Below are 49,212 nucleotides of genomic sequence, written 5' to 3' on the forward strand. Positions count from 1 at the left end.
ATGCGATGGGCGATCAGCATGGCGTCCGGCGAGATCCTCCCGCGCCTTTGAGCCGATCTCCGGCCTGAACGCCGGAGCTTGCGGCGTCGGCGACCGGGTCAAAGGTCGCCAGGCCCCCGGCGCGGAAGACCGGCGCCTCGGCGCAGTCGGAGCGATGCGTAGGTCTACGAGCGCGTCGCTCGCCGCGCCGGCGCGAGGCCTCGAAGACGACGGCGGAGGCCGGGGAACGAAAGGCGGCCCGCGCCATTCGACGAACATGACAACTTTGAAACTATTCCCCCGATGGATTCCATCTCCTTAACGGTGTTAAGTTAGGGTTTCGCTAGGGCCTCCGAGCGTATTTCGCCGAGAGTGTAAAAAAGCCCGTCTGAAAGGGATGTGAGATGATGTCTGCGCGAATTGGCGTGCTGGGTGCGGCGGTAAGCGCTCTCCTGGTCTACGGCTGCTCCTCGAGCGAAGCGGTGAACGCACTGACGCAAGGGCAGAGCGCCTCCTCGACCGAGCCGACCGCCGCGTCGTCCAAGCCGGCCAGGGTCGACAACTTCATGCTGGTGGACGCTCAGAAGCTGGAGGCCCACGAACTCTATCGGTTGGCCGACGCCAAGGCGATCGTGCTGGTCTCGACCGGTGTGGGCTGCCCGATCGCGCGAGCCATGACGCCGGCTTTGAAGGCGCTGCGCGACAAGTACGCCGCCCAGGGCGTCGAAGTGATGCTGGTCGATTCGAACCTGCAGGACAGCCGCGACGCCATCGCCGCCGAGGCCAAGGAATACGGCATCGACGTCCCGATCCTGATGGATTCGAACCAGCTGGTCGGCGAGTCGCTCGGCGTCACTCGCACCGCTGAGGTGTTCGTGATCAATCCGAAGACCTGGCAGGTCGCCTACCACGGTCCGCTGGATGATCGGTCCGACTACGGGGTGCAGAAGGCGGCAAGCAAGCAGTTCGCCGATGACGCGCTCGCCGCGGTCCTGGCCGGCAAGCCCGCGCCGGAGGCGACGCAGGCCTCCAAGGGCTGCCTTGTCGATTTCCCGGAACGCGCCAAGGCTGCTCAGCACGCCCAGATCTCCTACGTGAAGGACGTCGCTCCGATCCTTGAGGCCAAGTGCGTCGCCTGCCACGAGGAAGGTGGGATCGCTCCTTTCGCGATGAAGGACTACGCGACCGTCAAGGGCTTCTCGCCGATGATCCGCGAGGTGATCCGCACCGACCGGATGCCGCCCTACAACGCAGATCCGCACGTGGGTAAATTCTCGGACAACAAGAACCTGTCGCCGGACGAGATCAAGACCATCGTCCACTGGGTGGAAGCCGGCGCGCCGCGGGGCGAGGGCAAGGATCCGCTGGGCGCCAAGCACCTGGTGGCCGCCGAGTGGCCGCTTGGCAAGCCGGACGCGATCCTGAACCTTCCCGCCTTCACGATCCCGGCCTCGGGCGTGGTCGACTACCAGCACCCCTGGGTCGCCAACCCGCTGACCGAGGGCAAGTGGTTGAAGGCCTCGACCGTGAAGGTCGAAAGCCGTCAAGGCGTGCACCACGTGTTGACCGGTTACCTGAAGGATGTGCCGCAGAACGGGCAGGGCGCGTTTGAGAACAACTGGGGCGTCTCGGTCGGCGGTTACGCGGTCGGCGCCGAGAGCGAGGTTGCGCCTAAGAACGTCGGGACGTGGATCCCACCGGGCGGCGCCATTGGCTTCCAGACGCACTACACGCCGTTTGGCAAGCAGGTGACCGATCACACCCAGATCGCGCTCTATTTCTACAAGGACAACGAGAAGCCCGACCTGGTGATGCACAACTCGGTGATCGTAAACAACGCGATCGTCATTCCCCCGAACGACCCACATCACCAGGAAGTCGGCTACATCACCTTCCCGCATGACGCCCTGCTCTATGCGGCTTTCCCGCACGCGCACTATCGCGGAGCCATGTCGGACCTGTGGATCCGCTACCCGGACGGTAAGGAAAAGCTGCTGCTCTCCCTGCCGCGCTACGATTTCAGCTGGCAGCGGGACTACACCTTCGCCGAGCCGATCAAGGTGCCGGCCGGTTCGAAGCTGATTGCTCACTTCATCTACGACAACTCCAAGCGGAACCCGGCGAACCCTGACCCGAACAAGACCGTGGTCTGGGGTGACCAGTCCTGGGAGGAGATGTTCTACACCGCGCTCCGCTACCGCTGGGCGGATGAGACCTCCAAGCACATGGTCAACTACGACGAGGAGCTGAACAACGATCGCATCATGGGCATGCTGGACGCCAACATCGACGGCAAGATCGAGAAGGCCGAACTCAAGGGCCAGCTGGGCGAGCAGATCGGCAAGTACTTCGACCAGCTCGACACCAACCACGACGGCGCGCTCGACAAGTCCGAGCTGGCCGCGATGCAGAAGATGATGGGCGGGCAGCACCGCCGCCGTGAAGCCACGGCGACCGATGCCAAGCCGGCGACTCCGGCTCCGGCTCCGGCGGCGACCGCCGCATCGCCGACCGCTGGCAAGTAGGCCGTCCGGCACGACAACCAGAAGGCCCCGCGCGCCGGCGCCGGGCCTTCTTCTTTGCCGGCTAATCCGGCCAGAGATCCTGGATGTCGCCCTTGCGGTTCAGCATCCGCACGGCCCGCTTGACCACGGCCAGCAGGCGCCGACGGCGCGCGACCTCGTCGTAGGTCATGGCGCCCCTGGCGAGCCCCTCCAGGAGGAAGCGGCCAAGGTCGCGGCTGGCCTGGAAGCGCGGATCGGCCCCGGCCTGGGCTAGCGCGCCGAAATCACCGACCTGGGCACGGTCAAAGGCGACCTGCGCCGCGGCCAACCGAGCGCGCAGCATCGGATCGGTGCGAGCCGCAGCCTCCAGCTCGGCGAACGCCACGAAGGGGATTTCGTGCAGGAGAGCCCAGTAAGCGTCGATCGCCGCCTCGGAGGCGTCCTGCCCAGGCGCCGCCGAGACCCGCGCAGCGTCCTCGAACAGCCGGGCGCGGTCGAGCTCGATATGCTGGATGGCGGCCTCGACCAGGTCCTCGCGCGTGGCGAAGTGATAGAGCATGGCGCCGCGCGTCAGCTTGGCCGCCTCTGCGATGACCGCATTGCTGGCAGCGTGATAGCCGATCTCGGCGAACAGCCGCATCGCGGCCTCCAGGATGCGGGCGCGCGTCCTTAGCGACTTCGGCGTCGCTTTCGCCGGGGAGGAGCTTGCGTCCATGGAACTCAACTTGGGGCGACCTGGGGAGGGTCTGCTTCGACTGCTCCCTAGCAGGTGTGCTCGAATCCCCGCTAGCGGAAGGGCATGGTTCGCAAAACCGACATCGAATCGGTTCACGGGTGCCTGAGAAGTGGGCGAAGCGGGGACTTTAGTGACTGAAGTCGGGATCCGCCGTTATCGAAGCGTCTTCATATCCGACGTTCACCTGGGCACGCGCGGCTGTCAGGCCGACCTGCTCCTCGACTTTATCCGCCACATGGAGTGCGACACCCTCTACCTGGTCGGCGACATCGTCGACGGTTGGCGGATGAAGAGCGGCGGCTGGTACTGGCCGCAGTCGCACAATGACGTGGTTCAGAAGATCCTCAGGCTCGCGCGCAAGGGCGTCGAGGTCATCTATGTTCCCGGCAACCACGACGAGGTCATCCGGGATTTCTGCGGCGTTCACTTCGGAGGCGTGGTCGTCGCGCGCGACGCAATCCACGAGACCGCGGATGGTCGCCGATTCCTCGTGCTGCACGGCGATGAATTTGACGCTGTGGTCCAGCACGCAAAGTGGCTGGCCCTCCTCGGGGACTGGGCCTATCGCACGCTGCTCGCCTCGAACACGTTGATCAATCGCGTCCGGCGCACCCTGGGGTTCGGTTACTGGAGCTTTTCCGCGTTCGCCAAGACCCGGGTGAAGAAGGCGCTGCAGTTCATCGAGAACTTCGAGCAAGCTGTCGCCGAGGAGGCCCGCCGCCGCGGCGTCGACGGGGTGATCTGCGGCCATATCCACAAGGCCGAGAGCCGGATGATCGGCGACGTGGCCTACATCAACGACGGCGATTGGGTCGAGAGCTGCACGGCCCTGGTCGAACATGCCGACGGCAGGCTCGAGATCCTTGAATGGCCCAAGCTGCTCGACGGGCGCAAACCGGAGCGTGAGCTGGCGCTTCAGCAGCCGCTCGCCGCCTGAGACCCTGATCGAGCGACGGGCAATCGATTGACAGTGGCGCCCGAACTCATGACAGTACCCCTGTCATGAAATCGCCGGCGCCTCCCCAGAACCTGCGTGACCGGCAACGCGAGGAAACCCGCGAGCAGATCCTTCGGGCCGTCGGTCGGCAACTGGAGGCGGGCCCGCTAGAGGACATCAGCTTTTCCGAGATCGCCCGCGACGCCCGCGTCGGCGAACGAACGGTCTATCGCTACTTTCCGACCAAGGAAGCGCTGTTGGGGGCCTTCTGGGCCTGGCTGCAGAGCCAGGCTGTCGCCGTCCAGCCGGAAGCCCGCAAGCCCACGCGCTCACTGCCGCGCATTCGCGAGGCGATCACTGCGCCGCATGACGCGAGCCGGCCCATGCGCATCCTTCTCGCCACCGACGCCTGGGAACCGCAGGTCAATGGCGTGGTGCGCACCCTCACCCGCGTGGTCGGCGAGCTGAAAGCCATGGGTCACGCCGTCGAGGTGATCAGCCCCGATCAGTTCAAGACCTTCCCGCTGCCCACCTACGCCGAAATCAAGGTCGCAATCGGCGTCTACGAGCCCGTGCAGGAACGCTTCAAGGCCTTCGAGCCAGAGGCCATACATATCGCAACCGAAGGCCCGATCGGACTTGCTGCGCGACGGATCTGCGTGGAGTGGAAGCTGCCGTTCACGACCAGCTATCACACCCGCTTCCCGGAATACGTCTCGGCGCGCCTACCTCTGCCTTTGGCCGCCGGATACGCCTACATGAAGTGGTTCCACAAGCCCTCGGGGCGGCTGATGGTGGCCACGCCCACGATGCGCGACGAACTCGCACAACACGGCTTCCGCAACATCTCATCCTGGTCGCGCGGCGTGGACACCGACATCTTCCACCCTGACCACGCCGGCGATCCGGACGTCTACAGTGGCCTGGCGCGGCCAATTTTCCTCAGCGTCGGCCGAGTGGCGGTCGAAAAGAACATCGAGGCGTTCCTCGGCCTTGACCTGCCGGGGACCAAGGTCGTGGTCGGGCCGGGGCCTCAGAAGGATGAGCTGGCCGCCAAATATCCCAAGGCCGTGTTCACCGGCGCCAAGTCCGGCAGGGAGCTGGCGGCCTATTTCGCCGGCGCAGATGTCTTCGTATTCCCCTCGCTCACCGATACCTTCGGCCTGGTGATCCTCGAGGCCATGGCCTCAGGCACGCCCGTGGCGGCCTATCCGGCGCCCGGCCCCATCGACATCATCCCCAACTCCGGCGCAGGCAACCTTGCCGCAAGCGCTACCGAAGGCCTGCGCGAGGCCTGCCTCGAGGCGTTGACGCTCGACCGCAAGCAGGTGCGGGCCTTCGCTGAGAAATTCTCCTGGCGGGCCTGCGCCGAGGACTTCGTGCGTAACCTTCAGCCCTACCCGGAACCCGAGAAGACCCGATTCTGGCGTCGACTTCGGCGTTTGGCGCGTGTGCGTCGACGGCCGGTCGCGCTGGCGGCCGGAAGCGGCGCCCGGTAACAGCCGCCAGGGGACTAATCGCCTGCGGGCTGGCAGATTTCCACCGCCAAGCGGATCAATTCGCCGGTCCGGGAGACGCCGAGCTTTTCCTTCAGCTGAGTGCAGCCATTGGCGGCGGTCTTGTAGGCGACGCCCAGCGCCGCGGCGATTTCGCTGAGGCTACGACCCTGGGCCAGCAGACGCAGGGTCTCCAGATCGCGAGGCGTCAGGCTCTCCAGCGGCGCGCCGGCGCCCAGCGCCAGGGCCTGGGCGACCTTGGCCTCGACGTAGCCCTCGCCGCGGGCCACGGCATGCACGGCGGCTGCGATCTCATCGGGGGCGGCAGCCTTGCTGACATAGCCCTTGGCGCCGGCCTTGAGCGCGCGCGAAGCGTAGAGCGGCTCGGCGTGCATGGAGAGCACCAGCACGCGGACCGCGGGGTCTTCGCGCAACAGCCGCGCCAGGATCTCCAGCCCCCCGAGGTCAGGCAGGTTGAGGTCGAGGATCACCAGTCCCGGACGTTCGGCGCGCGCGACGTCGAGCGCCGCGCGGCCGCTGGCCGCCTCCAGGATCACGCCGCTCCCCAAGTCGCCCAACAGGCGCTTTAAGCCATCACGGACAATGGCGTGGTCGTCGACCAGGAGGATTTTCATGGCCGCACCGGCTCCGGTAGTTGCAGGGGTACGCGGGCGTCGACTGTCCAGCCGTCCCCCGTCCCCGGATCGATGGCGAGCTGGCCACCCAAGGCCGCGATCCGTTCGCGCATGCCCAGGAGGCCGAAGCGGCCTCCCGGCCGTTCCGCCGAGGCGCCGTTGTCGGCGACCCTCAGCACTACGGATTCTCCGGGCGCCATGCTCAGGCTGAGCACGATCTGCGAAGGGGCCCCGTGACGCACGGCATTGCTCAACGCCTCCTGAGCCACACGATAGAGCGCCTCTCGCAGGCCAAGTCCCAGGGCGGCGTCATCGATCTGAAGCCTCAGGTCGAAAACGATGTCAGGACGTCGCGCCCGCCAGAAGGACACCAGATCCTCGACCGCTGACTTGAGGCCGAACTCCACCGCGCGCAGTGGCCGAAGCCGGCGCAGCATATCGGTGACCTGGGTCTGCATGTGGGCGACAGCGGCCTGGATGAGCTCGACGCGCGGCGGCGTGGCGGCCGCATCGATATTCACCGCGAAGAGATAGGGACCGATCTCATCATGCAGGTCGCGGGCGATGTCTGCGCGCTCCTCCTCCTGCACGATGGCTAGCTGCTCATGCAGGCGATGGTTCTCGCGGTCGATGGAATCGAGTTGGCCGGCCATCGCATTGAACCCCTGCGCCAGGCGTTCAAGCTCGACGGTACCGCCCGCCGCGACGCGCGTTTCGAAGTCGCCCGCTCCAACCCGGGCGAGCGCGGCGGACACGTCCTCCAGCGGCCGCAGCGCGCGGGTGACCGCGCGCCGGATCAGAACGACCGCCAGGACGGAGAGCAGGCCCACGATAAGAAGGGCGTCACGCAGGCCCGCCCACACCTCGCCGATCTCGTTGATCGGCACGGGCTCGAGCCGGATCGTAGCGCCGGCTGGCGCACCCAGCACCTGGGCCCGGGCGCGGGGGTCGATCAGGGCGACAAACCAGCTGGGTGGCGGATCGCTCGGCATGTAGGGCCTGGAGATCGCCGACGTCGCGCCTGCGCCGTCGCGCAGGATGGCGCGGACATGGCGGCTCCCGTCGAACACCTTGACCAGCCGGGGCGGCACCCCCGCCGATCCGTGGGCGCCGGCGTCCTCCACTCCGCCGCGCACCGCCTGCACTGCGCTGGCCATGGCCGAGGCCAGTTCAGAATCCACCGAACGGCGGGCGTCCCAGACCAGGGCGAAGGCGCCGATGGCCAGGCTGGCCGCCAGGGCCGTGCAGGCGGCAAGAATGACACGCCCATGCAGTGTCACCGGCCGCATCGCAGGTCGGGAAGATTTCCCGGGAAAGTCGGGAAGCCGCGCCATTGTCGCCCTCCAGGCCGTCCGATACCGCACGTTCAACAAGGTTCGTGGGGGCACGGTCAAGGAAATGGGTTGCGGGGGACTGTTCAATGGGTCGAGCTGGCGGGCTTGGTTTGGCCTGACACTGGCCCTGCTGCCGGCCGCGGCTTTCGCCGACGACGCCGGGCCCACGGTCAGCCCGCTTGTCGTCGTCGCCCCGACGCCCCTGGCAGGAACCGGCGTGGACCGCGACAAGCTGCCCTCCTCCACCGACGTCCTGGAGGCCGACGACTTGCAGCGACGCGGCTCCCTGTCCATAACCGACGTCCTGGCGCAACGGACGCCCGGGATCACCCTTTCAGATAGCCAAGGCAACGGCCTGGCCCGGACGCTCGACTACCGCGGCTTCACAGCATCCCCTTTGCAGGGCCAGCCGCAGGGCCTCGCCGTCTACATGGGCGGGGTGCGCCTGAATGAAGCGTTCGGCGACACTGTCAATTGGGACCTGATCCCGGAGGTCGCAATCCGACGCATCGAGTTGGTGAGCGGCGATCCTGCCTTCGGGCTGAACGCCCTGGGTGGCGCGCTCAGTCTGACCATGAATACGGGCAGGGACCTGACCGGCGGCGTCGTGAGCCTCCAGGGCGGGTCCTTCGGCCAGGCGTCGGGCTCGGCGCAGTACGGCGCGGCGAGGGGGCCCTGGTCCGCCTATGTGGCGCTGGACGCGGGACATGAGGACGGCTGGCGTCAGCACTCACCCTCCAACGTCGCGCGCGCTTACGCCAACCTCGGCTGGAGCGAGGGCCGCGGCGAGCTCCAACTGACGGCCGACCTTGGCGAGACCCGCCTGGGTGTCGTAGGCCCCACACCCGTCGACATGCTGGCCGCTGACCGGAGTTCGACCTTCACCTTCCCGCAGACCACCCGCAACCTGACCGGCCTGCTGGCGCTCAGCGGCTCGTTCAAAGCCTCGGACGCCTGGACGCTGCAAGGCAACCTCTATGCTCGCGCGTTCAGCCAGGACCATGTGGACGGCAACGGCGGCAACTTCGAAGGCTGCAGTCGCAACCCGACCGATCCCTTGTTCGGCGCCCTGTGTGTGCAGGACGACGATTTTCCCGCCGCGATCCGGCCCGCGGCGGCCGCATTCCAGGTGCTGGGCGCCGATGGAGCGGCGATAGGGTGCCCACCGCTCGTCGCCGGCGAGACGAAGCTCTGCAACGGTATCCCCTACGGGACCATCGACCGCACGCACACCCGCACCGACACCACCGGGATATCGGCGCAGGCCGTGCGCGAAGCGACGTTGCTTGGTCGCCCAAATCTGTTCGCCGCCGGCGTGAGCCTCGAGGCGAGCTCCGTTCGGTTCAGCGCGGATTCGACGCTCGGCCTGCTCTTCCCCGACCTCAGCGTACAGACGGCCCCTGGAACGATGGTCGGGGCGGGCCAGGTCATCCACACCGCCGGCGCCATCGCCTACAGCCCGGTGGACCTCCACGCCTCGACCCGGAACACCGGCCTCTACGCCACCGATACCTTCGACATCACAAAAACCCTCTTCCTGACGCTGAGCGGGCGGTGGAACGGCCAGCAAATCGCGACCTCGGACCGTACGGGCGTAGCCCCGGACCTGAACGGCAGGCACCACTTCGACCGGTTCAACCCGGCGGTGGGCCTCGCCTGGAAGATGGCCGGCTGGATCACCGGCTACGGCGGCTATTCGGAAACCAACCGCGCGCCGACGCCGCTGGAACTCTCCTGCAGCAACCCTTTGAAGCCTTGCCTGCTGGAAAACGCCCTGGTCTCCGACCCGCCGCTGAACCAGGTGGTCTCCAAGACCTGGCAGGCGGGTGTTCGCGGCGGCGCCGTTCTCCTGGATGGAAGCCTGGATTGGCGCCTCAGCGCCTATCGCAGCGACAATCGCAACGACATCGTGGCCCTCGCCAGCGCGCTGCAGGGTCGCGGCTCCTATGCAAATGTCCCGGGCACGCGTCGTGAGGGCATTGAGGCCGCGGCTGACTTCAGGGCCGAACGGTGGATGGCCTACGCCTCGATAAGTGAGGTCGAGGCGACCTACCGGTTCTCAGGGGCGCTGCCCTCCCCCAACAGCCCGTTCGCTGACGACAACGGCAATGTGGCGGTGACCTCGGGCGATCGGATCGGCGGAATCCCACCTTGGCGCTTCAAGGCGGGCGGCGACTACGATCTGACGCCTGCAATCACGGTGGGCGCCGACGTGCTCGGCGTCGGCAAGCAGCGCCGGGTGGGCGATGAGTCGAACCAGGATGAGCAGATGCCCGGCTACTGGGTGACCGGGATCCACGCCGCCTGGGACGTGAGCCACGGCGTTCAGCTGTTCGGTCGCCTCGACAACCTCTTCGACCGCAAATACGCGACCTTCGGGACCTATTTCGAAACAGGCTCCCTGGACAATCTGAACCCCTCGCCCTTGCCGGCCGCGCCGAGCCCGAACACCGACACACCCGCGCCGCCCAGATCCTTCCTGGTGGGCCTGCGCGTCCGCTGGTGAGCGATCAGCCGAAACGACCGGTGATGTAGTCCGAGGTGCGCTGCGTCGCCGGCCGGGTGAAGACCTCGTCCGTCGGGCCGAACTCGACCAACTCGCCGAGGTACATAAAGCCCGTGTAGTCCGAGACGCGGGCCGCCTGCCCGAGATTGTGAGTGACGATGACAATCGTGTAGTCGGCCTTCAGCTGGGTGACGGTCTCCTCCAGCTTGGCGCTGGAGATCGGGTCCAAGGCCGAGGTCGGCTCGTCAAGCAGCAGCACTTCTGGCCGCACCGCGACGCCGCGCGCGACGCACAGTCGCTGCTGCTGGCCCCCCGATAGGCCCAGGCCCGAGCCGTGCAGGTTGTCTTTGACCTCATTCCACAGGGCTGCGCGGGTCAGCGCCTCTTCGACGCGGGCGTCCATGTCGGGCTTGGAGAGGTTCTCGTAAAGCCGCACCCCGAACGCGACATTGTCGTAGACGGTCATGGGGAAGGGCGTGGGCTTCTGGAACACCATGCCAACGCGCGCGCGCAAGTTCGCGAGGTCGATGCCTGGAGCAAGTATATTCTCGCCGTCCAGAATGATCTCGCCTTCGGCGCGGTGGCCTGGGTAGAGGGCGTACATGCGGTTCAGCGTTCGCAGAAGCGTGGACTTGCCGCAGCCCGAGGGCCCGATCAGCGCCGTCGCCTTGTTGCGGGCAAAGGGAATCGAGACGCTCTTCAGGGCGTGGGTCTTGCCATAGAAGAAGTCGAGGTTACGCACATCGATCCGGACGTCCGCGCTGTCCACACCGGCGATGCTGGTCTCGAACTCAGCCACGGCTGGATTGAGGGTGTTCATGAGCGACGCTGCTCCTGGGCCAAGATACGCGCGACGATTGTCACGGCAAGCACGGTGCCGGCGATGAGGAGGGCGCCGGCCCAGGCGAGTCTGCGCCAGTCGTCATAGGCGCTCAGCGCGAAGTTGAAGATGACCACCGGCAGGTTGGCGGTGGGGTGCATCAGATTGAGTGAGAAGAACTGGTTGTTCAGTGCGGTGAACAACAAGGGGGCAGTCTCGCCGCTGATCCGCGCGAAGGCCAAAAGCGCGCCTGTGAGCAGTCCGCTCCGGGCCGAGCGCCAGAGAATCCGGCGGATGACGTATGAGAGCGGCGCACCTAGCGCGACGCCGGCTTCGCGCAGGGTCGCCGCCTGGAGCTGGAGCACGTCCTCGGTCGTGCGCAAGACCACCGGGATGGCGAGGAGCGCCAGGGCGACAGCGCCCGCAAAGCCCGAGAACGAGTGGAAGGGCCTGACCAGCAACTCATAAACAAACAGGCCCACCAGAATGGATGGCGCGGAGATCAGCACGTCGTTCAGGAACCGGATGACCGAGCCATACCTGGACCGCCCGCCATACTCGGCGAGCCAGGTGCCGGCCAGGACGCCGACGACAAGCGCCATGGCCATGGCCAGGAGACACATCGTAAGCGAGCCGACGATCGCATTGGCCAGGCCGCCCCTTGATCCGGGCGCGGGCGTTGAACGCGTGAAGACGTCGAGATTCAAGCCGCCAACGCCCTGCCTGAGCAGCGACCAAAGTATCGCGGCCAGGGCCGTCAGCGCGATAGCTGTAACCAGCACGCAGAACACCTTGAAGGCGACGTCCGCGATCCGCCGTCGCGCGATCTTTGCGGCAGAAGCCGTCATGTGCGCACCGCCGAGGTCCGCAGCATCAGGCGGGCCAACGCCAACACCAGGAAGGTGATCACGAACAGCACCAGCCCGAGCGCGATGAGCGCTGCGGTGTGCATTGGCGTCGAGGCCTCGGTGAATTCGTTGGCGATGGTGGACGCAATGGTCGAGCCGCTGTCGAACAGCGACTTTGGGAAACCGTGTGAATTGCCGATGATGAAGGTGACCGCCATGGTTTCGCCGAGCGCGCGGCCGAGCCCCAGCATGACCGCACCGATGGCGCCGGAGCGCACGTAGGGCAGGGTCACCGACATTACGACCTCAGCCGTCGTGGCGCCCAAGCCATAAGCGCTTTCGCGCACCGCGGGCGGCACCGTCAGCAAGAGTTCGCGCAGTGTCGCGGCCATGTACGGCAGGATCATGATCGCCAGGATGATCGAGGCCGACAGGATCCCCGAACCGTTCGGGACGCCGGTTGTCAGGGTCTCAAGAAGCGACCCGGGCTTCGCGGCCGCCATCAAGGGCAGCTGCACGAATTTGGAGAATAGGGGCGCGAATACGAAGAGACCCCACATGCCGTAGACGATCGACGGAATGCCGGCGAGCAGCTCTACGGCCGTGCCGATTGGCCGCCTGAGCGGCGCGGGGCAGAGCTCGGTGAGAAAGAACGCCACGCCGCCCGCGATCGGCAAGGCAATGATCAGCGCAATGGCCGCCGTGACCAGGGTGCCGATAATCGGTCCGGCGGCGCCATAGACGTCAGTGACCGGATTCCAGGTGGAGACGGTGAGGAACCTGAAGCCGAACTTGGAGATCGCCGGCCATCCGCCGACAGCCAGCGAGAACATGAGGCCGCCCAGGGCCACAAGCACCGCGGTCGCGGCTGAGAAGCACAGGCCCTCGAACACCTTGCCGACGAGCGCCCCGCGCGGGGCGGAGCGCCGCATCGGTCCACCGGCTTTAGAGAGGGCGATATCGGACATGACCTGTCTGGCTTGACGGTAGGAGCAGAAAAGGTCCCGTCGCGTGGGCGGCGACGGGACCAGAACATTCGGTGCTAGCGGTAAACCGGCTTGCCGTCGGGGCCAACGACCTTGGTCCAGGATTTGCGGATGAGGTCCTTCACCGGCCCCGGCAGCGGCACGTAGTCGAGTTGGTTCGCTGCTCCGTCGCCGTTCTTGTAGGCCCAGTCGAAGAAGTTCAGGACCTCGCGGCCCTTCGCCGGATCGGCCTGCTTGGCGTGCACAAGGATGAAGGTGGCCCCGGTGATCGGCCATGCGTCAGGGGCCGGTTGATCGAGCAGAAGAAGGTAGAAGCCCGGAGCTGCGCTCCACTTTGCGCCGGCTGCGGCAGCGGCGAAGTTGGCCGCGTCCGGCGACACGAACTTGCCGGCCTTGTTCTGCATCAGCGCATAGGTCATCGCGTTCTGCTTGGCGTAGGCGTACTCGACATAGCCGATCGCGCCCGGCGTCTGCTTCACGAAGGCCGCGACCCCGTCGTTGCCCTTGCCGCCCAGACCCACCGGCCATTGCACGGAGTCGTTGCCGCCGACTTCAGACGCCCAATGCTGGGCTTTCATGCTGAGGTAGGTGGTGAAGAGGAACGTCGTGCCCGATCCGTCCGAACGGTGCACGACAGTGATCGGCAGGTTCGGCAGGTTAACGCCCGGGTTGGCCTTGACCAGGATCGGGTCGTTCCACTTCTTGATCGCGCCGCGATAGATGTCGGCAAGGTTCGCGCCAGTCATCTTGATCTGGCCTGGCTTGATCCCCGGCAGGTTCATCACTGGCACCACGCCGCCGATCACGGTCGGGAACATGGTCAGGCCGCCGGCCGCCAGGTCGTCCGGCTTCAGCGGCTTGTCGCTAGCGCCGAAGTCGACGGTCGATGCGGTGATCTGCTTGATGCCGCCGCCGGAGCCGATCGCCTGGTAGTTCAGGCTGGTGCCGGTCTGCGCTTTATACATCTCCGCCCACTTTGCGTAGACGGGCGCTGGGAAGGTCGCTCCCGCGCCTGAAATCGTGCCCGCTGCCTGCGCCCCAGACACAGAAGCCAAAGTGGCTGCGCCAGCGATCAGGGCCGCGCTGAACGCCGCCCCTATAGTTTTCAACATGGTATTCTCCTGAAAAGAGCGCCCCATCCATGCCGCTCTCGGGCCGCTGATAGCCTCGGCCGACGACAGTTTGGTGACATTGCGCCGGCGCCACGATTCGTAGCTCCCACTCTCCACAGAGGGACTGTCATCGAGTCGTCACAGGACTGTCGGCCAGCCGTCATGCACGACGGATACATCGCTGCGAGCGGCCGGGGGGACGTTGAAAGTTCGATTACCCGCCTCCCCGAGTTCAAACGACTAATCAACGAGAGAAAACGGGGACAAGATCATGAGCCTTCTGATGAAGGGTCCAGTGCGGCGCGCGGCGGGCGGCGCGTTCATCGCGCTCCTGCTGACGAGCGCGGCCACCGCAGCCATGGCTGCGCCCAAGACTCACAAGCATGCGGCCAAGGCCTCTGCGGTCGATCCGCGCGACGCCAAGATGGCGGCGATGCAGCAGCAGATCGACGAGATGCGCGCCCAGATGGCGCAGCTCGTGCAGGCCAAGACCGCGGAGAGCGACGCCAAGGTCGCCGCGATGCAGCAGCAACTCGACACGGTCAACGCACAGTTGGCCGAGGTTAAGACCGCCCAGGCAGGCGATGCGGCCAACATCATCACCCTGCAGGCCCCGCCCTCCGGCGCGACGGTCACCCCCAGCCTGCCGAACGGCAAACCGACCTTCGCGACGGCCGACGGCCGCTTCACGGCCAACATCCGCGCCATCGTCATGTTCGACGCCGGCGAATACTTCCAGAAGAACAACCTTCCTGCACAGATCACCGGCCCCAGCCGCGACCTGAACTCCGGCACCAATTTCCGCCGCGCCCGCTTCGGCGTGGACGGCAAGCTGTTCAAGGACTTCGACTACGCGCTGATCTACGAGTTCGGCGGGTCGGGCGCTGAAGACACCGGCCACATCCAGGAGGCCTGGGCCCAGTACACCGGCTGGAAGCCCTGGCGCATCCGGCTCGGCGCCTTCGAGCCGAACATCGGCTTGCAGGCCGCGGTCTCCACCAGCCAGATGATCATGATGGAGCGCCCCTCGGCGGCCGAAGTCGCGCGTAACGTCGCGGCCGGTGACAGCCGCAGCGCCCTCCAGCTGACCGGCAACGGCGTCTGGGGCGAAGGCGACTCCGGCATCGCCGCTCGCTGGTTCGCATCCGGCGCCCTGACCGGCAACACCGTGAGCACGCTCAATTCCACTGGTGGCTTCGCGACTCAGCCCTTCGGTGAGCAGACCGCCATCATCGGACGCCTTGCGCTGGCGCCGTTCCATTCGACCGACTGGCAGGCCCACTTCGGGATCAACGGCCAGTACGTGTTTCAGACGAACGACGCCGGAGTGGCGACGGCGCCGCGCTATCCCCTCCAGCTTCGCGACCGTCCGGAACTTCGCCTGGACGGCACTCGTCTGGTCGACACCGGCGCGGTCGACACTCGGAATGCCTCCGTCTACGGAGCCGAGTTCGGGTTCACCTCCCACCAGTTCATGCTGGAAAGCGAATACTTCGAGTACAAGATCGATCGGCGGATCACCACGGCGATCGCACCGAGCAACCCCAACTTCAGCGGTTGGTACGTGCAAGGCGCCTGGGTGCTGACCGGCGAGAACCGCCCGTACAACCCGGCAGAAGCCCGCTTTGACGCCCCGAAGCTGAACTACAACTTCAACCCGGCCGCAGGGACCTGGGGCGCCTTCGAGCTCGCCGCACGCTACTCCGACCTCGACCTCAACTATCACGATTGCGGCGCGGGCCACCCGATCCCGGCTGCGCCGGCGCCCTGCTTCGACGCCATCCGCGGCGGCCAGCAGAAGATCAGCTCGGTCGGGCTCAACTGGTACCTGAACCCCGCCATCCGCTTCATGTTCGACTACCAGCACGTGGACGTGGACCGCTTCAACGCCGCGGGCCTGCAAGTCGGTCAGACGTACAACGCGATCGCGATGCGCAGCCAGCTGACCTTCTAGCTTCCATCCCCCCGCGAGACTTAGACGCCGCCGTGGCCCCCCACGGCGGCGCTTTTTCTTGTCACATCCCTTGGGAAGCGGGCGCCGCGACCAGAAGTACGCAGGGCGGAAGGGCAGGTCTGCCGCTCAACGCTGCGGCCGGTGGCCCCTCGCACCCCGACCGGCGCGGAAGAGACCTACAGCAGGCGGCTGCGGATGACCTGCGAGAGGAAGTCGATCAGGGTCACGGCGACGATGATCACGATCACGATGGCCGAAAGGCTGTGGTAGGCGAAGCCGTTGATCGCATCGAACAGCAGCTGACCGATGCCCCCGGCGCCGATCAATCCGAGCACGGTCGCCGAGCGCGAGTTCGACTCGAACCGGTAGAGTGCGTACGACGTCCACAGTGGCGCCACCTGGGGGATGACCCCCCACACGACTTCATGCAGGGGTGACGCGCCGGTGGCCCGCACGCCCTCGACCGGTCCTTTGTCGATCGACTCGACGGCCTCGGAGAAGAGTTTGGCCAGCACGGCGCCGGTGTTGATGGTCAAGGCCATGACGCCTGCGAAGGGCCCTGGGCCGACCGCCACCAGGAAAAGGGTGCCCACGACAAGATCCGGAACCGAGCGCAAGAGGTTCATCAATAGGCGCATCGGCTGCTGGATCCATGGCGGGGAGACGTTGCGCGCGCAGGCCAGGCCAAACGGGATCGCAATCACCACCGCCAGGAAGGTGCCCCAGAGTGCGATCTGCACGGTGAGCCACATCTGGGCCACGTAAAGGCTCAGGTTCGAGAAGTCCGGCTTCAGCAGCTCCCTGCCGTATTCCCGCATGTTCTCCGAGTTGGTGAACAGCTTGGTGAAATGGCTCATCTCGACCGGCTTGAATCCGATCAGGAGGAGGACGATCACGCCGCCCCAAAGCAACAGGTCCGGCGCGCGCTGGACCAGCGAACGCGCCGGCGCCTTCGGGACAGCTGACGGGACGGCAGCCGGGACGCTCATCAGAGATTGGGCTCCACCGCGCGCTTCTGCGCTGCGGCGTTGTGGATCTTGTCGAAGGCCGCCTGGGCGTCGGCGATCTTTTTGGCGTCGCCGGAGTGCTTGGCCTCGAACAGGGTCTGGGCCGCCTGCATTTCGCGGACCGGATCGAGGTAGGTGTTATCCGCCGGCCGGAACCCGCCGTAGGCAAGGCCCTTCAGGACTTGGCGCTGCCTGTCAGCCGCGGGGCCCGTACCGACGCCGTAAGTGAGGAAGAACTGCCGCAGTTTCTCCTTGAGCGCCGGATCCAGGTCCTTGCGAGTCACGATCGAGGATTCCGGCAGCGGCGGCGAGGTCCAGATGACCTGGATCTTGTCGGCTATCGCCGGGTTCTCCCGCCTGGCGAACACCAGGCCCACCGTGTTGTTGGTGGCCACGTCCAGAACACCGTTTGCGACGGAGAAGACGTTGGCCTGGTGGCTCGCCGAGCGAACGGTCTTGAAGCACTCGGTGGGCTCGATCCCCTTCGCCGCAAAGACGTAGGCCATGGGGGCCAGGGTGCCCGACGTCGACTTGGCGTCGCCCAGTCCGAACGTGAACCGCTTCCCGCACTTCAGCACGTCGTCGAGCGTGATGTTCCGCCCCTTCTTGACGATCATCACTGAGGCGTATGTCTCGTCGCCGCCGGCATCGATCACCCGCCCCAGCACCTCGCCGTCGGCGCGGTTGACCGCTTCCAGGGCCGGCAGGGCGGAGAACCAACCCACCTGGACCTGCTTGAAACGCATCGCCTCGATGAGGGCCGTGTAGTTGCTGGCGAAGAACGGCTTCACCTTGACGCCGATCTGGGCGGACATGTCGTCCAGGAGCGGCTGCCAGAGCGGGCCCATCGAGGCCTGGTTCTCCGCCGAGAGGATCGAGAAGGTGATCTCCTTCGGGGGCTCGGTGGCGGCAGGCTTCTGGCTGCAGGAGCTCAGAGCGAACGCCGCGGCCAGACCCAGACCGGCAAGCAGGCGGCGGGCGATCATTTCGGGGCTCCTTCCCAGAATACGTCCTCGAATTCCGGGCCGTAGATATCGATGAGTTTGGGACGCTCAAGACCGCTGGCCGCCCCGTCGTAGACGATCTTGCCGGCTTTCAACGCAACCACACGGTCGCAATAGCGCAGGGCGTAGTCGACCTGGTGCAGGGTGACGACAACCGTCAGACCGTCCTGGAGATTCAGGTCGCGCAGGTTTTCCATGACCTTGCGCGCGGCGACCGGGTCAAGCGAGGCGACCGGTTCATCGGCGAGAATGATCTTGGCTTTCTGGACGAGGGCGCGCGCGATGGCGCCGCGCTGCTGCTGGCCGCCGGAAAGCGTATTGGCCCGCTGGCCGGCGTACTCAGCGACGCCGACCCGTGCCAGCGCGGCCATGGCGGCCGCCTTAGTCTCATCGGGCCACAGGCCGAAGAGGCCCCGCCAGCCTTCAATCCGACCAAGGGAGCCCAGGGCCACATTCGTGAACAGGCTGAGCCGGCCGACGAGATTGAACTGCTGGAAGATGAAGCCGATGCGCGTTCGGGTCTCGCGCACCTTCGAGCTGATCCTGCCGTTCTCCTGCACCGGACCGCCGAACGCTTCGATACGGCCTTCGCCGGCGTCGATGGTCTGCAGGCCGGAGATCGATCGCAGCAGCGTGGACTTGCCGGACCCGGACGGACCGATGAGGGCGATCATCTCGCCTTTGCGGACATCCAGCGAGACGGCGTCAAGCGCGCGGCGCTCGCCAAAGCTCTTTGAGGCCTTCCGAATGGAAAGGACGGCGGCGTCTGACATCTAAGGCTGAGGCTTCCCCAAACAAGCGCGCGCAAGCCCGGCGGTCACCGCCCGCCCCTTGCCATGGCTACATGCCACGCCCGCCCGCATCCGGTCTACCGCGTCCAATTGCGGCGGACGCCCTGTGGACAGAAGTCTTTACATCGCCGGACTATGCCCCTATGTGGCGCGTTCCGGCGGACCCGCTGTCCTGAAAAGCGCTGCTAACGCCGGATTGGGTTCAACTATCCGTTGGGGGTTACGTGAATTGCACACGTATCATACGCCCCTGGACCTGGTCCGTGATCGTTCGCCGGAACGTCCTGTCGCCCTCGCGCGGCCGGACGCGGTAGCGACAGCGGCTCGCTGGTTCCAGGAAAATTTCAAGGGCGACGTTTTCTACGCCGTGAAGGCGAACCCTTCGCCGTGGGTCATCCAGACCCTGGCCAAGAACGGCGTCATGTCCTTCGATGTCGCCTCGATCCCCGAGATCGAGCTCGTCGCGCAGTTCGCGCCGGGCGCGCGCATGGCGTTCATGCACCCGGTGAAGAGCCGGCGGGCGATCGCTGACGCCTATCACAAGCACGGGGTGAAGACCTTCGCGCTGGATACGCACGAAGAGCTCGCCAAGATACTCGATGAGACGGACGGCGCAGACGATCTGACCCTGATCGTCCGCCTGGCGGTTTCTGCGGAAGGCGCCGCCTACTCGCTCAGCGGCAAATTCGGCGTCGACACCCACGAGGCCTCGGCCCTGCTGATGGCGACGCGCCAGGCCACGCAGGACCGGATGGGCGTCTCCTTTCATGTCGGCAGCCAGTGCATGCGGCCGACGGCCTTCCAGGCCGCCATGGCCCAGGCGAGCCGCGCCATCGTGCGCGCCGGGGTGATGGTCGATGTCGTTGACGTGGGCGGAGGATTTCCCTCCGTCTATCCCGGCATGGTCCCGCCGGACATGGCTGACTATCTTGACTCGATCGATCGCGGCTTCGCCGAGATGATGGTCCACGAGGACACCGAGCTCTGGTGCGAGCCTGGCCGCGCCTTGGTGGCCGAAGCCTCCTCGATCCTGACCAAGGTCGAACTGAAGAAGGGTGATGCGCTCTATCTGAACGACGGCAGCTACGGCAGCCTTTTCGACGCTGCGCACACCAAGTGGCCCTTTCCGGTGAAGCTCTTCCGCAACGAAGGCGGAACGGCCACAGAAGTGGAGGGCCCCCTGAAGCCCTTTCGTTTCTATGGGCCGACGTGCGACAGCCTCGACCATATGCCGGGCCCGTTCTGGCTGCCGGACGATGTCCGTGAGGGCGACTACCTCGAGATCGGTATGCTGGGCGCCTACGGCGTGGCCATGAACACCCGCTTCAACGGCTTCGGCGACGCCGAGACCGTTGCGGTCGACGACGCACCGATGGCCTCGATGTTCGGCCTCGCCGGACGTTCGATCCGCCTGCCCCGCGAGGCGCAGGAGGAGGAGCGAAAGGTCGTGCGTCTTTCGCGTCCCAAGGGCGCGGCGGGCAAGAAACGCCGGCGGCGGTAACAGCCGACAGCCATCACGTGTTAAAGGCGCGGCCGGTCGCTCCGTCCCGGTCGCGCCTCTCCTATGGACGGGCGATCACCTCTCAGAAGGGAACTTCCGAAGATGAACGCTGACGTTCAGAAATCGAACCGCAAAGCCGAACTCCTCGCCAACACCGTCGAGCATGTGGCGATCGACCAGTACGACGCCCGGCCGGTGATCGATGCCATGCGCAAGATGAGCTTCACCAGTCGCGACACCGCGCGCGCCGCCGACATCTGGTCGATGAGCCTCGAAGACGCCGACTGCTCGACGTGGCTGACGCTCGCCGGCTCGACTTCGGCGGGCGGCTGCATGCACATCTACCGCGACATGTTGAAGTACGGAATGATCGACGTCGTGGTGTCGACCGGCGCGTCCATCGTCGACATGGACTTCTTCGAGGCGCTGGGCTTCAAGCACTACCAGGCGCAATCCAACGTCGACGATCGCGACCTGCGCGACCTCTACATCGACCGGATCTACGACACCTACATCGACGAAGAAGAGCTCCAGAACTGCGACGGCACGATCTACGAGATCTGCGAGATGCTCGAGGCGCGCCCTTACTCAAGCCGGGAGTTCATCTGGGAGATGGGCAAGTGGCTGGCCGCGGGGAACGCCAAGAAGCCCGGCTCGCTGATCCAGACAGCGTTCGAGGAAGGCGTGCCGATCTTCTGCCCGGCGTTCACCGACAGCTCGGCCGGTTTTGGCCTCGTGAAGCATCAGGTCGAGCGGATGAAGGCGGGAAAGCCCTATCTGACCATCGACGCGGTCGCCGACTTCCGCGAGCTGACGGATATCAAGATCGCCGCCGGCGCCACGGGTCTTTTCATGGTCGGCGGCGGTGTCCCGAAGAACTTCGCCCAGGACACTGTGGTCTGCGCCGAGATTCTCGGCCACGAAGTCGACATGCATAAGTACGCCGTGCAGATCACGGTCGCTGACGTTCGCGACGGCGCCTGCTCGTCCTCGACCCTCAAGGAGGCCTGTTCCTGGGGCAAGGTCGACGTGACCTGGGAGCAGATGGTCTTCGCCGAAGCGACCACGGTGGTGCCGCTGATCGCCTCCGACGCCTGGCACCGCGGCTCCTGGAAGACCCGCACCAAGCGCCGCTGGGCGAAGCTCTTCGCGTAGCGCCGGAGCGGTGAGATCTGATCCCATCGCGGTCAAGGCGGCCTGACTTCGGAAGAAGGCCGTCACTGCGCGGGCAGTGACGGCCAGTTGGGCGTCGGGGAGGATTTCGACGCTTATTCGCAGTAGACGCGGACCCTGGCGTCCGGGGCCTCGACATCCACCGTCAGGTCGTTGAGGTGGGCGATCAGGTCCTCGAGGTTCTCCGGCTTCAACTGACCGATGTCGAACGGCACGCCGTTCTTGGCGAGCTCGGCGTTCACCTGCTCGCGGGCGGCCGGGGGGATCAGGCTCGAGAGCCGCACGCCGGCGCGCAACAGCGCCATCGGCACCCGTACATTCACCTTGGTCGCCTCTTCGTGCGCGTCGACGGTGACGCGCAGATACTTCGGCGGGTTATTGGCGCCCGAGCGCGCCTCGCCCACGACGGGCCCGTCGTTGCGATCCAGCGCCGACAGCAGGCGCTCGGCCTCGTCGGCGTTGATCTTCCCATCCGACAGCATCTGCAGGACAGAGCGGCGATCATTGTTCATGGGAGGCTCCTAGAGAATCCGGATGAGCACCAGGACGTCGGGCGTATCGACGTCGACGACGGTGCCGCTCAAGCTGAGAAGCAGCCCGCCGACACCCAGGACCGTCGCCAGCGGCCTGGCCCCGTAGCGTTGCGGTACGAAATAGAGCAGGGGCGTCAGCAGCAGCGCGAACGGCGCCAGGAGCAAGAAGAGCGGGGTCAGCGGCAGCCACAGCCTCACGATCGTTCGCCGCGATGGGTGCGTGGCGATCGGCCTTGCCTCGGGAGGGACGAGCCGGGGCGCGGCCGAGCCGCCGCCGCGGGCCTCCATCGCCGCCAGGCTGAAGTGGCGCAGCGCACGCGGGGCATAGAGCATCAGCGGCCCTCCAATTCCGAAATGGCCTGGTCAGCGGTGATCTCGCCGCGGGCGAGGCGCTCCAACACTTCCTCACGGCCAGGCGTCGGATCAATTTCGACGAACTCAAGACTGGCCGCGATGCGATTCAGGCGGGCCTTCACCGTCGGATAGGAGACGCCGAACACCTGCTCCATCTCCTTGATCGAGCCATGGCTGCGCACGAAGGCGGCCACGAACACCTGATCCTCGGCGGAAAGCTGGGCAAGCCGCGGCAGCTCGAAGGCGCCCTCGATGGCGACGTCCTGATCGGTCAGCCGCACCCGCTCGACCACGATCGGCCGTCCGCGGGTGAGCTCGCTAAGCACATGCCAATCTTGGGTTTTGGCGTCATTCATGCCGCACATCCTTAAGATTATCAATTTCGAAGTCAAGTTTCTTAATTGGACGCCCAACGATATGCGAGATTGGCCTGGCGATAGGTTGAATCACACGCGCAGCTCTGCGACACCCCGGGGCAGGGAAGCGGAGGCGGACAAGATGGCTTGGAGACTGATGTTGGCGGCGGCCGCGACGGCGACCATCGGAGCGGCGCAGGCCCCGGCGACGGCTCCCCCGGGCTCGACGCCCGCGCCAACGCCTTCCCCGATGGCCGCCAATCCCGTTCCGGGCTACCTCGGCGAAGCGGCGCCGGACACCTACAAGATCCTGCCGCCGGCGCCGGTGGCCGGGACCACCCGCTACGAAGCCGACCGCACGATATTCCTCGGTACGCGCAGCCTGAAGGACACCCCGCGCTGGGCGCTGGCGCAGAACGACGTGGACCAGTTCGCTGTCCTGAAGGACCTGTCGTGCGCGATCGGCGTCAACCTCACCTCCCAGAACGCCCCCAAAACCACGGCGATGATCGCCCGTGTTGGTCGTGATGTTGCGCGCGCGACCGATCGCCCGAAGGACATCTACAGGCGCCAGCGGCCTTACCTGATCGACGAAGGCCCCACGTGCGTCGAGAAATCAGCCGCACTGTCGGCGAGTCCTGACTACCCCTCGGGCCACAACACCTGGGGCTGGACGGTGGGTCTGATCATGGCCGAGCTCGCGCCCGACCGGGCGACCGAGATCCTGGCCCGAGCACGCGCCTTCGGCGAGAGCCGGCTGGTCTGTGGGGTGCACAACCTGAGCGCCATCGAAGCCGGCCGTCTGAACGGCTCCATAGTCGTGGCCGGACTGCACGGCTCGCCGGAGTTCCGCAAGGATCTCGAGGCTGTCCGCAAGGAGGTGGCCGCCGCGCGCAGAGCCGGGCCGGCTCCCGATCCGGCGGCCTGCGCGAAGGAAGCGGAGCTCGTGGCGAAATCGCCGTACTAAGGCGCCGTCAGATCCCGGCGTACCACTCGTAGCCACGGTCCTCCCAGAAGCCGCCCTTGCCGCGGCCGATCCGGGCAAAGTCCTCAACGACTTCGAGCCGCATGATGTATTTGGCCTGCTTGTAGCCGAGCTGGCGTTCGACCCGCAGGCGCAACGGCGCGCCATGCGCCACCGGCAACACCTTGTCGTTCATGGCGTAGGCCAGGATGGTCTGGGGGTGGTAGGCGTCGATCAGGTCGATGCTCTCGTAGTACTGACCGGAACCGTCCAGCGTCTCCTCCAGCGTATCGCCGCAGTGGAAAACGATGAAGCGGGCGTTCTTCTTCAGGCCCGCCTGGTCAAGCAACGGGCCAAGCCTCGCGCCACTCCACTTGGCGATCGACGACCAGCCCTCGACGCAATCGTGACGGGTGATCTGGGTGCGCGACGGCAGTGCGCGCAACTGATCGAGGCTGAGCGAAAGCGGCCGCTCGACGAGGCCGTCCACAACAAGACGATAGTCGGCGAAGCCCTTCGCAAGATGCGCGCGGTAGTCCGCGTCCGCCGGATCGATTGAGCCGTTCGGGCGGAAGTCGGAGGAGATGTCGGCCGGCTGAAACTCGCGGGCGAGCGCCTTGCGATCGACGACCAGCCGCTGCACGCGCCGCGTAAGGCCTTCGGCGCCGGCGAGAAAGCCAATGCCCTTGGGGTTGCTGGTGATCTTGTCGCAGGCGCCCAGGACCAAGGCTCCGGTCCCTGCAAGGGCAGACCGGAGCCAACCGCGGCGATGGGGGGAGAGCATCAAGCGGCGTCTCCGGTTTCAGGGACGATGGCGTAGCGGCCGGTGATCATCGAGCGGATATTGTTCCAGGCACCTGACGCCACCACCATCACGAGGTGTAGCAGGATGAAGCCGACGATCGTAAAAGCGGTCAGGAAATGGATCGTCCGCGCGGATTGACGGCCCCCGAAAAAGTCCACCAGCCAGGGCGTGGCGGCATTGAATCCGGGTGACATCGAAAGGCCTGTAGCCACCATCAAGGGCAGCAGCACCAAGACCACGCCAAGGTAGGTTCCTTTCTGCAGCACGTTGTAGTGGCGCGCCTCCTCTCCCTTCGGGAACCTGAGCTGTGCGTGAGTGACGATCTCGCGCCAGACGTTCCGGGGCTTCACGTCCGCGCTGGTGGGAACGAGGTCTTTGCGGATGTGGCCGCCGCCCACGCCCACGAGCCAGTAGACCAGGCCGTTGAGCACGAAGACCCAGGCGAAGAAGAAGTGCCAGCGGCGGCTGTCGGCCAGATCCCGATAGCTCGGCACCGTCGCCCACGAAGGAAACGCTACGGGTTCTCGCGATCCGACTTTTCCGGAATAGCCCAGCACGCCCGTGGTCTCGAACTTCGCCGACCCGATCTGGGTCACACCAATCATCCGATCGCCCTTGTCCTCGGCGCCGATCGAGACCCACGGTCGCGCGAACGTAGCCTTCTGGCCCCAATACAGGGCCGGGTGGGCGCCGAAGATGTTGAGGCCGCTCATCAGCAGAAGGGTCAGCGCCACGACGTTGATCCAATGGGTCACGCGTGTGACCAATGCATGGCGGTGTACGAGCACCTTCTTTGGACCGGCCATGTTCGAGCGCTCCTCCCCCACCGTCCCGCGGACCGGCGGGAGTCTGACACACAAGCTATTCGGGGGCGAGGCAGGGATGGTTACCGGCTCGCTAGGCGATCGCGGCGCCACACCCTAAGCTTTCAATAAGACGGCTCAGGAGCAGGCGTTGGGCGAAGCAGTGGAAATCTGGCGGGGCAGCGTCGCGGCCTGGGAATGCGACGCGATGGGCCATCTGAACGTCGGCTTCTACGTGGCCAAGTCCATGGAGGCCCTGGCGGGGCTGTCGGCTGAGCTCGGCATGCCGAAGGTCTTCGCACCGGACGCGCGCGCCACGCTGATCGTCCGCGAACAGCATATCCGGTTCCTGCGCGAGGCGCGCACGAACGCGCCCCTGGTCATGACCGGCGGGGTGATGGAGATCGGCGACAGCGAGGCGCGTCTCCTGCTTCTTTTGCGCAATCTCGACGGCGAGCTTGCCGCGAGTTTCCAGACGGTGGTCGTTCACGCCACCGCCCGCGAGGGCCGGCCCTTTCCCTGGCCGGAGCGCGTGCGGGCGCGCGCCGAGGCGCTGCGCATCGAGGTCCCGCCGGAGGCCGCGCCGCGCAGTATCGACCTGAAACCGGTCCTGAGCCGCGCCAGCCTGGCGCGCGCCGATGAGCTCGGAGTCCGGCGCACGGCCCTCGGCGCGGTCAGCCTCCGCGACTGCGACGCCTTTGGGCGCATGCGCACAGAGCTGATGATGGCGCGCATTTCAGATGGCATCCCCCACGCTTTCAACGGTCGCCGGCCCGGCGCCCCTGGACCGGGCGCGCGGGCGGGTGGCGCGGCGCTGGAATATAGGCTGATACATCTGGACTGGCCGCGGGCCGGCGATCGGCTCGAACTGAGGTCGGGCGCATCCGGAGGCGACGCGCGTTTCCGCAGGCTGACCCACTGGCTGCTCGATCCCGACAGCGGCCGGCCCTGGGGCGTAGCTGAAGCCGTCGCCGTCTCCTTCGACCTGGAGACGCGCAAGATCATCACTCTCAGCGAGGAGGCCCTGGCCGAAGCCAACGCCCAGGTCATCGAAGGGCTGACCCTCTAGATCGCGACGCATTCCAGCAAGGTGCGGCGCACCAGATCCGGGCGCTCCATGGGCAGGAAATGTGTCGTCCCAGGGACGGTCTCGACACGGACGCGACCATCGTCCCCGAAGGGATCATCATGACCCTCCAGCCGAAAGGTGGAGGCTTCCGCGGCCCGCAGGACGCGGATCGGGCACCGGCTCTCGCGGAAAGCGGCCCACGCGTCATAGTTATGGGTGCGGAAATTCGAAGCCTCCCAGTCCGGCGTGCAGGCCAAGCTCACCTCGCCGTCTTCGGTCTCGATAAAGCCCGCCGCCACATAATCGGCCAGCTGCTCATCGCTCCAGGTGCGGAACGCGCCGCGCCCCCTATAGGCCTCGAACGCCGCCTCGTGGCTCGCGAAGATCGCGCGCCTACGAAGTGCTCCCTGGACCAGCGGCGATTCGGCGATGGCCTGCGGGTTGCGGGTCAGATCGCCTGGCATCACGACGGGATCGAAGAGGGCCAGAGAACGAACACGCCCGGGCTCGGCGGCCGCGGCCAGCAGGCTGGTGGTCGCGCCCATGGAATGGCCCGCCAGCACCACTGGGGCCGCGCATTCCGCCGCCAGCAGGGCCAAGAGATCGTCGCGCATCTCGACCCAGCCCTGACGACCCTCGATCACCGTCGGCAGGGCTGTGGCTCCGTGCCCGCGCAGATCAAGCGCCAGGATTCGCAGGTCCGTGGCCAAGGGCTGCAAGATCGTGCGGTAGGTTCGGCCATTAAACCCGTTGGCGTGGGAGAAGACGATGTCGACCGGCCGGCCTTGCGGCCCGAGTTCGAGCGCCGACATTGACCCGCCGCGGCTGGGGAGCGCTATGGTCCGCTCGCGCAGCGGCTGGTCGACGTGAGCGTCCATGAAATCCCCTTGCAAGGCTCCCATATAGCCCCGGACCGGCGCTGGAGAAGACATGAAGCTGGCTACCATCGGCTATGAGCGCGAAACGCAGGGTGCGGTGATCCAGCGCCTGAAGGACGCGGGCGTAGAGGTCCTGATCGATGTGCGGGCCGTGGCCGCCTCACGCCGCGCGGGTTTTTCCAAGACACTTCTGTCGGCCAGCCTCAACGAAGCCGGGATCGGCTATGTTCACCTTCGCCAGCTGGGCACCCCGAAGCCCGGCCGGGACGCCGCGCGCAAGGGCCGGATCGCCGAAATGCGGGAGATCTTCGAGGCCCACATGTCCGAACCGGCCGCCGTGCTCGAGCTCGCCAAGGCCACCGAGATCGCCCGCGCCGGAAAGGCCGCCTTGCTTTGCTATGAGGCCGACGCCGCCGGTTGCCACCGCACGATCCTGGCCGGGCGAATCCGCGATGCGATCGGCTGCGAGATCGAGAACCTCTAGGAGGTCAGACCTCGAGTTCAGCGTCAGTCAGGTCGCAGCCGTTCAGGTTGGCGCCTGTCATGTCGGCCTCAAGGAAGCGGGCCCTGAGAGCAAGGGCTCCGCGTAGGTCGGCGTTGCGCAGGGTAGCGCGCGTGAAATCCGTGCGGACGAAGCGGCCGTCGCCGATGGTCAGCGGGCCGAGCTTGGCGCTGCGCAGATCCGCGCGGTTGAATGAGGCCCCGACCAACTTGGCGCCTCGCAAATCGGCGCCCTGCAGATCGGCGCCGCGGAAGTCGCTGCCGGAAAGGTCCGCGCCCTGGAATTGCACCCCTTGCAGATCGACACCGAAGAAGATCGCCTGACGGGCGACCAGGGCGGTGAGCCGCCGATCCTTCAGCGAGCGCATGGGTCTGAAGTCGGCCTTGCTGAGGTCGGTGACGCCGCCACGCTCTCCGCCGGAGTCGCAGTAGGCCTCGTGCTCCATCAGGACTTGGTCGAGCGGCCGGTCATCCACGTAGGTGATCTCCGGCGGACCGCGCAGGACGCCGCTCAGGTCGACCTTGTCGAGCCTGGTGCTGGCGAGGTTGGCGCCGGTAAGAACGGCGCGTTTCATCGAGGCGCCGGACAGATCGGCGCCGGCGAGATCGGCGCCGGTGAGGTCGGCCCCATCCAGGACCGCACGGGTGAGCTTTGCCCCCGCCATGTGCGCGCCGGAGAGGTTGGCGTCGGTGAAGTCGCTGGACATCGCCACCGCGCCGGTCATCTGGGCGCCGGCGAGATTGGCGCCGGAGAGGATCGCGTAATTCAGTTCGCCGGGGCGGTGCTCGTGACGAAGGATGCGGAAACCGTCCAGCTTGTCCTGCAGGGCGATGCGGCCCTCGCGCAGGTCGCAACCCGGGAGTTCCGCGCCCGCCAGATTTGCGCCTCGCAGGCAAGCGCCGCGCAAATCCGCGCGACCGAGATTGGCGCGCCGCAGGTCCGCGTCGCGCAGATCCGCGCCGAACATGATGCCCCGACTGAGATTGGCCCGGGCCAGTATCGCCCCTTGGAAGTTGGCCCCCGCAAAGTCCGCCTCGCGCAAATCGAGGCCTTCCAGCGAACAGTTGGAGAGGTCCGCGTAGGTCAGGCTGAGGCGTCGTCCGCCCGCGCGGCCGCCAAGATAGCGCTGGTGAGCCTCAATGGCCTCGCGGAGGGCCTGGGCGTCGAGCGCCTGATGGTGCGACGGGGCTTGGGAGGACATGCGGGACCTTTAAGCACCCGCTAGTTGCGCAGTTCCGACTTAAAGAACGGTTGCGCGCATATCTCGGGAGTCAGCGCCGCCCTTCGTCCCTGAACCTCAGAACCAACCACGCCGACGGAACCAGACGATTGGCACGACGGCGGACATCGCCATCAGGCTGAGGGCCATTGGGTAGCCAAAGCGCCAGTTCAGTTCCGGCATGTTGTGGAAATTCATCCCGTAGACCGAGGCGACCAGCGTGGGCGGCATGAGGATCACGGCTGCGACTGAGAAGAACTTGATGATGCCGTTCTGCTCGATGTTGATCAGGCCCAGCGCGGCGTCCAGCAGGAAGGCGATGTGGCTCGACTGGAATCCGGCGTGTTCGGTCAAGGATTGATCGTCGCGCTGCAGTGACCGCAGGTGCGCGCGGCACTCCGGGTCAGAAGCGATCTCCTCCGCGAGCGAGGCGAAACTGAGCAGGCGCGCCAGACTGACCAGGCTGTTGCGGGTCATCGAGGTCAGGGATTGGGCTCGCGCCAGTTCCGTCAGCAAGGCTTCGAATTGCGCCCCTTTGGGCCTGCGGAAAATCGCCGCCGACACGGACTCCACGTCCGCAGCGGTCTTCTCGAGCAGATCGGCCAGACGTTCGATCCCCGCATCCAGCAGATGGAACAACGCCTGGGTCCCGGTCTCTACGTCGAGGCCATGCGCCCGCTCGGCGAACAGGTCGAACGCGCGGAGCTCATCGTAGCGGATGCTGATCAGCAAGCCCTTCAGGAGCACGAATGTCACCGGGGCGTCGGTCCGCCACTGCTCGCCGCGACGAGCGAGCAGCGTGGCGGTCATGAAGGTCCCACCGTGCGCCTGATAGAGCCGGCTGGAGAGCTCGATCTCGGCCATCTCCTCGCGGGTGGGAAGTTGCAGGCCAAGCGCCTCCTCGACCGCCAGCTCTTCCCGGCGCGAAGGCGAAAGGAGGTCGACCCAGATCGCGTCTTCTGGCGGCCGCCAACCCGGGGTGGGGGTCGCCGCCTCAAGGCCCGCGGCCCCACGCCGAAGCACTCTGAGCATCTGGGCACTCCCGCAAGCCAGCGCCCCTAGTGGAGCGCTGCGGGCGAGCCGTCAATTCGCGCGGGCGCCCGGTTAGTTGTTCGGAGCGTTGCCGGTGGCCTTGGCGATCAGGGCCGCGATGCGATCCGTGGAGTCGGCGGCCTGGGTCAGAATCTGCAGGGGGCCGGAGCCGGGTCGGACGGCCGAGGCCATCTGATTGGCCGCAGATTGGGCCATCGCGATGGCGGTGTTCTCGGCGTTGGAGATGCCGGTCGACGCCAGGATCTTGGCCCTCGCGTCCTGGTAGATGAAGCCGTAGGTCGCGTAGGTCGAACCGCCTAGGTCGCGGTTGGGATCGTACCAGACCTTTACCTGGCTCCAGTTGCCCTCAGGCGAGACGTCGACCAAGGTCACGTCCTTCTCCACCTTGCCCCGCGAGCCTTCGATGGGCGACCAATTGGCGTGGGTGATCTGGACGATGCGGTCGGTCAGCACCTCGCTGACCACGGCCACGTGACCAAGCCGCATGCGCTCGGTGGGCTTGAAGCAGAGGACAGCGCCAGCCTTCGGCTGGAAGCCGACGTCATACTTGCCGATGGCCTGCTGCCACCAGGTGTAGGCGTCACCGAAAATCTGGATTCCAGAGATCAGGCGCGCGAACGGAACGCACTGCCAATAAGTGTCAGCGAGCGCTCCGCCCATGGTGGGCGTGAGGCTCATCACCGCCGCGACGGCGAGCGAACCCAAGAGGGTTCTCGACCGCTTAAGCATGGATTGGACTCCCCGGACGCGTACTGTCATGGAGGGTAACCCTATCTCACGCTGAGTGAAAAGAGGGTTTAGATGGCCGCGTCCGATGGCCGCGACGCGTCTATCGCCGTACGACGTACGTTCACATCCTGAATAGTTGGAATATCGGAGAGTTGACAAGCAACATCCGAAAGGCGTTACGGCCCCTCAAAGATATGAAGTTCGTCGATAATGTCTTCTTTGATCCCCAGTATCTGGTTTGTCGCCATATTTAACCTTTGCATGCCTACCACTAGGCGATCGAAGTCTTTTTATCACGGCGCAGTAATAGATTGAAACAAGAGCTCGTCGAATTGGGGCCGGTGTTCGCGCCAAGGGGGAATTTCAAGGGCCGGCCGATCACAAGTTTGCGAGACGGTAGGCTGGCGCGGAATCGCCCGCAATTCAGGCGACCGGGGCGAATCCGCCGGCTCTGGCCCAAATCGGACGATGCGCTAGAAGGCTCGGGGACAGGGCCGGAGGAGCAACCCATGGGCGATCTTTTGGCGCTGGCCGCCAGCCCAGAAGCCTGGATCGCCCTCCTGACGCTGGTCGTCATGGAGGTGGTGCTGGGCGTCGACAACCTGGTGTTCATCGCGATCCTGTCGAACAAGCTGCCGGAAGCGACGCGCACGCGAGCGCGGCGGTTGGGCATCAGCCTGGCGCTTATCCTGCGGCTCGCCCTGCTGTCGGTGATCGCCTTCATCGTCGGCCTGACGACGCCCGTGCTGGTCGTGCCGTTCGCCGTCCCTTCGCTCGCCAGCGGACATCCTATGGTCGATCTGGCCTTTTCCTGGCGCGATCTGATCCTCCTGGCCGGCGGGCTTTTCCTCGTCTGGAAGGCCACCAGCGAGATCCATCACACGGTCGATCCCGAACCGACCGATGATCTGCTCGACAAGAAGGGCAGGGCGAGCTTGAGTTTCGGATCGGCCATCGCGCAGATCCTGGCGCTCGACGTCGTCTTCTCCGTCGATTCCATCCTGACTGCGGTCGGTATGACCGAACACCTGCCGATCATGATGGCCGCCGTGATCATCGCAGTTGGCCTGATGCTGGTGGCCTCGGGGCCGTTGGCGCGCTTCATTCACGACAATCCAACCGTGGTGATGCTGGCGCTGGGCTTCCTCTTGATGATCGGCGCAACCCTGATCGCCGAGGGTTTCGGGGTGCATGTGCCCAAGGGCTACATCTATGCGGCCATGGCCTTCTCGGGCGTGGTCGAGGGTCTCAACATGGCCTCGCGGAAGAAGCGCTCGGGGAACTCCAGGCCGCCCAAGGACGATCGGACGCTTCACTGAGTTGATGATCAGGCGCCGGCGGTGAAGGCGTCAGCCGCGTCCCCTTGAATGGAGGCCACCTCTTTGGCGACCGGTCGCCTGAGCAAGAGGCTGCATCACGCGCGCACCCTGATGATCAAAGAAAGCTATAGGGGTCGATGTCGATCGCCACGCGCACAGAGGCTGGCGGTTTCACCCTCGCGCGCCAGGTGGCCATAAAGGCGGAAAGGTCGACCGCGCGGTCGGCGCGGACCAGGAAGCGCTTGCGTCGGCGCCCGCGTATCAGGCCGAGCGGCGCGTCGGCCGGACCGTAGACCTCTACGCCCGCCGCGTTTGGCGCGGCCTGCCCCATCGCCAGGACGAAGGCTTCCAGCTGGACGTGGTCCACACCGGAAACGATCACCGCCGCCAGGCGCCCGAAGGGCGGAAGGCCGGCCAGTTCGCGTTCGGACATCTCCGCGGCTACGAAGGCGTCGCGGTCCTGCGCGCGCAGCGCCTGCATCACGGCATGCTCTGGCGCCCAGGTCTGCAGGAGCGCACGGCCCGGCCGGTCCTTGCGGCCGGCGCGGCCCGTGGCTTGGGCCAGCAACTGGTAGGTCCGCTCCGCCGCGCGTAGGTCGCCGCCACGCAGGCCAAGGTCGGCGTCAACCACGCCGACCAGGGTCAGGTTCGGAAAGTTGTGGCCCTTGGCGGCCGCCTGGGTCGCCACGAGGATATCGATCTGGCCGTCAGCCATGGCCTCGATCAATCGCTTCGCCTCGCGGGCGTCGAACACCGTATCTGACGAGAATACCGCCACCCGGGCCTGCGGGAAAAGGCTCTTGGCCTCCTCCTCCACCCGTTCGACGCCAGGTCCGATTGAAACAAGGCTGTCGTGCGCGCCGCAGTGGGGACAGGCCTTGGGCTTGGGCATCGAAAAGCCGGTCAGGTGACAGACTAGGCGCCCCGAGTAGCGGTGCTCCACCAGCCAACTGTCGGTGTCGGGAGCCGTCATCCGCTCGCCGCAGGCCTTGCAGAGCACGAGTGGCGCGTAGCCTCGGCGATTGAGGAACAGCAGGGTCTGCTCGCCACGTGCGAAGGTCTCGCCCATCGCTCTGACCAGGGTAGGCGAAATCCAGCGGCCATGGTCCGGCGGCGACTCGCGAAGATCGATGAGCTCGATGTCGGGCAGCCGGGCGCCGCCATGACGTGTGGAAAGCCTCAGCCAGCGGTAGCGGCCTTGCTCGGCGTTGCGCAGGCTTTCCAGCGATGGTGTCGCTGAAGCCAACACGACCGCCGCCGTTTCGATCTTGCCGCGCGCCACGGCCAGATCGCGGGCGTGGTAGATGAAGCCCTCCTCCTGCTTGAAGGAGGCGTCGTGTTCCTCGTCCACGACGATCAGCTTCAGGTTCTGGAACGGAAGAAAGAGCGCCGAGCGCGCTCCGACCACGATCCGGCAGCGCCCTGTGGCCACCGCCTCCCATACCCGCCGCCGAACAGGCGGCGCGACGTCGGAGTGCCATTCGCCGGGTTCGGCCCCGAAGCGGGCCGTCACCCGCCCGATAACCGCCTGGGTGAGCGCGATCTCGGGCAGCATGATCAAGACCTGGGCGGTCGGATCGGCGGCCAGCGCCGCCGCCGCGACCTCCAGGTAAACTTCGGTCTTGCCCGATCCGGTCACCCCATCGAGCAGCGCGACGTTGAAACCGCCTTGCGTCACCATGGTCCTGAGATCGGCGGCGGCCGCGGCCTGGCTGGCGTTCAGCGTCGCGCCCGGTCGCGACGGGTCTGGCGCATCGAACATCGCCTCCTCGTCCACCAGGCGCACGGCCAGCACGCCCTCATTAATCAGCGCCTTGACGACACCTGACGAGACCCCCGCCGCGCGCGCGAGGTCCGCAGGGCTGCGATGCTGGGCGCCCGCAGCGTCGAGCACCTTTGCCCGGGCCGGCGTCGGCCGTGCGGGACGCGCACCGGTGATCTCGACAAGCCGCACCGGCCGAGGCTTGGGCGCGCGAGCGCCGCGCAGGGCGATCGCAAGCGGCTGGCCGGGCCAGTCCACTGAATAGCGCGCGGCCCACTGCACGAACTCGACCGTTCCCGGCGGCAGCCGCGGCTCTTCCAGCCGGCTTTCAACCGGCTTGAGGGGCCGGTTGCCCCCGGCGGCCTCGCGCAAGCCGACGACCACGCCGCGCAGCAGACGCGGGCCGAGCGGCGCAGCCACCTGGTCGCCAAGCTCCAGTCCCATGCCCTCGGGCTCGGCGTAGTCGAAAGCCTCTGGCAGCGGCATCGGCAGAAGGACTGAAGCGATCCGGCTCATGCAGAAGCTTTTGCGCTGAGGCCGCGTGCAGCTACAAGCGGCGCACGCACAAAGAAGGTAAGTTCGATGCAGCTGTTTCTCGACACCACCGACGTGGCCGTCCTCAGGGACCTTGCCGCCACCGGCCTGGTGGACGGCGTCACAACCAATCCGACCCTCATCGCCAAATCCGGGCGGCCGATGCTGCAGGTGATCCAGGAGATCTGCCAGTCGGTCGATGGCCCGGTCAGCGCCGAGGTGGCCGCCATGGACACCGCCGGGATGCTGGACGAAGGCCGCAAGCTCGCCTCGATCGCGCCGAACGTTGTCGTCAAGGTGCCGCTGACCCGCGACGGTCTGATCGCCACTCGCGAGTTCGCCCATGAGGGCATCGCCACCAACGTCACGCTATGCTTCTCGGCTGCCCAGGCCCTGCTCGCAGCCAAGGCGGGTGCGACCTATATCTCGCCGTTCATCGGGCGGCTGGACGACCACGGCGCCGACGGCATGGACCTTATCGTCGAAATCCGCGCTATCTACGACAACTACGACTTCGACACCGAGATCCTCGCGGCCTCGATCCGCAGCCCCGCGCATGTCACCACCGCGGCGCTGGCCGGGGCGGACTGCGCGACCATTCCGCCCGACGTGTTCAACGCCCTTTTCAAGCACCCGTTAACCGAACGGGGCCTTGATCAGTTCATGAGCGACTGGGCCAAGACGGGACAGTCGATCCTGTAAGAGCTTTGAGGAGCGGACATGGACGGGTCGCAGGGCGGATTAGGCGAAGCCCCGCTGGAGCCCGCGTCGGTGCGGCGCTTCCTTTCGGACAATCCGGAGTTCCTAACCGGCGACAGGGGTCTGCTCGACGAGCTTGGCCTGGCGGTCGCCGTCGGCAACGTCGTTGACTTCGGGCCGGCCGTGATGGCGCGCGTCCACGCCGCCCACCAGCGCGAAGCCACGCAGCGCCAACAGATCGAAGAGACGGCGCGCGCCAACTTTTCGGCCCAGGCCCAGACCCATGGCGCGGTGGTCGACGTCCTGGACTCGCGTAACCACTCCGATCTGGCCCGCCGGGTCGACGACCTCGCCCGGCAACGCTTCGGCCTGGCCGCCGGCGTGATCGCGCTCGAGACCGAAGGCCATCCGCCGGCCGCCTGGAAAATGCTGGTTGAAGGCCAGGTGGACATGATCCTGGGCGGCCCGCACCGTCTCGCCCGCATGGGCTTTGCACCAACCGCCCTGGGCCTGTTCGACGAGAAGGCCGAGATCATTCGGTCAATGGCCATGGTCCGCATGGCGATGTGGGAGCCTTCACGCCAGGGACTTCTGGCGTTCGGTTCAACTGATCCGGAAGGCTTCACCGAGGATATGGGACCAGAATTGGTGGCCTTCCTCGCTCGCGTCGTCGAGCGCACCGCCGAGCGTTGGCCGATCCTCAAGCCCGACCAATGACAGGAAGAGAGGCTCTGGCGCTCTGGCTGGAGTACCTGGCCAAGGAGCGTCGGTCGTCACCGCGGACCCTGGAGGCCTATGGTTTCGCAGCCTCCCGCTACATCGGCTTCCTCGAGCAGCATCGTGGCGAAACGATCTCACTCGCTGGCTTGGCCGATGTAACGGCGGGCGAGATCCGCGCCTGGTTGGCCCACCTGCGCCAAGGCGAACACCCGCTGTCGCCGCGCTCACTCAGCCAGGCGCTCTCGGCCATCCGCACCTTCCACCGTTTCCTCGACCGCAGGCTGGATGCACCGAACTGCGCGGTCGCCCTGGTCCGCGGCCCGCGGGTCAAGCCCGGCGCGCCCCGGCCGGTCAGCGAGGACCAGGCCCGCGGCATGCTCGCCGAGCCTGCCCTGGACCCGGATCGCGAGGAGTGGGAGGCGGCTCGCGACGAAGCGGTGCTGACCCTCCTCTATGGCTGTGGCCTGCGCATCTCCGAGGCGCTGTCGCTGCGACGTTCCGAGGCTCCGCTGCCCGAGACCCTGCGTATCGTCGGCAAGGGTTCGAAGACACGCATCGTCCCTGTGCTGCCGGCCGTCCGCGAGGCGGTCGACGCCTATCTCAAACAGGCGCCTTTCGTGTTGGAGGCGGGTGACGCGCTGTTCCGCGCCCGGCGCGGTGGGCCACTCAGTCCGCGCCACGTGCAAGCCACCGTGCAGAACCTGAGAAGCCGGCTCGGCCTGCCCGCCAGCGCCACGCCGCACGCACTGCGGCACTCCTTTGCGACGCACCTTCTGGGCGCCGGCGCGGACCTGCGCTCAATTCAGGAACTGCTCGGCCACGCCTCGCTGTCGACGACCCAGCGCTACACCCAGGTCGACGCGGCGGCCCTGCTCAGCGCCTATTCGAAGGCGCATCCTCACGCGTAGCCGGCGCGTCGGCCGCGCCGGGCAAGGCCGGCGGGTGGTAGCCGACCGGCGCCGGAACTGGGCACCCCTGCACCGATCGGAGAACGGCATATTCGAGATGGCCGAACGGCAGGCGCCCGAGCTTCTGAAGTTGCTCGCGCTGGTCCTCGACCACCCGCCGCTCGATGTCAGCGCATGCGGGCCCGGGCGAGCGGTAGAGATTTGGGGTCCGTTCGGTCGGCGGCAGGCGCAAGACAGGCGATCGGGGCTGAGCCAACTGAGTCGGCCGCCCTGCCGGAGTTGCGTCCAGGGCCGTGGCCAGCGCGAGAGCTGCGAGGATCATTGTCCTGTCCCCACGAGACAGAGCGAGCCCTCGGGGAAGTCGACCCAATTCCTGAGACCGTGCGCGGGGCGGTCACCCTTACGATAGAGGGCCGCGGGCTCGGCGAATGAGACTTCCATCCGCCCGGCCCCGCCGAAACAGTTCGAGGGCCGTGACCTCGGCTGAAGCAGATCGCCCTTGTGCGGTGCAATCATCGCGATGTTCGGCGAGGAGCTCGCCTCCATCGGCAGTCCGTGCGCAATCCCGGTGGCGAGCTGGGCGGCGAGGAGCATAGCGATCATGGCGCAGCCTCCGTTCGCATTACGTGGGTAAATCTGCCACCAACCGCAGCGCGCGCCAAATTAACTTTCAGATGGCGCGATCGCGCACCAACCTCAGCCAGGCGATATCCGAGCCCGGGTCGCGGCCGTGCTCCGTACAGAAGAAGCCCTCGCGACGGTAGAAGGCCTGGGCCCGGCGGTTGGGAGCCTGAACCTTAAGTGAAACCGGGCCGTCGGCGGCGGCGCTGACATAGTCGAGAAGGGCTTTGCCGATCCCGCGGCCCCGGTCGTCCACATAAAGTGAATGCAGGAAATTCTGCGGCCGAAAGAAACCCGCGAGCCCCACGATGACGCCGTCATCGACCGCGACGTAGATCTCCTCTTCGCGGGCGGCGCGCAGGAAGTCTTCACGCTGGTGCCGTTCCGGCGGCGTCCAGGAAAAAGTCTCGCGCAGCACCCGCACGTAGAGGTCGGCGCAGGCGCCGAGCTCGTCGGACCTCGCTGGGCGGACCTCCACTGCGGGTTAAGCCTGCATCGTCCACCCCTCGACGCCCATCGCCGCCTGACGCAGCGCCTCTGAGCGGGTGGGATGCGGATGGCAGGTGCGCGCCACATCCTCGCTGGCGGCGCGGAACTCCATAGCCACGCAATACTCAGCGACCATTTCGGAGACCGAGGGGCCGATCAGGTGGGCGCCCAAAACCTCGTCGGTGGCGGCGTCGGCGAGGATCTTCACGAAGCCCTCGGTCTCATGATTGATCTTGGCGCGGCTGTTGGCCGTGAAGGGGAACTTGCCGGACTTGTAAGCGCGCCCCTCGGCCTTGAGGTCCTCCTCGGTCTGTCCGACCCAGGCAACCTCGGGGGCGGTATAGACCACGCTGGGAATGATCCCATAGGCCACGTGGCCCGCCTTGCCGGCGATAGTCTCGATGCACGCTACCGCTTCGTCTTCGGCCTTGTGCGCCAGCATCGGGCCGTGAGTGACGTCGCCGATCGCCCAGACGCCCGGAGCGGAGGTTTTCCAGTGGTCGGTTTCAATGAAACCACGCTTGTCCGGCGTGATCCCGACGTTCTCCAGTCCAAGACCGTCGGTGTAGGGGGTGCGGCCTATGGCCAGCAGGACGTAGTCGGCTTCCAGCGTCTCGGCGGCCCCTCCGGCGACCGGCTCGACGCTCAGCGAAACACCAGACTTCGATGCCGTAGCGCTGATGACCTTCGAGCCCAGCTTGAAGACCATGCCCTGCTTGGTGAGCGAGCGCTGGAAGGTCTTGGCGACCTCGGCGTCCATGCCCGGGCAAATGCGATCCAGGAATTCGACCACCGTGACCTGGGCGCCCAGTCGACGCCAGACCGAGCCCAGTTCCAGGCCGATGATGCCAGCGCCTATGACCAGCAGGTTCTTCGGCACCTCCGGCAGCGACAGCGCCCCTGTGGAATCGACGATGCGTTTCTGGTCGACCGCGACGCCCGCCAGACCGGCCGGAAGCGAACCCGTGGCGACGACGATATCCTTGGTCTCATGCGCGGTGACTTTGCCGTCGTCGCCTGTGACCTCGACCTTGCCCGCGCCGATGATGCGACCTGCGCCCCTGAGCCAGTCGACCTTGTTCTTCTTGAACAGGAACTCGATCCCCTTGGTGAGCTGGCCCACCGACGTGGCCTTCTGAGCCATCATCTGGGTCAAGTTCAGCTTGGGCGCGACATCGATGCCGAGCTCGGAGAAATGGTTGGCCGCGGCGTCGTACATCTCCGAAGCGTGCAGAAGGGCCTTGGACGGCATGCACCCGACATTCAGGCAGGTGCCGCCCAGGGTCGCGCCGCCATCGACGCCTTTGTCGACGCAGGCGACCCTGAGGCCGAGCTGGCCCGCGCGGATCGCGGCGTTGTAGCCGCCGGGACCGCCCCCGATGATGATGACGTCGTATTCAGCCATGAGGGTTCGCGCCTGCTGAAGGTAAGTTCGGGCTCAGATATAGGCGTTTTGCGGTGGAGGCGAGGGCCCTAGCCGTCCGATGGCGCCGCCATGGCGCGCCGGCGTTTTGCTGGTTGCGCCTCGACCCACCAGATCAGGGCGCCCACCAGGACCAGGACGACCAGGCGGTCGGTATCGAACCGCTTATTCGCCGCTCCGAATACCTGACGGTAGGCTGGCGTCTCCTGCATCACCAGGGTCACGCCGACGCTGATCGCGACGCCGCCAGCGAGAGAGAGCCAAAGGGCCCGGCGGCGGACCAGCAGGCAAAAGGCGGCGGCGGCCGGCACGCAGATCCCGCCGGCCATATCGCGAGCTGCCACGTCGGCGTCGCGGCCCAGATCGGAACCATCACTCTTGCAGGGCCTGACGACGGATGGATCAGGCCAAGCCTTTAGGCTGCGAACCCCAGCAACAGGAAACCGCTGGACGCGGCCTGAGCCGCCACGACCAGCGCCAAAAGGATCCGCAGCAAGTTGACGACCACAGCCCGCCCCCTTGCCCGGCTAAGGCCGGAACTCCGGCCCGGCTGGTCAGCCCGTCGACGGGCTAAGGCAGCGGTTCAGTGGCAGGGCGGCGCGGTGGGATCGATCGTCGAACCCGTACCATTGGAAGTCGTGCTCACACCGCTCGCGCCGGTGGTGCCGTCGTGGGGCGCGTTCGACGTGACCCCCGTCGCCGCGGTGTCCGCGCAGGCGTCAGCCCGGGGGCCGTTAGACGAGGTGCTGCAGGCGGCCAGGCCTGCCCCCAGGAGTGCGAATGTGGCGATGAACGGGGAAAGCCTCATGGCATGGCTCCAAATACCGCCGGCTCGCCGCGCTAGAGATCCAGCAGCAGGCGCTGCGGCTCCTCGATTGCTTCCTTGACGTGGACCAGGAACGTCACCGCACCCTGCCCGTCGACCACGCGATGGTCGTAGCTGAGCGCCAGGTACATCATCGGCCGGATCACCACCTGACCGCCGATAGCCATCGGCCGCTCCTGGATCTTGTGCATGCCCAGGATACCCGATTGCGGCGCGTTCAGGATCGGCGTCGACATCAGCGAGCCGTAAACCCCGCCGTTGGAGATGGTGAAGGTGCCGCCCTGCAGGTCCTCCAGCGCCAACTGGCCATCGCGGGCCTTGCGGCCGAGCGCGCCGATCGACTTTTCGATGTCGGCCAGGCTCATGGCCTCGGCATCGCGCACCACCGGCACGACGAGGCCCTTGTCGGTGCCGACGGCGACACCGATGTCGTAGTGATTCTTGTAGATGATATCCGTGCCGTCGATCTCGGCGTTCACGTCGGGCACCATCTTCAGCGCATGGGTCACCGCCCGGACGAAGAAGCTCATGAAGCCGAGCTTCACGCCGTGCGTCTTCTCGAAGGTATCCTTGTACTGGGCGCGCATCGCCATGACCGCCGTCATGTCCACCTCGTTGAAGGTGGTCAGCATGGCGGCGTTGTTCTGGGCTTCCTTCAGCCGGCGCGCGATCGTTTGGCGCAGGCGGGTCATTCGGACCCGCTCCTCGCGCTCATGGATCTCCCGGGGTGCGGAGGGCGCGGTCGGCGTCGTGGGGGCCTTGGCGCGGGCGTCCAGGGCCGCGAGCGCGTCGCCCTTGGTGATGCGGCCGTCCTTGCCCGTCCCGGAAATCGAGCCGGCGTCGAGCTTGTTTTCCGCGACCACGCGCTGGGCTGAAGGGGCCATCACCGGTTCGGCGGCGGCTTTGACCGGGGTCGGGGCTGCGGCCGGCGCCTTTGGAGTCTCGGCGGCCGGCGCAGGGCCCTTGGCGGGAGCGGCGGGCGGGGCCGCCTTTGGTGCGGCGGCGCCTTCGGTGATCTTGCCCAGCACGGCGCCGGGCTCGACGGTGGCGCCCTCCTCGGCGGAGATTTCGGCCAATGTGCCGTCGGACGGCGCCGCCACCTCCAGGCTCACTTTGTCAGTTTCCAGTTCGACGAGGATCTCATCCTTGCGCACCGCATCGCCGGCCTTCTTGGTCCAGCGCGCCACCGTCGCTTCGGTGACGGACTCGCCCAGTGCTGGCGTCATGATGTCGGCCATTGGGGATGTGCTCCTTGGGTCTTTTCTTGGAAACTACGACAGAGATCAGGCGAAGGCTTCCGTCAGGAACGTCTCGAGCTCCTTCAGGTGGCGGGTCATCAGGCCGGCGGCGGTCGAGGCCGAAGCCGGGCGTCCGACGTAGCGCGCGCGCTTGGCCTTCACCGCCATGCGCTCCAGCGTAAGCTCGAGCCAGGGATCGACGAAGGTCCAGCCGCCCATGTTTTTGGGTTCTTCCTGGCACCAGACCAGTTCGGCGTTCTTGAACCGCTTGAGGACGCTCGACAACGACTTCAGCGGCCAGGGGTAGAACTGCTCGAGCCGCAAGACATAGACGTCATCGCGCCCAGTCTTGGCCCTGTGGTCGATAAGGTCGAAGTAGACCTTGCCGGAGCAAACGATCACGCGGTTGATCTTGTCGTCAGCCCTCAGGGAGATACCACCCACGTCCATCCCGGCCTCGGCGCCGTCCACCATCACGCGATGGAAGCTGGTCCCCTCAGCCATGTCGCTGATGAGCGACACCGCCCGCTTGTGGCGCAGCAGCGACTTGGGCGTCATGACGATCAGCGGCTTGCGGAACTCGCGGATCATCTGGCGGCGCAGCGCGTGGAAGTAGTTGGCCGGCGTCGACGGGTTGATGACCTGCATGTTGTCTTCGGCGCAGAGCTGTAGGTAGCGCTCAAGGCGGGCCGACGAGTGTTCCGGGCCCTGGCCTTCGTAGCCGTGAGGCAGCAGCATCACGAGACCGCTCATCCGCAACCACTTGCGCTCGCCGGACGAAATGAACTGGTCGACCAGAACCTGGGCGCCGTTGGCGAAATCGCCGAACTGGGCTTCCCACATGTCGAGGGTGTTGGGGTCGGTGAGCGAAAAGCCATACTCGAAACCCAGCACCGCTTCTTCCGACAAGGCCGAGTTCAGCGCTTCGAAGTGCGCTTGCCCCGCGCCCAGGTTGCGAAGCGGGAAGTAGACCTCCTCAGTCTTCTGGTCGACGATCCCGGAGTGCCGCTGCGTGAACGTTCCGCGGATCGAGTCCTGACCGGAAAGGCGCACTGGGTAGCCCTGATCGAGCAGGGTCGCGAAAGCCAGTTGCTCAGCGGTTGACCAGTCGATCCCTTCGCCCTTGTCGATGGCTTCACGGCGCGCAGCGATGACCCGCTCGACCGTCTTGTGGACGCTGATCCGCTCCGGGACGGCGGTGATCTTGTGACCAAGGTCCAGGAGCTTCTGCTTGGCGACCCCGGTGACGCCGCTCTCCTCCGCGCCCGGCAGTTTCAAGCCCGACCACTTGCCATCCAGCCAGTCGGCCTTGTCGGCGTGGTAGGTCTTGCCGCTATCGAATTCCGCGTCGAGGAAGGTGTCGAATTCGGCGATCCAACCGTCGACTTCGGCCCGGGTGGCCGTGCCCTCGCCCACCAGCCGCGCGGCGTAGAGGTCGCGGACGCTCGGGTGGTCCTTGATCTTCGCGTACATCAACGGCTGCGTCATCGTCGGGTCGTCGCCCTCGTTGTGACCGAACCGGCGGTAGCAGAACATGTCGACGACCACGTCCTTGCCGAATTGCTGGCGGTATTCGGTGGCGACCTTGGCCGCGAAAACGACCGCTTCGGGGTCGTCGCCGTTGGCGTGGAAGATCGGCGCCTCGACCATCAGCGCCACATCCGACGGATAGGGCGAGGAGCGGCTGTTTTTCGGGCTGGTTGTGAAGCCGATCTGGTTGTTGACGACGAAATGGATCGAACCGCCGACGCCATAGCCGCGCAATTGGGACAGCGCAAAGCACTCGGCCACGACGCCCTGGCCGGCAAACGCCGCATCACCGTGCATCAGCAAGGGCAGCACGTGGGCCCGACCGGCGTCCGGCGTGGCTCGCAGGGTGAACGCCTGTTTGGCGCGCGCCTTGCCGATCACCACCGGATTGACGATCTCCAGGTGGCTGGGGTTGGCGGTCAGGGACAGGTGGACGCTGTTGCCGTCGAATTCCCGGTCCGACGAGGCGCCCAGGTGATACTTCACATCGCCCGAGCCCTCGACATCCGAGGGGAGCGACGAGCCGCCCTGGAATTCGTGGAAGATCACCTGATAGGGCTTGCCCATCACCGCGGCGAGCACGTTCAGGCGGCCGCGGTGCGGCATGCCGAGAATGATATCCTTCACGCCGAGCGCGCCGCCGCGCTTGATGATCTGCTCCAGCGCCGGCACCAGGCTCTCGCCGCCATCCAGTCCGAAGCGCTTGGTGCCAGGGAAGCGGCGGTGGAGGAACTTTTCGAAGCCCTCGGTCTCGATCAGCTTCTTGAGGATGGCGACCTTGCCCACCTTGGTGAAGACGATCTCCTTGTCGCGGCCCTCGATGCGCTCCTGCAGCCATGCCTTCTCCTTCGGATCGGAGATGTGCATGTACTGGACGCCGACGTTGCCGCAGTAGGTCCGCCGCACGATCTCGAGGATCTCCCGAACCGTGGCAGTCTCCAGCCCCAGCACGAAGTCGAGGAAGATCGGCCGGTCGTAGTCGACCTCGGAGAAGCCATAGGTCGCCGGGTCGAGCTCGGAGGCGTCGCCAGGCGTGGTGGCGATGCCCAGCGGGTCGAGGTTGGCTTTCAAGTGGCCGCGCATCCGGTACGCGCGGATCATCATGATGGCGCGCAGGCTGTCGAGCGTGGCGGCGCGGACGGCGTCGGTGGAAACGGCTGGGGTGGCGCGTTCTGCGATCCTGGCGCCGACCTTGGCTTCGACCGCCGGCCAAAGGCCGTCGAGGGCCGAGAGCCACTCGGGCCGCGCCGCCGGCGGGGCCGCCTTCGTCCAGGCAGGCTCAGCCGCGGCGCGGGCGACGTCGCCGGCGTTGTCGTGCAGCGTCGCGAAGAACGCGCGCCAGGAAGGTTCGACCGAATTCGGGTCAGCCGACCATTTCGCGTAGAGGTCCTCCACGAAGGCTGCATTGCCGCCGTACAGGAAGGAGGTCTCCGCGAGCACCTCGTTGATCAGACCTGCGTCGTCCGCCATTTGTCCGCTTTCCCGAGCGGGACCGCGGAGCTTCTAGAGAAAGGAGCCGAGCGCGGACCGCTCTTACGCTTGAGTTGCCTTCAACTAGGCTTTCTTCAGAACCTCGAGCAGGGTCGTTCCGAGCGACGCCGGAGATGGAGAGACCACAATGCCCGCGGCTTCCATCGCGGCGATCTTGTCCTCAGCTCCGCCCTTGCCCCCGGAGATGATCGCGCCTGCGTGACCCATACGCCGCCCGGGCGGGGCGGTGCGCCCCGCGATGAAGCCGACCATAGGCTTCTTGGTTGGTGAATTCCTGATGAACTCGGCCGCATCCTCTTCGCCGGAACCGCCGATCTCGCCAATCATGATGATCGACTCGGTCTCTGGATCCTTGAGGAACAGATCGAGCATATCGATGAACTCGGTGCCCTTGACCGGGTCGCCGCCGATGCCGACGGCCGTCGTCTGGCCGAGGCCAACCTGGGTGGTCTGGAACACGGCCTCATAGGTAAGGGTGCCCGACCGGGAGACAACGCCCACGGAGCCCTTCTTGAAGATGTTTCCGGGCATGATGCCTATTTTGCATTCACCTGGGGTCAGCACGCCGGGGCAATTGGGGCCGATCAGCCTGGATTTCGAGCCGCTCAGCGAGCGCTTCACCTTGACCATGTCGGCCACGGGGATGCCCTCGGTGATGCAGATGATCAGGGGCACCTCGGCGTCGATGGCCTCGAGGATCGAGTCGGCGGCGAACGGCGGCGGCACGTAGATCACGCTGGCCTCGGCGCCGGTCTGCCTCACCGCCTCGCCGACCGTGTTGAACACCGGAAGCCCGATATGCGTCTGGCCGCCCTTTCCGGGCGTCACGCCGCCGACCATCTTGGTCCCGTAGGCGATCGCCTGCTCGGAGTGGAAGGTGCCCTGCGCGCCGGTGATGCCCTGGCAGATGACCCGGGTGTTCTTGTTGATCAGGATCGACATTCTTAAGCAGCGCCCCGCACGGCCTTGACGATTTTCTCAGCGCCGTCCGAGAGATCGTTGGCGGCGATGACGTTCAGGCCGCTCTCGTTGATGATTTTCTTGCCGAGCTCGGCATTGGTGCCTTCCAAACGCACCACAAGCGGCACCTTCAGCCCTACCTGCTTGACCGCGGCGACCACGCCCTGGGCCAGGATATCGCAGCGAGCGATGCCCCCGAAGATATTGACCAGGATGCCCTTCACGTTCGGGTCGGCGATGATGATCTTGAACGCCGCGGTGACCTTGGCCTCGTCAGCGCCGCCCCCTACGTCGAGGAAGTTGGCTGGCTCGGCGCCATAGAGCTTGATGATGTCCATGGTCGCCATGGCCAGGCCCGCGCCGTTGACCATGCAGCCGATCTCGCCTTCGAGGGCGATGTAGGAAAGGTCGTACTTGGAGGCCTCGATCTCCTTGGGGTCTTCCTCCGTCTCATCGCGAAGCTCACGGATCTCGGGATGGCGGAAGAGGGCGTTGTCGTCGAACGACACCTTAGCGTCGAGGACGCGCAACTGGTCGTCGGCCGTGACGATCAGCGGGTTGACCTCCAGCATCGCCATGTCCTTGGCGACGAAGGCCGCATAGAGCTGGCCGAGCAGCTTGGACGCCTGCTTGGCGAGATCGGCCTTCAGGTTCAGCGCCTCGGCCAGCATCAGGCCGTGGTGCGGCCAGACTCCGGTCGCCGGGTCGATAGAGAAGGTGATGATCTTGTCGGGCGTCGAATGGGCGACTTCCTCGATGTCCATGCCACCCTCGGTCGAGGCCACGACCGACACACGGCTGGTCTCGCGATCGACCAGCAGCGAGAGGTAGAGCTCGCGCGCGATGGCGGCGCCTTCCTCGATGTAGAGCCGGTTGACTTGTTTCCCCTTGGGCCCGGTCTGATGGGTGACCAGCACCCGGCCAAGCATCTCGGTGGCGTTGGCCTTGACCTCTTCCACCGACTTCACGACCCGGACCCCGCCCTTGGCGTCGGGTCCGAGGCCTTCGAACCGCCCCTTGCCGCGGCCGCCGGCGTGGATCTGCGACTTCACGACGAAGACCGGCCCTCCGAGCTTCTTGGCCGCCTCGACGGCCGCCTCGACGGTGAAGGCCGGATAACCTCTGGGGACCGCCACGCCGAACTCGGACAGGACGGCTTTGGCTTGGTGTTCGTGAATGTTCATGAGGCTCGGTGAGGCTTCTTAAGGCGCTGGCGAGGGTCGCCTCGCCTCAGCGGCGAGTGGGCGCGGTTATAGGCGCCGCTCCAGACGATGACAACCGCAGCGGGCGCGTAAATCAACGCTCGTCTAGCCCGCACCTTCGAAGGCGGCGGTGGCGCGACGCTCAAGCTTGCCCCAGCCGACGCGGGCGCCGTGCAGGGCCGCATCGATCGACTTGACGACCACGTAGTACATCAACTGGCGGTAGCCGAAGCGCTGAACCGGCATCCAGACCAGGTCCGCCCAGGGCGCACGGCGCTCCAGCGCCATGCCGACCGCGCCGGCCGACAGATCGAGGAAGATGAAAGCGGCCCAGAAGAACAGCGGACGCATGAGGTCGTCGGCCGACCACTCCTGCGCATGGAAGGCCCAGGCGTAGATCGACGAAACCAGGCTCCAGACCACCGCCAGGTCGACCAGCGGCGCCACCGCGGTGAGCAGGATCTGGAACAGCCAGATCTGCGGCAAAGCCACGAAGCCCAAAACCGGCCGCTTCAGATCGAACATGGCCGCGCGGTGCTTGTAGATGCACTGCAGGGTCCCGAACGACCAGCGAAACCGCTGCTTCAGGAGCCCCGCCACTGTCTCCGGAGCCTCGGTGTAGGCCCGAGCCTCGGGATCAAACTCCACCCGCCATCCGGCCCGCTGCATCGCCAGTGTCAGGTCCTGGTCTTCCGCAAGGGTATCGTCGGGATAGCCGCCCAGGGCTTCCAGGGCGGAGCGCCGCCAGGCGCCGACGGCGCCCGGCACCACAGTGACAGCGCCCAACGCCGCCAGCGCCCGACGCTCGAGGTTCTGTGCGGTGACGTACTCCAGCGCCTGCCAACGGGTGATCAGGTTGCGCCGGTTGCCCACCAGCGCGTTTCCGGCCACTGCGCCCACGTCCGGATTGGCGAACCAGCGGACCAGCTTGGCCAGGGTATCGGACGGAAACAGCGTGTCGGCGTCCAGCGCCACGACGATCTCGCCCGACGCTTTGGTGAGGCCGCGGTTGAGCGCGCGCGCCTTTCCGCCGTTGTCGAAGGCCATCAACGTCACCCGCGGATCGTCGGCGAAGGCCCGGCGCACCACGTCGGCGGTGTGATCCTGGGAACCATCGTCCAGCACCAGCACCTCGACCCTAGCCCAGTTGGACGCCAGGATCCGCCGCACCGACGACTCGATCACCTTCTCCTCGTTGAAGCAGGGGATCAGCACGCTGACCAGCGGACCGGTGCTGGGATCGGGCATGGGCGGGGTCCGCCTGACGATCGTGAAGCGATGGACCAGGGCCAGGATTCCCAGCAGCAGCAGCCGGGCGACGCCCAGCACGATCGCCACGATGAATAGCCCCTGCAGGGCGATCTGCAGGCCGTGGAAGAAGCCAAAGCCCATCCGATCGAGCATCAGCTCGACCGAGTTGCGGCTTGTGGGCGGCAGCACTTCGGCGGGCGTCATGCCGGCCAGCTCGCCGATGGTCACCAGCTTGTAGCCGTGGGCCCTGAGCGCGTCGATCAGCGCCGGCAGGGCTTCCACCGTGCGGCTGCGGTCGCCGCCGGAGTCGTGCAGCAGGATAACCTGACCCGGCCGGTCCGTATGGTCGGCCAGGCGCGTGAGCGCTGTGTTGATGATGCGGCTGGGCGTCGAAGCGTCGGGGTGGTCCCAGTCATCGGGGTCGATGCGCAAGCCGACGCTCATGTATCCCTGGGTCTGAGCGGCCAGCAGGGGGGCGACCTCGCGCGGCGTCGAGGGCTCGGCGTCGCCGAAGTAGGGCGGGCGGAACAACCGCATCGAGCGGCCGGTGATAGTCTCGAAGAGGCGCTGGGTGGCTGACAGCTCCACCGCTGTCTGGGCAGCCGGCACCTTCGAGATATCCGGATGGGTCCAGGTGTGGCTCCCGACGTCGTGGCCCTCGCGAACTTCGCGGGCCACCAGTCCCGGTTTGGCGGCCATGTTCTTGCCGATCACGAAGAAGGTCGCCTTGGCGTTCTTCTCCTTCAGGATGTCGAGGATCTTCGGCGTCCAGCGCCCGTCCGGCCCGTCGTCGAAGGTGATCGCCACCGAACCCGGGTGATAGCCGTAGCGCTGGATCACATAGGAGGTCGGCATCACTTCGTAGTTCTCGCCGCTGACCAGGCCGGTGTCGGAATCGATCTCCAGCGACCGGCGGCCGGGCGTCGGGATCGATTGCACGTGCAGCACCTCGCCCTGGCCGTCGAAATCGACGTCGACGCCGGGCCTCAGCATCTCCAGCCCGTCGGGCTTTGCCTGGCCGTAGTTGTGCCGCATCACCTGGTAGTCGAGGCCATCCTCGCCGCCCATCCGCCACAGCGCATAGCCCATCGGCCGAAAGCCATCGGCGACCTTGATCTGGTTGAACAGCGTCGGCGCGTCGAGGAACCAGACCACGTGCTTGCAGCCGCCGTCATCCTGGTAGCCGAATGTCGGATTCAGGGAGTTTTCGTCCATCTCCACCTGGACCTCGGCGTCGTGCGCCTTCTGGGTCGCCTCGTTGAAGAGGATGATGCCGGGCTGCGAGCAGGGCTTGTCGGTGGGCCCCGGTTTCTTGGCGTCGGGCAGCCGCCAGTCGTAGCCATAGTCGCCCAGGGCCAGCACGGTCTTGGCCGGATCGAGCGTCTGCATGCGCTTGGCGAGGGCTGACTCGAACCAGTCCTGACCCGCGGTCGGGCCAGGCTCGCCGCCGCCCCAGTGCTGGTCGTAGGCCATCAACACCACGGCGTCGGCCGCGTCCTGCAGTTGCTTCACGGGGAAATCGTCGTCGGCGAACGGCGTGGTCACCCAGACTTCCCGGCCAAGCGGCTTCAGGGCCGCGCGCGCCTGGGCGATGAAGCTGGGATAGGCTCGCTGCGACGCCAGCGACAGACTTTCGAAGTCGAAGACATAG

Annotated in this window: 45 protein-coding genes and 1 pseudogene; 15 read left to right on the forward strand and 31 right to left on the reverse strand. The window is 66.3% G+C overall.

Features of this window, described 5'->3' with window-relative positions:
* The first annotated feature begins 386 nt into the window (after positions 1 to 386).
* Positions 387 to 2,504, forward strand: a complete 2,118-nt coding sequence (locus VGI62_RS14255; protein ID WP_331505168.1) for a redoxin family protein — start codon at positions 387 to 389, stop codon at positions 2,502 to 2,504.
* Positions 2,505 to 2,565: 61 nt separating this feature from the next.
* Here VGI62_RS14255 and VGI62_RS14260 read toward each other — a convergent pair whose 3' ends face one another.
* A complete protein-coding gene (locus VGI62_RS14260) occupies positions 2,566 to 3,198 on the reverse strand; it encodes a helix-turn-helix domain-containing protein (protein WP_331505169.1) in 633 nt (210 codons plus the stop codon).
* Between the two features lie 151 nt (positions 3,199 to 3,349).
* Between VGI62_RS14260 and VGI62_RS14265 the strand changes: the two genes are divergently transcribed.
* The 3 genes and pseudogenes from VGI62_RS14265 to VGI62_RS14275 all read left to right on the forward strand — a co-directional run bounded on the left by VGI62_RS14265 (position 3,350) and on the right by VGI62_RS14275 (position 5,655).
* On the forward strand, positions 3,350 to 4,156 hold the full coding sequence (locus VGI62_RS14265) for a UDP-2,3-diacylglucosamine diphosphatase (RefSeq protein WP_331505170.1): 807 nt from the start codon (positions 3,350 to 3,352) through the stop codon (positions 4,154 to 4,156).
* Between the two features lie 65 nt (positions 4,157 to 4,221).
* A pseudogene (locus VGI62_RS14270) lies at positions 4,222 to 4,410 on the forward strand (TetR/AcrR family transcriptional regulator); the annotation flags it as partial.
* Between the two features lie 129 nt (positions 4,411 to 4,539).
* Positions 4,540 to 5,655, forward strand: a complete 1,116-nt coding sequence (locus VGI62_RS14275; RefSeq protein ID WP_331505212.1) for a glycosyltransferase family 1 protein — start codon at positions 4,540 to 4,542, stop codon at positions 5,653 to 5,655.
* Positions 5,656 to 5,669: 14 nt separating this feature from the next.
* Here VGI62_RS14275 and VGI62_RS14280 read toward each other — a convergent pair whose 3' ends face one another.
* Positions 5,670 to 6,287 carry a response regulator transcription factor gene (locus VGI62_RS14280; protein WP_331505171.1) on the reverse strand — a complete coding sequence of 206 codons (618 nt, stop codon included), beginning with the start codon at positions 6,285 to 6,287 and terminating at the stop codon, positions 5,670 to 5,672.
* The gene (locus VGI62_RS14285) at positions 6,284 to 7,567 is read right to left on the reverse strand and encodes a HAMP domain-containing protein (protein WP_331505172.1); all 1,284 of its coding nucleotides are present in this window, start codon (positions 7,565 to 7,567) and stop codon (positions 6,284 to 6,286) included. The genes VGI62_RS14280 and VGI62_RS14285 overlap by 4 nt, the downstream gene beginning before the upstream one ends.
* Here VGI62_RS14285 and VGI62_RS14290 point away from each other — a divergent pair.
* Positions 7,545 to 10,127 carry a TonB-dependent receptor gene (locus tag VGI62_RS14290; RefSeq protein ID WP_331505173.1) on the forward strand — a complete coding sequence of 861 codons (2,583 nt, stop codon included), beginning with the start codon at positions 7,545 to 7,547 and terminating at the stop codon, positions 10,125 to 10,127. The two genes, VGI62_RS14285 and VGI62_RS14290, sit on opposite strands and share 23 nt — an antisense overlap.
* 4 nt (positions 10,128 to 10,131) lie before the next feature.
* Here VGI62_RS14290 and pstB read toward each other — a convergent pair whose 3' ends face one another.
* From pstB to pstS, 4 genes are all read right to left on the reverse strand, one after another.
* A complete protein-coding gene (gene pstB, locus VGI62_RS14295; protein ID WP_331505174.1) occupies positions 10,132 to 10,947 on the reverse strand; it encodes a phosphate ABC transporter ATP-binding protein PstB in 816 nt (271 codons plus the stop codon).
* On the reverse strand, positions 10,944 to 11,795 hold the full coding sequence (gene pstA / locus VGI62_RS14300; protein WP_331505175.1) for a phosphate ABC transporter permease PstA: 852 nt from the start codon (positions 11,793 to 11,795) through the stop codon (positions 10,944 to 10,946). Before pstA ends, pstB begins: the two co-directional genes overlap by 4 nt.
* On the reverse strand, positions 11,792 to 12,763 hold the full coding sequence (pstC, locus tag VGI62_RS14305; RefSeq protein ID WP_331505176.1) for a phosphate ABC transporter permease subunit PstC: 972 nt from the start codon (positions 12,761 to 12,763) through the stop codon (positions 11,792 to 11,794). Before pstC ends, pstA begins: the two co-directional genes overlap by 4 nt.
* Positions 12,764 to 12,837: 74 nt before the next feature.
* The gene (gene pstS / locus VGI62_RS14310) at positions 12,838 to 13,893 is read right to left on the reverse strand and encodes a phosphate ABC transporter substrate-binding protein PstS (protein WP_331505177.1); all 1,056 of its coding nucleotides are present in this window, start codon (positions 13,891 to 13,893) and stop codon (positions 12,838 to 12,840) included.
* A 271-nt stretch (positions 13,894 to 14,164) separates the two neighbouring features.
* On the opposite strand from pstS, the gene VGI62_RS14315 reads away from it, so the two are divergent.
* Complete coding sequence (locus VGI62_RS14315) at positions 14,165 to 15,847, forward strand: porin (RefSeq protein WP_331505178.1); 1,683 nt, start codon at positions 14,165 to 14,167, stop codon at positions 15,845 to 15,847.
* A gap of 176 nt (positions 15,848 to 16,023) precedes the next feature.
* Here the strand turns inward: VGI62_RS14315 and phnE are convergent, their stop codons facing one another.
* The 3 genes from phnE to phnC are packed head-to-tail and all read right to left on the reverse strand — an operon-like array spanning position 16,024 to position 18,631.
* Entirely contained in the window at positions 16,024 to 16,836 is an 813-nt protein-coding gene (phnE, locus tag VGI62_RS14320; protein WP_331505179.1) for a phosphonate ABC transporter, permease protein PhnE, read from the reverse strand.
* Complete coding sequence (gene phnD / locus VGI62_RS14325) at positions 16,836 to 17,840, reverse strand: phosphate/phosphite/phosphonate ABC transporter substrate-binding protein (RefSeq protein ID WP_331505180.1); 1,005 nt, start codon at positions 17,838 to 17,840, stop codon at positions 16,836 to 16,838. Before phnD ends, phnE begins: the two co-directional genes overlap by 1 nt.
* Positions 17,837 to 18,631, reverse strand: a complete 795-nt coding sequence (gene phnC, locus VGI62_RS14330) for a phosphonate ABC transporter ATP-binding protein (RefSeq protein ID WP_331505181.1) — start codon at positions 18,629 to 18,631, stop codon at positions 17,837 to 17,839. The genes phnD and phnC overlap by 4 nt, the downstream gene beginning before the upstream one ends.
* A 247-nt stretch (positions 18,632 to 18,878) precedes the next feature.
* On the opposite strand from phnC, the gene VGI62_RS14335 reads away from it, so the two are divergent.
* Together VGI62_RS14335 and VGI62_RS14340 are read left to right on the forward strand one after the other, a co-directional pair.
* Entirely contained in the window at positions 18,879 to 20,150 is a 1,272-nt protein-coding gene (locus tag VGI62_RS14335; RefSeq protein ID WP_331505182.1) for a type III PLP-dependent enzyme, read from the forward strand.
* Positions 20,151 to 20,252: 102 nt separating this feature from the next.
* The gene (locus VGI62_RS14340) at positions 20,253 to 21,305 is read left to right on the forward strand and encodes a 1,9-bis(guanidino)-5-aza-nonane synthase (RefSeq protein ID WP_414695692.1); all 1,053 of its coding nucleotides are present in this window, start codon (positions 20,253 to 20,255) and stop codon (positions 21,303 to 21,305) included.
* A gap of 113 nt (positions 21,306 to 21,418) precedes the next feature.
* On the opposite strand, the gene VGI62_RS14345 is transcribed toward VGI62_RS14340, so the two are convergent.
* From VGI62_RS14345 to VGI62_RS14355, 3 genes are read right to left on the reverse strand one after another with little or no spacing between them, the layout of a single operon-like run.
* The gene (locus tag VGI62_RS14345) at positions 21,419 to 21,835 is read right to left on the reverse strand and encodes an SHOCT-like domain-containing protein (protein WP_331505184.1); all 417 of its coding nucleotides are present in this window, start codon (positions 21,833 to 21,835) and stop codon (positions 21,419 to 21,421) included.
* A 9-nt stretch (positions 21,836 to 21,844) separates the two neighbouring features.
* Positions 21,845 to 22,189: a hypothetical protein gene (locus VGI62_RS14350; RefSeq protein WP_331505185.1), complete on the reverse strand. Its 345-nt coding sequence runs from the start codon at positions 22,187 to 22,189 to the stop codon at positions 21,845 to 21,847.
* A complete protein-coding gene (locus VGI62_RS14355; RefSeq protein WP_331505186.1) occupies positions 22,189 to 22,566 on the reverse strand; it encodes a DUF2089 domain-containing protein in 378 nt (125 codons plus the stop codon). The genes VGI62_RS14350 and VGI62_RS14355 overlap by 1 nt, the downstream gene beginning before the upstream one ends.
* A 142-nt stretch (positions 22,567 to 22,708) precedes the next feature.
* On the opposite strand from VGI62_RS14355, the gene VGI62_RS14360 reads away from it, so the two are divergent.
* Positions 22,709 to 23,533 carry a phosphatase PAP2 family protein gene (locus tag VGI62_RS14360; protein ID WP_331505187.1) on the forward strand — a complete coding sequence of 275 codons (825 nt, stop codon included), beginning with the start codon at positions 22,709 to 22,711 and terminating at the stop codon, positions 23,531 to 23,533.
* A gap of 7 nt (positions 23,534 to 23,540) precedes the next feature.
* Here VGI62_RS14360 and VGI62_RS14365 read toward each other — a convergent pair whose 3' ends face one another.
* Together VGI62_RS14365 and VGI62_RS14370 are read right to left on the reverse strand one after the other, a co-directional pair.
* Complete coding sequence (locus tag VGI62_RS14365) at positions 23,541 to 24,314, reverse strand: molybdopterin-binding protein (protein ID WP_331505188.1); 774 nt, start codon at positions 24,312 to 24,314, stop codon at positions 23,541 to 23,543.
* Positions 24,314 to 25,141, reverse strand: coding sequence for a cytochrome b/b6 domain-containing protein (locus VGI62_RS14370; protein WP_331505189.1), 828 nt, complete (start codon positions 25,139 to 25,141; stop codon positions 24,314 to 24,316). Before VGI62_RS14370 ends, VGI62_RS14365 begins: the two co-directional genes overlap by 1 nt.
* A 148-nt stretch (positions 25,142 to 25,289) precedes the next feature.
* On the opposite strand from VGI62_RS14370, the gene VGI62_RS14375 reads away from it, so the two are divergent.
* Complete coding sequence (locus VGI62_RS14375) at positions 25,290 to 26,207, forward strand: thioesterase family protein (protein WP_331505190.1); 918 nt, start codon at positions 25,290 to 25,292, stop codon at positions 26,205 to 26,207.
* Here the strand turns inward: VGI62_RS14375 and VGI62_RS14380 are convergent.
* Complete coding sequence (locus VGI62_RS14380; RefSeq protein WP_331505191.1) at positions 26,204 to 27,085, reverse strand: alpha/beta hydrolase; 882 nt, start codon at positions 27,083 to 27,085, stop codon at positions 26,204 to 26,206. The genes VGI62_RS14375 and VGI62_RS14380 overlap by 4 nt on opposite strands.
* A gap of 52 nt (positions 27,086 to 27,137) precedes the next feature.
* On the opposite strand from VGI62_RS14380, the gene VGI62_RS14385 reads away from it, so the two are divergent.
* Positions 27,138 to 27,569: a DUF488 domain-containing protein gene (locus VGI62_RS14385; RefSeq protein WP_331505192.1), complete on the forward strand. Its 432-nt coding sequence runs from the start codon at positions 27,138 to 27,140 to the stop codon at positions 27,567 to 27,569.
* A 4-nt stretch (positions 27,570 to 27,573) separates the two neighbouring features.
* Here VGI62_RS14385 and VGI62_RS14390 read toward each other — a convergent pair whose 3' ends face one another.
* The 3 genes from VGI62_RS14390 to VGI62_RS14400 all read right to left on the reverse strand — a co-directional run bounded on the left by VGI62_RS14390 (position 27,574) and on the right by VGI62_RS14400 (position 30,588).
* Complete coding sequence (locus tag VGI62_RS14390) at positions 27,574 to 28,788, reverse strand: pentapeptide repeat-containing protein (RefSeq protein WP_331505193.1); 1,215 nt, start codon at positions 28,786 to 28,788, stop codon at positions 27,574 to 27,576.
* A 96-nt stretch (positions 28,789 to 28,884) separates the two neighbouring features.
* The gene (locus VGI62_RS14395) at positions 28,885 to 29,838 is read right to left on the reverse strand and encodes a magnesium transporter CorA family protein (RefSeq protein WP_331505194.1); all 954 of its coding nucleotides are present in this window, start codon (positions 29,836 to 29,838) and stop codon (positions 28,885 to 28,887) included.
* Between the two features lie 72 nt (positions 29,839 to 29,910).
* Entirely contained in the window at positions 29,911 to 30,588 is a 678-nt protein-coding gene (locus VGI62_RS14400) for a CHAP domain-containing protein (RefSeq protein ID WP_331505195.1), read from the reverse strand.
* Between the two features lie 509 nt (positions 30,589 to 31,097).
* Here VGI62_RS14400 and VGI62_RS14405 point away from each other — a divergent pair.
* The gene (locus VGI62_RS14405) at positions 31,098 to 31,907 is read left to right on the forward strand and encodes a TerC family protein (RefSeq protein ID WP_331505196.1); all 810 of its coding nucleotides are present in this window, start codon (positions 31,098 to 31,100) and stop codon (positions 31,905 to 31,907) included.
* Between the two features lie 115 nt (positions 31,908 to 32,022).
* Here VGI62_RS14405 and VGI62_RS14410 read toward each other — a convergent pair whose 3' ends face one another.
* Complete coding sequence (locus VGI62_RS14410; RefSeq protein WP_331505213.1) at positions 32,023 to 34,257, reverse strand: primosomal protein N'; 2,235 nt, start codon at positions 34,255 to 34,257, stop codon at positions 32,023 to 32,025.
* On the opposite strand from VGI62_RS14410, the gene fsa reads away from it, so the two are divergent.
* The 3 genes from fsa to VGI62_RS14425 are packed head-to-tail and all read left to right on the forward strand — an operon-like array spanning position 34,252 to position 36,530.
* Entirely contained in the window at positions 34,252 to 34,905 is a 654-nt protein-coding gene (gene fsa, locus VGI62_RS14415; protein WP_331505197.1) for a fructose-6-phosphate aldolase, read from the forward strand. The two genes, VGI62_RS14410 and fsa, sit on opposite strands and share 6 nt — an antisense overlap.
* Before the next feature lie 18 nt (positions 34,906 to 34,923).
* The gene (locus tag VGI62_RS14420; protein ID WP_331505198.1) at positions 34,924 to 35,619 is read left to right on the forward strand and encodes a DUF484 family protein; all 696 of its coding nucleotides are present in this window, start codon (positions 34,924 to 34,926) and stop codon (positions 35,617 to 35,619) included.
* Positions 35,616 to 36,530: a tyrosine recombinase XerC gene (locus tag VGI62_RS14425; RefSeq protein ID WP_331505199.1), complete on the forward strand. Its 915-nt coding sequence runs from the start codon at positions 35,616 to 35,618 to the stop codon at positions 36,528 to 36,530. Before VGI62_RS14420 ends, VGI62_RS14425 begins: the two co-directional genes overlap by 4 nt.
* On the opposite strand, the gene VGI62_RS14430 is transcribed toward VGI62_RS14425, so the two are convergent.
* From VGI62_RS14430 to VGI62_RS14480, 11 genes are all read right to left on the reverse strand, one after another.
* Positions 36,496 to 36,852, reverse strand: coding sequence for a hypothetical protein (locus VGI62_RS14430; RefSeq protein WP_331505200.1), 357 nt, complete (start codon positions 36,850 to 36,852; stop codon positions 36,496 to 36,498). The genes VGI62_RS14425 and VGI62_RS14430 overlap by 35 nt on opposite strands.
* Positions 36,849 to 37,133 (reverse strand): hypothetical protein, encoded by a 285-nt coding sequence (locus VGI62_RS14435; protein ID WP_331505201.1) that lies wholly within the window; start codon positions 37,131 to 37,133, stop codon positions 36,849 to 36,851. Before VGI62_RS14435 ends, VGI62_RS14430 begins: the two co-directional genes overlap by 4 nt.
* A gap of 67 nt (positions 37,134 to 37,200) precedes the next feature.
* Positions 37,201 to 37,629 (reverse strand): GNAT family N-acetyltransferase, encoded by a 429-nt coding sequence (locus VGI62_RS14440; protein WP_331505202.1) that lies wholly within the window; start codon positions 37,627 to 37,629, stop codon positions 37,201 to 37,203.
* A 6-nt stretch (positions 37,630 to 37,635) separates the two neighbouring features.
* Positions 37,636 to 39,045, reverse strand: a complete 1,410-nt coding sequence (gene lpdA / locus VGI62_RS14445) for a dihydrolipoyl dehydrogenase (protein ID WP_331505204.1) — start codon at positions 39,043 to 39,045, stop codon at positions 37,636 to 37,638.
* Between the two features lie 68 nt (positions 39,046 to 39,113).
* Positions 39,114 to 39,407, reverse strand: a complete 294-nt coding sequence (locus VGI62_RS14450; RefSeq protein ID WP_331505205.1) for a hypothetical protein — start codon at positions 39,405 to 39,407, stop codon at positions 39,114 to 39,116.
* 239 nt (positions 39,408 to 39,646) lie between these two features.
* Entirely contained in the window at positions 39,647 to 39,871 is a 225-nt protein-coding gene (locus VGI62_RS14455; protein WP_331505206.1) for a hypothetical protein, read from the reverse strand.
* Positions 39,872 to 39,903: 32 nt separating this feature from the next.
* Positions 39,904 to 41,127, reverse strand: coding sequence for a 2-oxoglutarate dehydrogenase complex dihydrolipoyllysine-residue succinyltransferase (gene odhB / locus VGI62_RS14460; RefSeq protein ID WP_331505207.1), 1,224 nt, complete (start codon positions 41,125 to 41,127; stop codon positions 39,904 to 39,906).
* A gap of 45 nt (positions 41,128 to 41,172) precedes the next feature.
* Complete coding sequence (locus tag VGI62_RS14465; protein WP_331505208.1) at positions 41,173 to 44,127, reverse strand: 2-oxoglutarate dehydrogenase E1 component; 2,955 nt, start codon at positions 44,125 to 44,127, stop codon at positions 41,173 to 41,175.
* A gap of 84 nt (positions 44,128 to 44,211) precedes the next feature.
* Positions 44,212 to 45,090: a succinate--CoA ligase subunit alpha gene (gene sucD, locus VGI62_RS14470; RefSeq protein WP_331505209.1), complete on the reverse strand. Its 879-nt coding sequence runs from the start codon at positions 45,088 to 45,090 to the stop codon at positions 44,212 to 44,214.
* Positions 45,091 to 45,092: 2 nt separating this feature from the next.
* Positions 45,093 to 46,292, reverse strand: coding sequence for an ADP-forming succinate--CoA ligase subunit beta (gene sucC / locus VGI62_RS14475; RefSeq protein WP_331505210.1), 1,200 nt, complete (start codon positions 46,290 to 46,292; stop codon positions 45,093 to 45,095).
* 123 nt (positions 46,293 to 46,415) lie between these two features.
* The coding region (locus VGI62_RS14480) for a glycosyltransferase (protein WP_331505211.1) at positions 46,416 to 49,212 on the reverse strand (2,797 nt) is incomplete at its 5' end.

The sequence above is a fragment of the Phenylobacterium sp. genome (assembly GCF_036495085.1).
GTDB lineage: Bacteria > Pseudomonadota > Alphaproteobacteria > Caulobacterales > Caulobacteraceae > Phenylobacterium.

Bases quoted from the DNA above. Each gene is read 5' to 3' on its own strand.
- odhB (WP_331505207.1), bottom strand. From the start codon at position 41,127: ATGGCCGACATCATGACGCCAGCACTGGGCGAGTCCGTCACCGAAGCG.
- phnC (WP_331505181.1), bottom strand. From the start codon at position 18,631: ATGTCAGACGCCGCCGTCCTTTCCATTCGGAAGGCCTCAAAGAGCTTT.
- VGI62_RS14355 (WP_331505186.1), bottom strand. From the start codon at position 22,566: ATGAATGACGCCAAAACCCAAGATTGGCATGTGCTTAGCGAGCTCACC.
- VGI62_RS14455 (WP_331505206.1), bottom strand. From the start codon at position 39,871: ATGAGGCTTTCCCCGTTCATCGCCACATTCGCACTCCTGGGGGCAGGC.
- pstB (WP_331505174.1), bottom strand. From the start codon at position 10,947: ATGAACACCCTCAATCCAGCCGTGGCTGAGTTCGAGACCAGCATCGCC.
- VGI62_RS14275 (WP_331505212.1), top strand. From the start codon at position 4,540: ATGCGCATCCTTCTCGCCACCGACGCCTGGGAACCGCAGGTCAATGGC.
- VGI62_RS14430 (WP_331505200.1), bottom strand. From the start codon at position 36,852: ATGATCCTCGCAGCTCTCGCGCTGGCCACGGCCCTGGACGCAACTCCG.
- VGI62_RS14260 (WP_331505169.1), bottom strand. From the start codon at position 3,198: ATGGACGCAAGCTCCTCCCCGGCGAAAGCGACGCCGAAGTCGCTAAGG.
- VGI62_RS14255 (WP_331505168.1), top strand. From the start codon at position 387: ATGTCTGCGCGAATTGGCGTGCTGGGTGCGGCGGTAAGCGCTCTCCTG.
- VGI62_RS14405 (WP_331505196.1), top strand. From the start codon at position 31,098: ATGGGCGATCTTTTGGCGCTGGCCGCCAGCCCAGAAGCCTGGATCGCC.
- VGI62_RS14360 (WP_331505187.1), top strand. From the start codon at position 22,709: ATGGCTTGGAGACTGATGTTGGCGGCGGCCGCGACGGCGACCATCGGA.
- VGI62_RS14390 (WP_331505193.1), bottom strand. From the start codon at position 28,788: ATGTCCTCCCAAGCCCCGTCGCACCATCAGGCGCTCGACGCCCAGGCC.
- VGI62_RS14290 (WP_331505173.1), top strand. From the start codon at position 7,545: ATGACACGCCCATGCAGTGTCACCGGCCGCATCGCAGGTCGGGAAGAT.
- VGI62_RS14465 (WP_331505208.1), bottom strand. From the start codon at position 44,127: ATGGCGGACGACGCAGGTCTGATCAACGAGGTGCTCGCGGAGACCTCC.
- VGI62_RS14350 (WP_331505185.1), bottom strand. From the start codon at position 22,189: ATGCTCTATGCCCCGCGTGCGCTGCGCCACTTCAGCCTGGCGGCGATG.
- VGI62_RS14370 (WP_331505189.1), bottom strand. From the start codon at position 25,141: ATGGCCGGTCCAAAGAAGGTGCTCGTACACCGCCATGCATTGGTCACA.
- sucD (WP_331505209.1), bottom strand. From the start codon at position 45,090: ATGTCGATCCTGATCAACAAGAACACCCGGGTCATCTGCCAGGGCATC.
- phnD (WP_331505180.1), bottom strand. From the start codon at position 17,840: ATGATCGCCCGCCGCCTGCTTGCCGGTCTGGGTCTGGCCGCGGCGTTC.
- VGI62_RS14340 (WP_414695692.1), top strand. From the start codon at position 20,253: ATGAACGCTGACGTTCAGAAATCGAACCGCAAAGCCGAACTCCTCGCC.
- VGI62_RS14385 (WP_331505192.1), top strand. From the start codon at position 27,138: ATGAAGCTGGCTACCATCGGCTATGAGCGCGAAACGCAGGGTGCGGTG.
- VGI62_RS14345 (WP_331505184.1), bottom strand. From the start codon at position 21,835: ATGAACAATGATCGCCGCTCTGTCCTGCAGATGCTGTCGGATGGGAAG.
- pstC (WP_331505176.1), bottom strand. From the start codon at position 12,763: ATGTCCGATATCGCCCTCTCTAAAGCCGGTGGACCGATGCGGCGCTCC.
- pstA (WP_331505175.1), bottom strand. From the start codon at position 11,795: ATGACGGCTTCTGCCGCAAAGATCGCGCGACGGCGGATCGCGGACGTC.
- VGI62_RS14425 (WP_331505199.1), top strand. From the start codon at position 35,616: ATGACAGGAAGAGAGGCTCTGGCGCTCTGGCTGGAGTACCTGGCCAAG.
- VGI62_RS14315 (WP_331505178.1), top strand. From the start codon at position 14,165: ATGAGCCTTCTGATGAAGGGTCCAGTGCGGCGCGCGGCGGGCGGCGCG.
- lpdA (WP_331505204.1), bottom strand. From the start codon at position 39,045: ATGGCTGAATACGACGTCATCATCATCGGGGGCGGTCCCGGCGGCTAC.
- VGI62_RS14400 (WP_331505195.1), bottom strand. From the start codon at position 30,588: ATGCTTAAGCGGTCGAGAACCCTCTTGGGTTCGCTCGCCGTCGCGGCG.
- pstS (WP_331505177.1), bottom strand. From the start codon at position 13,893: ATGTTGAAAACTATAGGGGCGGCGTTCAGCGCGGCCCTGATCGCTGGC.
- VGI62_RS14380 (WP_331505191.1), bottom strand. From the start codon at position 27,085: ATGGACGCTCACGTCGACCAGCCGCTGCGCGAGCGGACCATAGCGCTC.
- VGI62_RS14280 (WP_331505171.1), bottom strand. From the start codon at position 6,287: ATGAAAATCCTCCTGGTCGACGACCACGCCATTGTCCGTGATGGCTTA.
- fsa (WP_331505197.1), top strand. From the start codon at position 34,252: ATGCAGCTGTTTCTCGACACCACCGACGTGGCCGTCCTCAGGGACCTT.
- VGI62_RS14435 (WP_331505201.1), bottom strand. From the start codon at position 37,133: ATGATCGCTATGCTCCTCGCCGCCCAGCTCGCCACCGGGATTGCGCAC.
- sucC (WP_331505210.1), bottom strand. From the start codon at position 46,292: ATGAACATTCACGAACACCAAGCCAAAGCCGTCCTGTCCGAGTTCGGC.
- VGI62_RS14420 (WP_331505198.1), top strand. From the start codon at position 34,924: ATGGACGGGTCGCAGGGCGGATTAGGCGAAGCCCCGCTGGAGCCCGCG.
- VGI62_RS14365 (WP_331505188.1), bottom strand. From the start codon at position 24,314: ATGCTCTCCCCCCATCGCCGCGGTTGGCTCCGGTCTGCCCTTGCAGGG.
- VGI62_RS14395 (WP_331505194.1), bottom strand. From the start codon at position 29,838: ATGCTCAGAGTGCTTCGGCGTGGGGCCGCGGGCCTTGAGGCGGCGACC.
- phnE (WP_331505179.1), bottom strand. From the start codon at position 16,836: ATGAGCGTCCCGGCTGCCGTCCCGTCAGCTGTCCCGAAGGCGCCGGCG.